Annotated in this window: 55 protein-coding genes, 1 tRNA gene and 3 pseudogenes (2 of these 59 running past the window's edge); 26 read left to right on the top strand and 33 right to left on the bottom strand. The window is 65.1% G+C overall.

Annotated elements, in window-relative coordinates:
- The 4 genes from ACVWY3_RS33885 to ACVWY3_RS33870 all read left to right on the top strand — a co-directional run.
- On the top strand, nt 1-173 hold the 3' end of the coding sequence (locus tag ACVWY3_RS33885) for an acyl-CoA synthetase (protein WP_456842339.1). Its footprint begins 1,354 nt before the window's first position; only the last 173 of its 1,527 coding nucleotides appear in the window; the start codon falls outside the window, past its left edge; the stop codon is at nt 171-173.
- 163 nt (nt 174-336) lie between these two features.
- Nucleotides 337-2,100 (top strand): flavin-containing monooxygenase, encoded by a 1,764-nt coding sequence (locus ACVWY3_RS33880; protein ID WP_456842338.1) that lies wholly within the window; start codon nt 337-339, stop codon nt 2,098-2,100.
- Nucleotides 2,101-2,227: 127 nt separating this feature from the next.
- The gene (locus ACVWY3_RS33875) at nt 2,228-3,205 is read left to right on the top strand and encodes a peptidyl-alpha-hydroxyglycine alpha-amidating lyase family protein (RefSeq protein WP_456842337.1); all 978 of its coding nucleotides are present in this window, start codon (nt 2,228-2,230) and stop codon (nt 3,203-3,205) included.
- 204 nt (nt 3,206-3,409) lie between these two features.
- Nucleotides 3,410-3,967 carry an HNH endonuclease gene (locus ACVWY3_RS33870; protein ID WP_008543309.1) on the top strand — a complete coding sequence of 186 codons (558 nt, stop codon included), beginning with the start codon at nt 3,410-3,412 and terminating at the stop codon, nt 3,965-3,967.
- A 39-nt stretch (nt 3,968-4,006) separates the two neighbouring features.
- Here the strand turns inward: ACVWY3_RS33870 and ACVWY3_RS33865 are convergent.
- Nucleotides 4,007-4,503: pseudogene (locus tag ACVWY3_RS33865) on the bottom strand (family 1 glycosylhydrolase); the annotation flags it as partial.
- A gap of 292 nt (nt 4,504-4,795) precedes the next feature.
- Between ACVWY3_RS33865 and ACVWY3_RS33860 the strand changes: the two are divergent.
- Both ACVWY3_RS33860 and ACVWY3_RS33855 read left to right on the top strand, forming a co-directional pair.
- A complete protein-coding gene (locus ACVWY3_RS33860) occupies nt 4,796-5,017 on the top strand; it encodes a dodecin (protein ID WP_456842336.1) in 222 nt (73 codons plus the stop codon).
- 182 nt (nt 5,018-5,199) lie between these two features.
- A complete protein-coding gene (locus ACVWY3_RS33855; protein ID WP_456842335.1) occupies nt 5,200-7,104 on the top strand; it encodes a sensor domain-containing diguanylate cyclase in 1,905 nt (634 codons plus the stop codon).
- A 57-nt stretch (nt 7,105-7,161) separates the two neighbouring features.
- Here ACVWY3_RS33855 and ACVWY3_RS33850 read toward each other — a convergent pair whose 3' ends face one another.
- The 4 genes from ACVWY3_RS33850 to ACVWY3_RS33835 all read right to left on the bottom strand — a co-directional run bounded on the left by ACVWY3_RS33850 (nt 7,162) and on the right by ACVWY3_RS33835 (nt 11,809).
- Nucleotides 7,162-7,284 carry a hypothetical protein gene (locus ACVWY3_RS33850; protein WP_456842334.1) on the bottom strand — a complete coding sequence of 41 codons (123 nt, stop codon included), beginning with the start codon at nt 7,282-7,284 and terminating at the stop codon, nt 7,162-7,164.
- 65 nt (nt 7,285-7,349) lie between these two features.
- Entirely contained in the window at nt 7,350-7,565 is a 216-nt protein-coding gene (locus tag ACVWY3_RS33845; protein WP_456842333.1) for a hypothetical protein, read from the bottom strand.
- A 173-nt stretch (nt 7,566-7,738) separates the two neighbouring features.
- Entirely contained in the window at nt 7,739-9,022 is a 1,284-nt protein-coding gene (locus tag ACVWY3_RS33840; RefSeq protein WP_456842332.1) for an autotransporter outer membrane beta-barrel domain-containing protein, read from the bottom strand.
- Nucleotides 9,023-9,187: 165 nt separating this feature from the next.
- The gene (locus ACVWY3_RS33835; RefSeq protein WP_456842331.1) at nt 9,188-11,809 is read right to left on the bottom strand and encodes a beta strand repeat-containing protein; all 2,622 of its coding nucleotides are present in this window, start codon (nt 11,807-11,809) and stop codon (nt 9,188-9,190) included.
- Between the two features lie 364 nt (nt 11,810-12,173).
- On the opposite strand from ACVWY3_RS33835, the gene ACVWY3_RS33830 reads away from it, so the two are divergent.
- Nucleotides 12,174-13,112, top strand: coding sequence for a helix-turn-helix domain-containing protein (locus ACVWY3_RS33830; protein WP_456842330.1), 939 nt, complete (start codon nt 12,174-12,176; stop codon nt 13,110-13,112).
- Between the two features lie 15 nt (nt 13,113-13,127).
- Here the strand turns inward: ACVWY3_RS33830 and ACVWY3_RS33825 are convergent, their stop codons facing one another.
- From ACVWY3_RS33825 to ACVWY3_RS33800, 6 genes are all read right to left on the bottom strand, one after another.
- Nucleotides 13,128-14,096 carry an ABC transporter ATP-binding protein gene (locus tag ACVWY3_RS33825; protein WP_456842329.1) on the bottom strand — a complete coding sequence of 323 codons (969 nt, stop codon included), beginning with the start codon at nt 14,094-14,096 and terminating at the stop codon, nt 13,128-13,130.
- Nucleotides 14,093-15,088, bottom strand: a complete 996-nt coding sequence (locus ACVWY3_RS33820; RefSeq protein WP_456842328.1) for an ABC transporter ATP-binding protein — start codon at nt 15,086-15,088, stop codon at nt 14,093-14,095. Before ACVWY3_RS33820 ends, ACVWY3_RS33825 begins: the two co-directional genes overlap by 4 nt.
- On the bottom strand, nt 15,088-16,005 hold the full coding sequence (locus ACVWY3_RS33815; protein WP_456842327.1) for an ABC transporter permease: 918 nt from the start codon (nt 16,003-16,005) through the stop codon (nt 15,088-15,090). The genes ACVWY3_RS33820 and ACVWY3_RS33815 overlap by 1 nt, the downstream gene beginning before the upstream one ends.
- Nucleotides 15,971-16,930: an ABC transporter permease gene (locus ACVWY3_RS33810; RefSeq protein WP_456842326.1), complete on the bottom strand. Its 960-nt coding sequence runs from the start codon at nt 16,928-16,930 to the stop codon at nt 15,971-15,973. Before ACVWY3_RS33810 ends, ACVWY3_RS33815 begins: the two co-directional genes overlap by 35 nt.
- A 29-nt stretch (nt 16,931-16,959) precedes the next feature.
- Nucleotides 16,960-18,750 (bottom strand): peptide ABC transporter substrate-binding protein, encoded by a 1,791-nt coding sequence (locus tag ACVWY3_RS33805; RefSeq protein WP_456842325.1) that lies wholly within the window; start codon nt 18,748-18,750, stop codon nt 16,960-16,962.
- A gap of 261 nt (nt 18,751-19,011) precedes the next feature.
- The gene (locus ACVWY3_RS33800; protein WP_456842324.1) at nt 19,012-20,430 is read right to left on the bottom strand and encodes a M20 family metallopeptidase; all 1,419 of its coding nucleotides are present in this window, start codon (nt 20,428-20,430) and stop codon (nt 19,012-19,014) included.
- A 282-nt stretch (nt 20,431-20,712) separates the two neighbouring features.
- Between ACVWY3_RS33800 and ACVWY3_RS33795 the strand changes: the two genes are divergently transcribed.
- The 3 genes from ACVWY3_RS33795 to ACVWY3_RS33785 all read left to right on the top strand — a co-directional run bounded on the left by ACVWY3_RS33795 (nt 20,713) and on the right by ACVWY3_RS33785 (nt 23,065).
- Complete coding sequence (locus ACVWY3_RS33795) at nt 20,713-21,684, top strand: S1C family serine protease (protein ID WP_456842323.1); 972 nt, start codon at nt 20,713-20,715, stop codon at nt 21,682-21,684.
- Nucleotides 21,685-21,705: 21 nt separating this feature from the next.
- On the top strand, nt 21,706-22,776 hold the full coding sequence (locus ACVWY3_RS33790; RefSeq protein WP_456842322.1) for a carboxylesterase family protein: 1,071 nt from the start codon (nt 21,706-21,708) through the stop codon (nt 22,774-22,776).
- Nucleotides 22,777-22,858: 82 nt separating this feature from the next.
- Nucleotides 22,859-23,065, top strand: a complete 207-nt coding sequence (locus tag ACVWY3_RS33785) for a hypothetical protein (protein ID WP_456842321.1) — start codon at nt 22,859-22,861, stop codon at nt 23,063-23,065.
- Between the two features lie 90 nt (nt 23,066-23,155).
- On the opposite strand, the gene ACVWY3_RS33780 is transcribed toward ACVWY3_RS33785, so the two are convergent.
- From ACVWY3_RS33780 to ACVWY3_RS33770, 3 genes are all read right to left on the bottom strand, one after another.
- On the bottom strand, nt 23,156-23,815 hold the full coding sequence (locus tag ACVWY3_RS33780; protein ID WP_456842320.1) for a DsbA family protein: 660 nt from the start codon (nt 23,813-23,815) through the stop codon (nt 23,156-23,158).
- Between the two features lie 125 nt (nt 23,816-23,940).
- Nucleotides 23,941-24,390 (bottom strand): PaaI family thioesterase, encoded by a 450-nt coding sequence (locus tag ACVWY3_RS33775; protein ID WP_456842319.1) that lies wholly within the window; start codon nt 24,388-24,390, stop codon nt 23,941-23,943.
- Nucleotides 24,391-24,393: 3 nt separating this feature from the next.
- Nucleotides 24,394-24,822 carry an acyl-CoA thioesterase gene (locus tag ACVWY3_RS33770; protein ID WP_456842318.1) on the bottom strand — a complete coding sequence of 143 codons (429 nt, stop codon included), beginning with the start codon at nt 24,820-24,822 and terminating at the stop codon, nt 24,394-24,396.
- A gap of 127 nt (nt 24,823-24,949) precedes the next feature.
- Here ACVWY3_RS33770 and ACVWY3_RS33765 point away from each other — a divergent pair, with 127 nt between their 5' ends.
- The gene (locus ACVWY3_RS33765) at nt 24,950-25,498 is read left to right on the top strand and encodes a TetR/AcrR family transcriptional regulator (RefSeq protein ID WP_456842317.1); all 549 of its coding nucleotides are present in this window, start codon (nt 24,950-24,952) and stop codon (nt 25,496-25,498) included.
- Nucleotides 25,499-25,554: 56 nt separating this feature from the next.
- Here the strand turns inward: ACVWY3_RS33765 and ACVWY3_RS33760 are convergent, their stop codons facing one another.
- The 3 genes and pseudogenes from ACVWY3_RS33760 to ACVWY3_RS33750 all read right to left on the bottom strand — a co-directional run bounded on the left by ACVWY3_RS33760 (nt 25,555) and on the right by ACVWY3_RS33750 (nt 27,641).
- A complete protein-coding gene (locus tag ACVWY3_RS33760; protein WP_129145188.1) occupies nt 25,555-25,869 on the bottom strand; it encodes a hypothetical protein in 315 nt (104 codons plus the stop codon).
- Nucleotides 25,866-26,973: pseudogene (locus ACVWY3_RS33755) on the bottom strand (IS5 family transposase). The gene ACVWY3_RS33760 and the pseudogene ACVWY3_RS33755 overlap by 4 nt, the downstream one beginning before the upstream one ends.
- Nucleotides 26,974-27,152: 179 nt before the next feature.
- Entirely contained in the window at nt 27,153-27,641 is a 489-nt protein-coding gene (locus ACVWY3_RS33750; RefSeq protein WP_456842316.1) for a hypothetical protein, read from the bottom strand.
- A 212-nt stretch (nt 27,642-27,853) separates the two neighbouring features.
- On the opposite strand from ACVWY3_RS33750, the gene ACVWY3_RS33745 reads away from it, so the two are divergent.
- The gene (locus ACVWY3_RS33745; protein ID WP_456842315.1) at nt 27,854-28,123 is read left to right on the top strand and encodes a PsiF family protein; all 270 of its coding nucleotides are present in this window, start codon (nt 27,854-27,856) and stop codon (nt 28,121-28,123) included.
- Between the two features lie 101 nt (nt 28,124-28,224).
- Nucleotides 28,225-29,310, top strand: coding sequence for an AbrB family transcriptional regulator (locus ACVWY3_RS33740; RefSeq protein WP_456842314.1), 1,086 nt, complete (start codon nt 28,225-28,227; stop codon nt 29,308-29,310).
- Nucleotides 29,311-29,448: 138 nt separating this feature from the next.
- Here ACVWY3_RS33740 and ACVWY3_RS33735 read toward each other — a convergent pair whose 3' ends face one another.
- On the bottom strand, nt 29,449-29,988 hold the full coding sequence (locus ACVWY3_RS33735; protein ID WP_456842313.1) for a disulfide bond formation protein B: 540 nt from the start codon (nt 29,986-29,988) through the stop codon (nt 29,449-29,451).
- A gap of 159 nt (nt 29,989-30,147) precedes the next feature.
- Between ACVWY3_RS33735 and ACVWY3_RS33730 the strand changes: the two genes are divergently transcribed.
- Nucleotides 30,148-30,232: transfer RNA gene (locus ACVWY3_RS33730), tRNA-Leu, on the top strand.
- A 182-nt stretch (nt 30,233-30,414) separates the two neighbouring features.
- A complete protein-coding gene (locus ACVWY3_RS33725; RefSeq protein ID WP_456842312.1) occupies nt 30,415-30,717 on the top strand; it encodes a hypothetical protein in 303 nt (100 codons plus the stop codon).
- Between the two features lie 16 nt (nt 30,718-30,733).
- Here the strand turns inward: ACVWY3_RS33725 and ACVWY3_RS33720 are convergent, their stop codons facing one another.
- Nucleotides 30,734-31,204, bottom strand: coding sequence for an SRPBCC family protein (locus ACVWY3_RS33720; RefSeq protein ID WP_456842311.1), 471 nt, complete (start codon nt 31,202-31,204; stop codon nt 30,734-30,736).
- Nucleotides 31,205-31,329: 125 nt separating this feature from the next.
- Between ACVWY3_RS33720 and ACVWY3_RS33715 the strand changes: the two genes are divergently transcribed.
- From ACVWY3_RS33715 to ACVWY3_RS33705, 3 genes are all read left to right on the top strand, one after another.
- Nucleotides 31,330-31,563, top strand: a complete 234-nt coding sequence (locus ACVWY3_RS33715; RefSeq protein ID WP_456842310.1) for a hypothetical protein — start codon at nt 31,330-31,332, stop codon at nt 31,561-31,563.
- Between the two features lie 132 nt (nt 31,564-31,695).
- On the top strand, nt 31,696-32,379 hold the full coding sequence (locus tag ACVWY3_RS33710) for a response regulator (protein ID WP_456842309.1): 684 nt from the start codon (nt 31,696-31,698) through the stop codon (nt 32,377-32,379).
- Nucleotides 32,376-34,313: an ATP-binding protein gene (locus ACVWY3_RS33705; protein WP_456842308.1), complete on the top strand. Its 1,938-nt coding sequence runs from the start codon at nt 32,376-32,378 to the stop codon at nt 34,311-34,313. The genes ACVWY3_RS33710 and ACVWY3_RS33705 overlap by 4 nt, the downstream gene beginning before the upstream one ends.
- A gap of 137 nt (nt 34,314-34,450) precedes the next feature.
- Here ACVWY3_RS33705 and ACVWY3_RS33700 read toward each other — a convergent pair whose 3' ends face one another.
- The gene (locus tag ACVWY3_RS33700) at nt 34,451-34,741 is read right to left on the bottom strand and encodes a hypothetical protein (protein WP_456842307.1); all 291 of its coding nucleotides are present in this window, start codon (nt 34,739-34,741) and stop codon (nt 34,451-34,453) included.
- Nucleotides 34,742-34,978: 237 nt separating this feature from the next.
- Between ACVWY3_RS33700 and ACVWY3_RS33695 the strand changes: the two genes are divergently transcribed.
- Entirely contained in the window at nt 34,979-35,203 is a 225-nt protein-coding gene (locus tag ACVWY3_RS33695) for a cysteine rich repeat-containing protein (RefSeq protein ID WP_456842306.1), read from the top strand.
- A gap of 53 nt (nt 35,204-35,256) precedes the next feature.
- Here ACVWY3_RS33695 and ACVWY3_RS33690 read toward each other — a convergent pair whose 3' ends face one another.
- The 10 genes from ACVWY3_RS33690 to ACVWY3_RS33645 form a co-directional block, all read right to left on the bottom strand.
- The gene (locus tag ACVWY3_RS33690; RefSeq protein WP_456842305.1) at nt 35,257-35,982 is read right to left on the bottom strand and encodes a hypothetical protein; all 726 of its coding nucleotides are present in this window, start codon (nt 35,980-35,982) and stop codon (nt 35,257-35,259) included.
- A gap of 74 nt (nt 35,983-36,056) precedes the next feature.
- The gene (locus tag ACVWY3_RS33685) at nt 36,057-36,767 is read right to left on the bottom strand and encodes a hypothetical protein (RefSeq protein WP_456842304.1); all 711 of its coding nucleotides are present in this window, start codon (nt 36,765-36,767) and stop codon (nt 36,057-36,059) included.
- Nucleotides 36,768-36,902: 135 nt separating this feature from the next.
- Complete coding sequence (locus ACVWY3_RS33680) at nt 36,903-37,151, bottom strand: hypothetical protein (protein ID WP_456842303.1); 249 nt, start codon at nt 37,149-37,151, stop codon at nt 36,903-36,905.
- Between the two features lie 531 nt (nt 37,152-37,682).
- The gene (locus ACVWY3_RS33675; RefSeq protein WP_456842302.1) at nt 37,683-38,456 is read right to left on the bottom strand and encodes a thioesterase family protein; all 774 of its coding nucleotides are present in this window, start codon (nt 38,454-38,456) and stop codon (nt 37,683-37,685) included.
- Between the two features lie 208 nt (nt 38,457-38,664).
- A complete protein-coding gene (locus tag ACVWY3_RS33670; RefSeq protein WP_456842301.1) occupies nt 38,665-39,633 on the bottom strand; it encodes an NAD(P)H-dependent flavin oxidoreductase in 969 nt (322 codons plus the stop codon).
- 177 nt (nt 39,634-39,810) lie between these two features.
- On the bottom strand, nt 39,811-41,211 hold the full coding sequence (locus ACVWY3_RS33665) for an aspartate ammonia-lyase (protein ID WP_456842300.1): 1,401 nt from the start codon (nt 41,209-41,211) through the stop codon (nt 39,811-39,813).
- A gap of 31 nt (nt 41,212-41,242) precedes the next feature.
- A complete protein-coding gene (locus ACVWY3_RS33660) occupies nt 41,243-41,773 on the bottom strand; it encodes a hypothetical protein (RefSeq protein ID WP_456842299.1) in 531 nt (176 codons plus the stop codon).
- 46 nt (nt 41,774-41,819) lie between these two features.
- On the bottom strand, nt 41,820-42,422 hold the full coding sequence (locus ACVWY3_RS33655; protein ID WP_456842298.1) for a YqaA family protein: 603 nt from the start codon (nt 42,420-42,422) through the stop codon (nt 41,820-41,822).
- Between the two features lie 45 nt (nt 42,423-42,467).
- Nucleotides 42,468-42,872 carry a phosphoribosyl-ATP diphosphatase gene (hisE, locus tag ACVWY3_RS33650; protein WP_456842297.1) on the bottom strand — a complete coding sequence of 135 codons (405 nt, stop codon included), beginning with the start codon at nt 42,870-42,872 and terminating at the stop codon, nt 42,468-42,470.
- Nucleotides 42,873-42,988: 116 nt separating this feature from the next.
- On the bottom strand, nt 42,989-43,360 hold the full coding sequence (locus tag ACVWY3_RS33645; RefSeq protein ID WP_456842296.1) for a hypothetical protein: 372 nt from the start codon (nt 43,358-43,360) through the stop codon (nt 42,989-42,991).
- A 226-nt stretch (nt 43,361-43,586) separates the two neighbouring features.
- Between ACVWY3_RS33645 and ACVWY3_RS33640 the strand changes: the two genes are divergently transcribed.
- The 6 genes and pseudogenes from ACVWY3_RS33640 to ACVWY3_RS33615 all read left to right on the top strand — a co-directional run bounded on the left by ACVWY3_RS33640 (nt 43,587) and on the right by ACVWY3_RS33615 (nt 51,256).
- The gene (locus tag ACVWY3_RS33640; protein ID WP_456842295.1) at nt 43,587-44,648 is read left to right on the top strand and encodes an ABC transporter substrate-binding protein; all 1,062 of its coding nucleotides are present in this window, start codon (nt 43,587-43,589) and stop codon (nt 44,646-44,648) included.
- An 83-nt stretch (nt 44,649-44,731) separates the two neighbouring features.
- Nucleotides 44,732-46,528 (top strand): glucan ABC transporter ATP-binding protein/ permease, encoded by a 1,797-nt coding sequence (locus ACVWY3_RS33635; protein ID WP_456842294.1) that lies wholly within the window; start codon nt 44,732-44,734, stop codon nt 46,526-46,528.
- Between the two features lie 176 nt (nt 46,529-46,704).
- Nucleotides 46,705-48,187, top strand: a pseudogene (locus tag ACVWY3_RS33630) (D-alanyl-D-alanine carboxypeptidase family protein).
- Between the two features lie 218 nt (nt 48,188-48,405).
- The gene (locus ACVWY3_RS33625) at nt 48,406-50,091 is read left to right on the top strand and encodes a long-chain-fatty-acid--CoA ligase (RefSeq protein WP_456842293.1); all 1,686 of its coding nucleotides are present in this window, start codon (nt 48,406-48,408) and stop codon (nt 50,089-50,091) included.
- Between the two features lie 16 nt (nt 50,092-50,107).
- Entirely contained in the window at nt 50,108-50,662 is a 555-nt protein-coding gene (locus ACVWY3_RS33620; RefSeq protein ID WP_456842292.1) for a DUF924 family protein, read from the top strand.
- A 108-nt stretch (nt 50,663-50,770) separates the two neighbouring features.
- Nucleotides 50,771-51,256: a redoxin family protein gene (locus tag ACVWY3_RS33615; protein ID WP_456842291.1), complete on the top strand. Its 486-nt coding sequence runs from the start codon at nt 50,771-50,773 to the stop codon at nt 51,254-51,256.
- 113 nt (nt 51,257-51,369) lie between these two features.
- Here ACVWY3_RS33615 and rnhA read toward each other — a convergent pair whose 3' ends face one another.
- The 3 genes from rnhA to ispH are packed head-to-tail and all read right to left on the bottom strand — an operon-like array spanning nt 51,370 to nt 53,789.
- On the bottom strand, nt 51,370-51,834 hold the full coding sequence (gene rnhA, locus ACVWY3_RS33610) for a ribonuclease HI (protein WP_456842290.1): 465 nt from the start codon (nt 51,832-51,834) through the stop codon (nt 51,370-51,372).
- Nucleotides 51,831-52,814, bottom strand: coding sequence for a homoserine kinase (locus tag ACVWY3_RS33605; protein WP_456842289.1), 984 nt, complete (start codon nt 52,812-52,814; stop codon nt 51,831-51,833). The genes rnhA and ACVWY3_RS33605 overlap by 4 nt, the downstream gene beginning before the upstream one ends.
- A gap of 6 nt (nt 52,815-52,820) precedes the next feature.
- Nucleotides 52,821-53,789 (bottom strand): 4-hydroxy-3-methylbut-2-enyl diphosphate reductase, encoded by a 969-nt coding sequence (ispH, locus tag ACVWY3_RS33600; RefSeq protein ID WP_456842288.1) that lies wholly within the window; start codon nt 53,787-53,789, stop codon nt 52,821-52,823.
- Between the two features lie 263 nt (nt 53,790-54,052).
- Between ispH and ACVWY3_RS33595 the strand changes: the two genes are divergently transcribed.
- Nucleotides 54,053-54,570: the 5' portion of a DUF1013 domain-containing protein gene (locus tag ACVWY3_RS33595; protein WP_456842287.1), read on the top strand. It continues 178 nt past the right edge of the window; the window shows 518 of its 696 coding nt (coding positions 1-518); its start codon is at nt 54,053-54,055; its stop codon lies off the right edge, out of view.

The following is a 54,570-nucleotide window of genomic DNA, read 5'->3' as shown; positions in this document are numbered from 1 at the left end:
AGCCGCTCTCCGCCGCAGCGGTGCAGGCTTTTCTGCGCGAGCGGCTGGCCAACTTCAAGGTGCCGAAGGAAGTCCAGTTCCTGGAGGCGCTGCCCCGCGAGGCGACCGGAAAGATCTTCAAGCGCAAGCTGCGCGACCCCTACTGGGCGAACCGCAGGCCGGGCGGCACCTAGGTCGCTCTCCGCCCGCGTCCGCGCGCGTGGAATTCCGAGCCATATTCCGCCCGGGCAGGGCCGCATTCCGGCCTCGCGCGGGTTCGCGGCTTTTGGCTGGCGGCGAAACCGTATAGCGTTCGATCTCTGAGGAAACGCCGCGAAGACGGCCATGAGGTCGCCCATGCTGGACCGGACGCAGGATATTTCCATCGCCGCGCAAGGCTGGCTCGACGAATTCGAGCGCATCCTGAGCAGACCTGATCCCGCGACGCTGGGCCCGCTCTTCGTCACTGACGGCTTCTGGCGCGATGTGCTGGCGCTGAGCTGGAACTTGCAGACAATCGCGGGCCACGATGCGATCACGCAGGAGCTTGCGGCCCACGCGCCCGAGGCGGCGCCGACCCATTTCAAGATCGCGCCGAACCGTGCGCCACCGCGCTGGGTGATGCGCGCCGGCACCAACAACGTCGAGGCGATCTTCAATTTCGAGACCAAGCTCGGCCGCGGCAGCGGTATCGTGCGGCTCGTGCCCGATGCTACCGACGGCGACCGGCTGAAGGCGTGGACGCTGCTCACCGCGCTCGACGAGCTTAAGGGATTTGAGGAACAGCTCGGTACGTCGCGGCCGCGCGGCCAGGCCTATTCGCGCGATTTTCGCGGACCCAACTGGCTCGACCAGCGCAATGCCTCGCGCGACTATGCCGATCGCGATCCCGTCGTGCTGGTGGTCGGCGGCGGCCAAGCCGGGCTTGCGATCGCGGCACGGCTGAAGCAGCTCAAGATCGACACGCTGATCGTCGATCGCGGGGCGCGGATCGGCGACAACTGGCGCAAGCGCTATCACGCGCTCACGCTGCACAATCAGGTGCAGGTCAATCACCTCCCCTACATGCCGTTCCCGCCGAACTGGCCGGTCTATATTCCCAAGGACAAGCTCGCCAACTGGTTCGAAGCCTATGTCGATGCGATGGAGCTGAACTTCTGGACCGGCACCGAATTCGAGGGCGGCGCCTATGACGAGGCCAAGGGCTGCTGGACCGCGACGCTGCGCCGTGCCGACGGCAGCCAGCGCATCATGCATCCACGCCATGTGATCATGGCGACCGGCGTCAGCGGCATTGCCAATGTTCCTGACATTCCGACCCTCGAAAACTTCAAAGGCACGCTGCTGCATTCCAGCCGCTATGAGGACGGCGAGAACTGGACCGGCAAGCGCGCCATCGTCATCGGCACCGGCAACAGCGGCCACGACATCGCGCAGGATCTTTATTCCAGCGGCGCCGAGGTGACGCTGGTGCAGCGCTCGCCCACCCTCGTCACCAATATCGAGCCGTCGGCCCAGCTGGCTTACGCGACCTACAATGAAGGCACGCTCGAGGACAATGATCTGATCGCGGCCTCGATGCCGACGCCGCTCGCGAAGAAGACCCATGTCATGCTGACCGAGCAATCGAAGCAGCTCGACAAGGAGCTGCTCGAGGGCCTCTCGCGTGTCGGCTTCAAGCTCGATTTCGGCGAGGCCGGCACCGGCTGGCAGTTCAAATACCTCACCCGCGGCGGCGGCTATTACTTCAACGTCGGCTGCTCCAACCTGATCGTCGAGGGCGCGATCAAGCTCAAGCAGTTCTCCGACATCGAGGGCTTTACAGCCACGGGCGCAGAGATGAAGGACGACACGACTGTTCCGGCCGACCTCATCGTGCTCTCGACCGGCTACAAGCCGCAGGAATATCTGGTGCGGAAACTGTTCGGCGATGCCATCGCCGACCGCGTCGGCCCGATCTGGGGCTTTGGCGACGGCTTTGAGCTGCGCAACATGTATGCGCGCACCAAGCAGCCCGGCTTGTGGTTCATCGCCGGCAGCCTCGCGCAGTGCCGCATCAACTCGAAATATCTCGCGCTCCAGATCAAGGCGATCGAGGAAGGGATTTTGGGGCGGACATAACCACAGCCGTCATTCCGGGACGCGCGCAGCGCGGTCCCGGATCCATGGACACTTCGGGACGCGCGGCCCGATAGATTCCGGGTTCACGCTTCGCGTGCCTTGGAACGACAAGAGGAGAGAACATCCCATGCCAGTCATTCTCGGCACCGGCGAGCACCGCTACCGCGTCGTCGACAATTTCGCGAAGCTGCCCGAGGGCTGGCAGCTCACCGACGTCGCCTCGGTCGCCGTCGACAGCAAGGACCGCGTCTACGTTTTCAATCGCGGCGCCCATCCGATGGTGGTTCTGGACCGCGAGGGCAATTTCCTCCGAAGCTGGGGCGGAGGTCTTTTCTCCCGCGCGCACGGGCTACACATCGATGCCGACGACCATCTCTACTGCACCGACGATGGCGACCACACCGTGCGCAAATGCACGACCGAGGGCAAGGTGCTGCTGACGATCGGCATTCCCGCAAAGCCGGCACCGTTCATGAGTGGCGAACCGTTCCACCGCTGCACTCACACGGCACTGTCGCCGAAGGGCGAGATCTACGTCTCCGACGGCTATGGCAACGCGCGCGTCCACAAGTTCACCCCTGACGGCAAGCTGATCAAGAGCTGGGGCGAGCCCGGCACCGATCCCGGCCAGTTCAACATCGTGCACAATATCGCGACCGATGCCGACGGCTGGATCTATGTCGCCGACCGCGAGAACCACCGCGTGCAGGTGTTCAATGGCGAGGGCAAGTACGAAACGCAGTGGAACAATTTGCACCGGCCCTGTGCGCTGTGCTGCTGCAGCGGGGCCAAGAGCCCGACCTTCGTCATCGGCGAGCTCGGCCCCGGCCTCGACATCAACCGCAATGTGCCCAATCTCGGCCCTCGGCTGTCGATCGTCGACGCACAGGGCAAGCGCATTGCGCGTCTCGGCGGCGAGCAAGGCCCAGGCGTTTCCAGCGGAAAATTCCTGGCGCCGCACGGCATCGCGCTGGATTCGAGGGGCGACATCTATGTCGGCGAAGTCGGCGTCACCAACTGGAAAAGCAGCTTTCCCGACGAGGAGATGCCCGCCGCGGTACGCGCCACGCGCTGTCTGCAGAAGCTGGAACGGGTGCGGGAATGAGGCACCGGCGAGGCACGCCTTGCGGTTCCGGACCGGCCTCGCATGACCCTGCCGAATCGCGGCGTTTTTGAGCGGTTGCCACCCCGCCGCCGCATTGCTCGCGCCTGAATAAGTCGCTCGACGGGCTTCACAATCCCGTCACGCTGCATGTAGTATGTCAGTACATGCTGCTTCGCAGCGTACATTGGAGGCCAGGAGCGTTACTTGAACGCACATGTCTCGCAAGGCAGTTGGCCGGTGCTGGTCCTGAATGCGGACTTCCGGCCGCTGAGTTACTACCCACTGTCTCTGTGGTCGTGGCAGGACGCGATCAAGGCGGTGTTCCTCGACCGCGTCAACATCGTCGCACATTACGATCAGGCTGTTCGAAGTCCCACGCTGGAGATGCAGCTGCCCAGCGTCGTCTCGCTCAAGTCCTTCGTCAAGCCGACCACCCACCCCGCCTTCACCCGTTTCAATGTCTTCCTGCGCGATCGTTTCGCCTGCCAATATTGCGGCTCGCCCGAAGACCTCACCTTCGATCACATCATCCCGCGCAGCAAAGGCGGCCAGACCACCTGGGAGAACGTGGTCGCGGCCTGCTCGCCCTGTAACCTGCGCAAGGGCAATCTCACCCCGGCGCAGGCCAAGATGTTTCCACGCCAGAGCGCGTTCGCGCCGACGGTGCACCAGCTCCACCGCAACGGCCGCCTGTTCCCGCCGAACTATCTGCACGACAGCTGGCTGGACTATCTCTACTGGGATACGGAGCTGGATCCGTAGAGGCCGACCTCACATCGCGATCGCATTCCGCGCCATAACCGCATCCGCACCGGCATAGGCGAGGAAGCCGCCGGTGTATCTGCCCTCCAGCACCCCGCCGAGGAAGCCGGCGTTGAGCTCGCGCGTCGCGATCTCGGCGGCGCGGATGTTGTCCGGCGTCGCGATCGCCGGCACGCAGGCGGCGATGTTCTCGGCCGCGCCGACGCGTGTGCCGGCGCGCCCGGAGGAGCGGATCGCCTGCACCGCGAGCCCGTATCCCAGCGCGACGTGATGGCGAGCCTGATTGAGCTGCGCCGCCGGCAGCTTGAGGCCGGGCGCGTCGATGCCCCAGCCATAGCCGAAATTCACGAAGCGCCCGACTTCGTTCACGGCGAAGATGGTCTTCACGCGATCGGTCAGGCGCGCCGCGAAGTGTAGCTCGACTGCCAGCCGCCAACGCGGTCCTGCAGCGCCTGCGGCAGGTCCCAGTGATAGAGCGTGGCGCAGGGCGTGATGCCGTTCGCGACGAGACGGTTGTAGAAATCGAGCCGCTTGGGAAACATGCCAGGAAAGGCGCAGAAATTAACTCGCCCGCATTCGGACGGGCAAGTGCGACCATGCGGCCGGCGCGCGCTGCCCGGACATGCGAGCCAGATTTTCGTGCACTTACAAAAACCAGACCTGCACGCTTTCCCCATCCTATCCGCAAAACCTCGCGGGCAGTCGAGCGTCGCCCGAGGGAACCCGAAACGCCGGCATCCGTTCAATTGATGCCGCATGTCTCGCGAAAACCGACGGGCTTGCGGACGAAGCATCCAGGTCACGCCGCCACACAAGGGGAGAACCGTCATGCCCGCAACCGAGAAGGATCACGTCTACAAGATCCTGGAACTGGTCGGATCGTCCGAGGCCTCGATCGACGATGCGATCAAGAACGCGGTCAGCCGCGCGGCCAAGACCGTTCGCGAGATGAAATGGTTCGAGGTGGTGCAGACGCGCGGCCATATCGAGAACGGCACCGTGCGCCACTACCAGGTGACGCTGCGCGTCGGCTTCACGCTGGAGGAATGAGGCGGCGGACAGGAGGCGGAAGCCATTGCGCGGCCGGCGGCTTGGTTAACATCCTTCGACCACAACCCGTCGCAATGTCGAGATTCCCTCCGGCCGAATACGGCTCCGCACAATCATCGTGGATGTTGCAACAGGCCGTTAAGGCGAAAGTGAGAGGTTTGCGCCGATTTGGAGCAAGCCTGATGGTCACCAGCCGGGAACTCGGCAAGACGCGCCTTCCGCTCTGGGCGGCGGGCTTCGTCGTGCTGATTTGCGCTGCGATCCTCGGCTTGAGCGCCTGGCGCGAATGGGTGGCGCGCGATGCCGAGCTCAGGAACGCCGAGATCGACGTCGCCAATCTGGCGCACTCGCTGATCCAGCACGCCGACGACACCTTCGAGCTCGCCGATACGATCCTGGTCGGGCTGGTGCACCGGCTCGAGCTCGACGGCACCGGCCCCGACACCATCGCCAAGCTCCAGACATACCTGCCGACCCGCAAATCATCGGACCGCATCCGCGGCATCTTCGTCTATGACGAGACCGGCCGCTGGCTCGCGACGACCGAGCATGTCGATTTCTCCAAGCTCAACAACAGTGACCGCGAATATTTCCGGCAGCACCGCGACTCACCGGACAAGGGCACGCTGATCGGGCGACCGATCAGGAGCCGCGCGGGCGGGCAGTGGATCATCACCGCCTCGCGCCGGATCGACCATCCCGACGGCAGCTTCGCCGGCGTCGCCCTGCTCACGATCGACGTCGCCTATTTCATGAAGTTCTACGAGCGCTTCGACTTCGGGCCGAACGGCTCGGCGTCGCTGCTGAACAATAGCGGCATCATGCTGGCGCGCAGCCGCGACGAGAGCGGCGCCTTCGTCGGACGCGACCTGTCCAATGCACCCTTGTTCAGGGAATGGCAAAGCCGTCCCGCGGCGGCCGTCTACTATTTCAAGTCGCCGCTCGATGGCGTGCAGCGGCTGAGCTACTATCAGCGCAGCAGCCGCTATCCCTTGATGGTGCTGGCGAGCAAGTCGCAGGACGACGTGCTGGCGCCCTGGTGGCGCGCGGCCACCACGCGCATGACCTTCGTCCTCGGCCTCGTCCTGCTCATCGCGGTGATCGGCTTCTACCTGGTCCGTCAGCTCTTGCAGCGGCAGCGCATGGCTCAGGCCCTGATCGCCAAGGAGGCGAATTTCCGTCTGCTGGCCGAGCAATCCAGCGACATGGTGACCCGGATCGGGCTGGACAACCGGCTGCTCTACGTCTCTCCGGCGTGCGTGCGCATCACCGGCTGGTCCGCCGAGGAGCTGCTGGACACCTCCTCGCTCGCCGGCATTCACGCTGACGACATGGAACGGGTCGAGCAGGCCATCGCCGCGCTGAAGAACGGCGAAGCCGAGGAGGCCCGGTTCGTCTATCGTCAGCGTCATCGCGACAAGGGCGAGATCTGGGCCGAGGCGGCGCTGCATGTCACCCTGGCGTCGGACAGCGGCGAGATCGACGGCGTCGTCGCGGTGGTGCGCGACATCACCGAGCAGAAGGATCTTCAGGACAAGCTCGCCTCGCTGGCAACGACCGATGGCCTGACCGGCCTCGCCAACCGGCGCACGTTCGACGAACGCCTTGCCGAGGAGTGGGCGCGCGCCCGGCGTGACGGCACGCAGTTGTCGCTTCTGTTGATCGATGTCGATCATTTCAAGAAGTTCAACGACCATTATGGACATCTGGCGGGCGACGGATGCCTGCGCGCGCTGGGCCGGATTCTGTCGGCCTATGCGAGGCGCCCGGCCGATCTCGCGGCGCGCTACGGCGGCGAGGAATTCGCCCTGCTGCTGCCGAACACCGGCCCGGACGGCTGCGCCGAGGTCGGTGAGGGGATTCGCCAGGCGCTGCAGGACCTCGCCATTCTGCATGCGCAGAACCCGCCGTCGCGGCTGGTGACCGCGAGCATCGGCGCCGCGACGAGTTTGCCCGCCCAGACCGCGATGGACTGTAGCGCACTGGTCGCTGCCGCCGACCGCGCGCTCTACGCCGCCAAGGACAATGGCCGCGACCGGCTGGTGATGTCGGGACAGGTTGTCCCCTGGCCCGCCAGAACCGCCTGACCGGACCAAGCCTGACCAGGCGTGGCGGACGGTGGTGAGTGCTCAGCCGCGGGCCCGCTAGTCGTACAACGCGAGAGATTTTTCGGGCGGCGCGGCGGCGGTGCCGGAGGGCGGCATCAGGAACACTGCGGTCAGGATGTGGAGAACGCAAAAGCCGACCGCGATGATCGCGAGCAGCATATTGTCGCTCAGTACCGGAATTTGAACGAGGCTCTTGCGCGCCGACCTCTCCCCAACTGACATCGTTAGTGGCTCTCCCGGCCGGACATGTCGGAATCGACTTGCTGGACAGGCTTCGCCATGAGGTCGGCATATTGTCCCAGGATGCGACGGGCCTGCATTCGCCGCGAGTGATGCAATGCTTGAAGCAGGAATTCCAAGAGGCCTTTGCGCCGCCGGCGGCGGTGGAAAGCTGTTCGGGACCCAACGAGCGCGGCCGCTGGAAACGACGTTTCGGTCATCGGTAAAGCTCCACGATCGGCATCCTTGAGCCACCGACGCGACGATGGTGTGGTGCGCGGCTTCGCCTAAAAGCCGCATTGGTGCCGAACGTAGCAATCCAACGACAGACGCGTTATGCCGTACGTCTCATTGACGCTGATATTTTCGAGGGGCGCTCGCGAGAGGCCGGGATTCACCAGGCGTAGTGCACACTACCCTTGCCGGCATAACTACGCGTGACGTTCGAAAACTCTCCCTCGAAGCCTGCACCCATCGACCAGCCGTTCAGCCATTTCATCTCGATCGTTGCGGTGGTGAGCGCGGCGTCGCGCGCCTGCGCCGCGCCGTTGACCACGAAGCCGGCACCGGGCAACGCCTGGAAGGTCGCTCCGATCGAACGATCCGGATTGAAATCATGCGCCCAGGCGGCGCGGCCGCGCAGCGTCAGCACGCCGTCCAGCATGGCGAAGGATTTGTCGCTGCGCAGGCCCAGCTCGCTGCGCGTGTCGGTGACGCTTTTTGCAGCATAGCTCAAGGCGAACGAGGGCGAGCCCGAGACGACCTGCTCGGCATAGGCCGGCAAATCGAAGGTGACGAACTGCGCTGCGCCATAGGGCGTGAGGCCGATGCCGCCAATCCATGGCGCGATGAGGCGATAGCCGCCTTCGATGCGGCCGGAATAGGCATTGGCGTTGAATTCGGCGCGCAGGCGATCAGCGCCGGCGATCGTCACCATGCGATCGGTGGTGATGTCCTGCCAACCATAGGCAAGCGCCGCGGAGACGTAGGCCGGGCCATTGCTGTGGCGCAGATAGGCGCCGGCCTGGAAAAGGTCGGAGCGGCCCGAGCCGAGACCGTTTGCGATGCTGAAATTGGTCCCGCCGCCGGCCAGCGCAAAGCCGGCGAGCGTATCTGCCGAGAACCGGTAATCGGCCCCGGCGGCGGGACCAAAGATGCGGCTCGTAGTATCGTTCGAGCCGACGATCGCATTGCCTCCCGTCGTCTGCGATCCGCCGAAACCTGCGGCCCACACGCTCCAGCGCGGCTCGACGTTTTTCGGCGGCGCCTTGGTGACCATGGCGAACGCATCGGTGCGCGTGCGCGCGGCATAAGCGTTGGCGCTGTCTTCGTTCGCAAAGCCGGCCGCGCCACCGCTTGCCCCTGGTCCGCCATTCTGCCGCGCGACAGGATCGGTGAGCAGGCCCATGAACTGGCCCATCGCCTGGAACGTCGTCTGCTGCGTGCCGGCGCCGAGTTCGCCTGAGGCTTGCGTGAGCGCTGCGGGCGTCAGCGTGCCATAAACCAGCGGAATGCCGCCGTTCGCGTTGAAGAAATTCGTCAACGCATTGCCGACCGCCTGCTGGTTAGCGTTGAGCCCGGCAGGAATTGTAAAGATCAGCGCTAGATTGAGATAGACATGGTTGGCCTCGTAGCTGAGGCTCGTTCCGAAGCTGGACGGCAAGTTGGTGTTGACCACGGCCGGATCAAACGTCCCAGAGATGCCGCCGCTCGCGCTGAGGATCGTGTAGGTCCTGCTGACATAGCTGCCGCTTGCGAAGACGGCATTGACCTTGGCGTTGCCGAGCTGCGCTGTGCCAGTGACATTCGCATAGGACGCCGCCGAGGGACTGACCTGAACGAGCTAGATCGCGCCGGACTGGAAGGCGAGGTTGCCGGTGATCGTCATGGAGCTGCCCGGCATGCCATTGCCAGGCGCAAACCTCCCACCGACGTTGACATAGGTGTCGCCGACCGAACCGCTGCCGGCCAGCGTGCCGCCGCTGTTGATCGTGGGATCGCTGAGCGTGCCCAAGACATCGAGCACGCCGCCGTTCACCGTCGTCCCACCGCTATAGGTGTTGCTTCCGGTCACAAAGGTCGTGCCGCTCGTCGTCGTCAGACTCGCGGTTCCGCCGATACCATTCAGTGTGCCGCCAGTAGAGGTGATCGGCGCATTGAGATTGCCGTTCTGGATCGTGCCGCCGGCAAGAGCGACGGCAGCCTGCGTCTGCGTCGTACCGCCGAGATCGAGGGTGCCGCCCGCAACAGTCGTCGTACCAGTCGTGGCACCGAGAGTGCCGGCGCCCGAAAGCTGCAGCGTACCGGCCGAAACCGTCGTGACGCCCGAATAGGTGTTGGTGCCGGACAGCAACGTCGTGCCGCTTGTCGTCGTCAGGCTGGCGCTGCCGCTGATGCCATTGAGTGTGCCGCCGCTCGAGGTGATCGGCGCGTCGAGATTGCCGTGCTGGATCGTGCCGCCCGAGAGACTGATGGCAGCCTGCGTCTGCGTCGTGCCGCCGAGATCGAGCGTGCCGCCGGACACGGTGGTGGCTCCGCCGGTGGCGCCAAGCGTGCCGGTGCCCGTGAGGTGTAGCGTGCCAGCCGTGACGGTGGTACCTCCGGTGTACGCATTCGTTATCGAAAGTGCCAGCGTTCCGTTGCCGGTCTTGGTGAGAGCGCCGGCGCCGGCGAGCGCGTTGGCGAACGCGACGTTGTTGCCGTTGGTATCGAAGGTGGCGCCGCCGGCGCCGATCGCGGTGAGCCGGGCGGAAATGTCGATCGTGTTACCGCTTGCCCATTGCAGGCCGCCGCCATTCAGCGTGACGTTGCCGGATCCGAAATTGTTCGCGGCCCTGAACTTGATTAGGCCGCCGGTGATCGACGTGCCGCCGCTATAGCTATTTGCAGCACTGAGGGTCAGTGTCCCGGCGCCAGACTTGATGATGCTGCCGCTTCCGGCGATATCGCTGGCAACCGATTGGCTGCCGCCGCTTCTGACGCTGTAGGTCGCGGTAGCGCCGTTCAGGTACAGAGCGCCGCCGGCGGCCGAACCGCTCGCACCGTTCGTGTTACCGGCGCCGCCCGCACCGGCCGTTACCGTGTTGCTGGACGCAAAGGAGGTGTCCTGGATCGTGAGCGTCCCGCCCTGGCGAACGAAGACGGCACCACCATAGGCCGAGCCACCGTCGCCGCCGTTCCCGGGAGTGCTGCCCTGGTTGCCGAGGCTGGCACCGCCATTGCCGCCGCCGAAACCAGCAGTGCCGGCGCCACCAACGGGGCCGCCAGAAGCGCCTTGCGACCCGCCGCCGCCACCACCCGCGCCGAAACCTCCGGCGCCGCCATTTGCCCCGGTGCCGCCGCCGCCGCCGCCGAAATCCCCGCCGCGGCCGCCCGGGCCACCCGTCGCGCCGCTTCCGTACGCGCCGCCGCCGCCGCCGCCGCCGACACCGCCATTGCCTCCATTACCCGCAGTGCTGCCGTACGCGCCGCCCCCGCCGCCACCACCGAATCCTCCGGTACCCCCGGAGCCTCCGTTGCCCAACGCGTTACCGTTACCGCCACCGCCGCCACCGCCGCCGTACCCACCAGCTACGCCATCTCCTCCGTTTGTAGACCCGTTGCCCGCGGCTCCGCCCGATCCTCCATTCGGCGCGCCGCCCGCGCCACCGGCGCCGGAGCGGTTGCCGTTTGTGCCGGAGCCACTCAGGCCCCCCCCTCCGCCAGCGCCGGAACTCATCCCAACGTTGTTCCCGCCACCGGTCCCACCATTGCCCGCAAGACCCCCGCCGCCGCCGCCGGCGCCTTCCCCACCCGCGCCGCCCGTGCCGGACCAGCCGCCACCGCCGCCGCCAGAGCTATTACCGCCAGCACCGCCGGCGCCGAAGATTCCTCCGCCGCCTCCGCCACCCCCCACCAGAGCGCCGCCCGAGAAGGATGAGCCACCAGCGCCGCCCATGGCGTTGTTGTTGGCGAGGCTGACGCCCGAGAGGGTGACATTCGCCCCCGTATTGACGAACACCGCGCCACCTGCGCCGAGCCCTCCGCCGCCCCCACCGGAACTGAAACTTGACGAGCCGCCGGCCCCGCCTTGCGCCACCGTGTTCTGGATCGCCAAATTGCCGATCGAGACCGTTCCCGAGTAGACAAAGAACCCGTGCTGCACGCCGCCGCCGTCGAGTGTGTTGTTACCGCCGTTGATCGTGATCGTGCTGTTGCTCATGACCACAGGCAGCATCGTCGTCCCGGTCAGCGTGATATTCTGGGTGAGGTTGAGCGTGTAGCTGGTGTTCGGATTGTTGTTGATGGTGGTGAGCGCCGCCACCAAGCTGGCGCCATCGCTCGCCGTGAGGACGGTCTGAGCGGCAACCGGGTCAAGGCTCACCAACTCCGATGTCGCGAGCACCACAATCGCACAGCCAACCATGACTGCACGCGCGGCGAGCGATCGACGTGGCAGGTCCAGCAACTGTAATCTGGCTGTCATAAACCAATCTCGGACGCGAACTGTGCCGCACGCGATCAAGAATGAGGCAGGGCCTGCGGCAAGTGGATCGGGACACCCCTTAACAGGCAGGCCGCATACGCGATGTGCCCAGAATCTCAGCCGTGAATTCATGCCGTCACTGATGCAATCGCATCACAACTTCCGCGGCAGGCGTTGCCACTTCCACGCGGTTGCTCGACATTGTCCGGATCACTAGATACGGCGCGTGGATGTCGTCAGTCCGGATGATCTATGTCCGCGGCCGGTGTCATCGGGGGACGGCGTGGACGGAGCAGTTGCGAACGAGAGCCTGCCGGCGGATGACGGCGAACGCGGACCGGCTGCGCTGGCGCAGATGCGCGCCATGACCGCCGACGTCTGCGAAGTCATTCCGCTCACCCCAGAGGACGATTTCCATATCACCGCCGTGACGAGGATGGCCGGCAACGCATTGCTGGTCGAATCACGCGTGACTGACGTCGAATACGACCGGACGCCCGCGCACATCGCCCGCGGGGGCATGGATCACTATCACGTGACCCTGTGTCTCGAAGGCGAGATGTGGTTCAGCTCCGGCCGGCGCGAGGTGACGCTGAAGCCTGGCGACATCTGCCTGCTCGATATGGGCCCCCCGAACCGGACCGTGCTGCGGGGCGGCAGCGGCCGCACCCACCTCAGGGCAATCATCCTGCCACGCGCAATGCTGGCGCCACGCCTCGCCCATCCCGATGCGGCCACGGCGGTGTTGTTGCCGGCGGAGCATCCCCATGCCCGGCTGCTCGCCAGCCATTTTGCGGCGCTGATGCTGCCTCCAGATCCCGAGGCCGGCAGCGTCGAGGCCACGATCGAGGCGATCGCCGATATCGTGGCATCGGCCGCCGGCGGCGCCGCTGACATTGCAACAGGCGTCGAGCGGGCCGAGCGGCATCTCTACCTTGCGATGATCAAACGCCACATCGCGCACAATCTGGAGACGGACGCGCTTACCGTGCAAGAGCTGTGTCGTCATTTCCAGATTTCGCGCGCGACCCTCTATCGTCTGTTCGAGGCCGATGGCGGGCTGGCGCATTACATCAGGGAGCGGCGGCTCGACCTGGCCTTTCGCCAGATGATTTCCCCGTCCGCGGAGGACAAGCGTCTGATCGACCTCGCGGTCGACCTGCGCTTCAGCAGCGATTCCACCTTCATCCGCGCCTTCCGCCGCAAGTTCGGCGTCACGCCGGGCGAGCTCAGGGAAATGGCCGACAATTGGCCGGCGATCGACACGCTGCTGCACCAATTGGGGCGCCGCCGCAGGTCATAGCTTCGGCGACCACCTTCAGGCGAGATGACACGCCACGAAATGCCCGCCCGCGCCTTCCTTCAGCTCCGGCGCGACTTCCGCGCAGCGCGGCTGCGCGATCGGGCAACGGGTGTGGAAATGGCAGCCTGACGGCGGCTTCATCGGGCTCGGCACGTCGCCTTTGAGGCGGATGCGCTCGCGCTTGAGCTTCGGATCGGGTACCGGTACCGCCGACAACAGCGCCCTGGTGTAGGGATGCTGCGGGTTGCGGTAGAGGTCGCTCGCCTTCGCCAGCTCGACGATGCGGCCGAGATACATCACCGCGACGCGGTCGGAGATGTGCTCGACCACGGACAGGTCGTGCGCGACGAAGAGATAGGTGAGGTTCAGCTCGGCCTGCAGATCCTCCAGCAGGTTGATGACCTGGGCCTGGATCGAGACGTCGAGCGCGGAGACCGGCTCGTCGCAGACGATCAGCTTCGGCTCGACCGCGAGCGCGCGCGCGATCACGATGCGCTGGCGCTGGCCGCCGGAGAATTCGTGCGGATAGCGCCGCATGTGCTCGGGCTTGAGCCCGACCTTCACGAGCAGGCCCGCGACGCGCTCCTCGCGCTCCTTGGCAGAGGAGGCGAGATTGTGGATGGTGAAGGCTTCGCCGAGGATGGCACCGACCGTCATGCGCGGATTGAGCGAGGCGAACGGATCCTGGAACACCAGCTGCATGTTCCGCCGCATCGCGCGTAGATCGCTGCCGCCGAGCTGGCGCACGTCCTGGCCGTCGAAGGTGACCTCGCCGTCGGTCGGCTCGATCAGGCGCAGCACGCAGCGTCCCGTCGTCGACTTGCCACAGCCGGATTCGCCGACGAGACCGAGCGTCTCGCCGCGATTGACCGAGAACGACACGCCGTCGACCGCGTAGACGGTGCCGACCTGGCGCGACAGCAGGCCGCCGAGCACGGGGAAGTGTTTCTTCAGGCCGCTGACGCGCAGCAAGGGCTCGCTCATGACACGTTCCCCAACTGCGGATCTCCCAGATGACAGGCCATGCGGTGGCCGGGCGCGACCTCGCGAAGCAGCGGCTCCTTCGCGGTGCAGACGTTCATGGCAAACTTGCAGCGCGGCGCAAAGCGGCAGCCGACCGGCGGATTGATCAGGATCGGCACCGAGCCGCCGATCGCCTCGAGCCGCGTCTTGTGCTCGCTGTCGAGATCGATGCGCGGGATCGAGCGGATCAGGCCTTGCGTATAGGGATGGCGCGGGTCGGCGAAGAGATCGTCGACGGGCGCCTCCTCCACCACCTTGCCGGCATACATCACGACGACGCGCTGCGCAGTCTCGGCGACGACGCCCATGGCATGGGTGATCAGCATCACCGCCATGCCGAAACGCTCCTTCATGTCCTGGAGCAGATCGAGGATCTGCGCCTGGATGGTGACGTCGAGCGCGGTGGTGGGCTCGTCGGCGATGATCAGCTTCGGCTTGCAGGCGAGCGCCATCGCGATCATCACGCGCTGGCGCATGCCGCCGGAGAACTGGTGCGGATAGTTGTGCACGCGGCCTTCCGCGTTCGGGATCTGCACCAGCTTCAGCATCTCGATGGTGCGCTCGAGCGCCTGCTTCTTCGTCACCGCCTCATGCCGGCGCAGACTCTCGGCGATCTGCTCGCCGACGGTGAGCACCGGATTGAGCGAGGTCATCGGCTCCTGGAAGATGAAGCCGATCTCCTTGGCGCGGATCTCGTCGAGCTGGTTGCTCGTCAGCGGCACCAGGTCGCGGCCCTCGAAGATGATCTGGCCCGCGGCGATACGGCCGGGCGGCATCGCGATCAGCTTCAGGATCGACATCGCGGTCACGGTCTTGCCGCAGCCGGACTCGCCGACGACGCAGAGCGTCTCGCCGCGGTTGATCGAGATGTCGACGCCGTCGACGGCCTGGAGGATGCCGTCGTCGGTGGAGAAATGAGTTTTGAGCCCTTTGATTTCGAGCAGCGGCGCCATCAGATCACCCGTCGCGCATCGAGCGCGTCACGCAGGCCGTCGCCGATGAAGTTGATGGCGACCACGGCGATGAAGATCGCGCCACCCGGAAACAGCGCCCAGTGCGGGCCGATGTCGAGAAAATCCTTGGCGTCGAACAATAGCCGGCCCCAGGTCGGGGTATCCGGCGGAAAGCCGAGGCCGAGGAACGACAGTGTCGATTCGGCGATGATAGCGGCCGCAACGTCGATCGTGCCGGCGATGATCACGGGTCCGACCGCATTGGGTAGGATGTGCCGTACCACCTGCCGCACCGGGCTGGCGCCCAGCGCGCGCGCCGCCTCCACGAACTCCTTCTCGCGGATCGACAGGAACTGCGCGCGCACGAGGCGGGCGACCGGCATCCAGCGCAGGCCGCCGATGACGAGCACGATCAGGATGAAGATGCCGCCTTCGGGACCGAACATCGACTTCAGCCCGTCGCGGAAGAGATAGATCAGCAGCAGCAGCAAGGGCAGCTGCGGCAGGGACAGGAACAGGTCGGTGAGCCACATCAACCCGTGCCCCAGCGCACCGCGCGACATGCCGGCGAGCGCGCCGATCAGCGTGCCGATGAACACCGAGACCAGCATCGCGGCCAGCCCGACCGCAAGCGAGATCCGCCCGCCATAGATCATGCGGGCGAGGATGTCCTGGCCGAGATCGTCGGTGCCGAAGGGGTGCGCGAGCGAGGGCCCCTGCAGCCCCGCCACGATGTCGATGTCGTTGATCTTGATGCGCCAGATGAACGGGCCGATGACGACCGCCAGGATCAGGATGAGGAGCAGGAAGGCGCTGATCACGGCGAGCTTGTGGCGGCTGTAGCGCCGCCACGTCTCGCGCCAGGGCGAATAGACGCCCCGCTCAGCGGAGGGAGATGCGAGGGTCAAGCCAGCCATACAGGACGTCCGCGATGAGGTTGAACAGCACCACGAGGCACGCGAAGACGAAGGTGACGGCCATCACCACCGGCGTGTCGTTGGAAAGGATGGAGGAGATCAGCAGCGAGCCGATACCAGGGATACGGAAGATCTGCTCGGTGACGATGGCGCCGCCGAACACCGCCGGCATCTGCAATGCGATCAGCGTCACGACCGGGATCATGGCGTTGCGCATCACGTGCTTGACGATGACCTTGGCCTGGCCGAGGCCCTTGGCGCGCGCCGTGGTGACGTAGTCGAGCCTGATGACGTCGAGCATCGCGGAGCGGACGAAGCGCGTCATCGATGCGGCCTGGAACAGGCCGAGCACCGCCACAGGCATGATCGCCTGGCGGATCATCTCCAGCACCCAGTGGATGCCGGTCGCCTTGATGTCGGTGGTGTAGACGAAGGGCAGCCAGTCCAGCGTGACCGAGAAGATCAGGATGAACAGGATGCCGGTGAAGAAGGTCGGCAGCGAGAAGCCGACGAAGGCGAGCGTGTTGGCGATCTGGTCGAACAGCGAATAGGGCTTCGTCGCGGCATAGACGCCGACGGGAATCGCGATCAATAGCGCCAGGATCTGCGCCGAGCCGATCACGTAGAGCGTGGCCGGCAGGCGCTGGAGGATGAGCTGATCGACGTTCATCCGGCTGACGAACGAGAAACCCCAGTCGCCATGCAGCATGGCGGAGAGCCAGCTCAGGTAACGAAGGTAGATCGGATCATCGAGGCCGAACTTGGCCCGAAGTGCGGCCTGCACTTCGGGCGGCACGTTCGGGTTCGTCGCCAGCTCCGAGAAGGGATCTCCCGGCGCCAGCGCCAGCACGACGAACAGGACGACCGAGATCCCGAGCAGGCTCGGAATCGCGATCAGGAGGCGACGCAGGACATACTGACTCATGAAAGAAGGACCCGCCTAGCTGCGCGTGATCATTCCTCGCGGTACCAGTCGTGCAGATTGTCGGTTTCGTTGGCCCATCCGCTGATGATCGGGCGCAGATTGTTGGCCGCCGCTTCCACCTTCAGCCGATGCTGCACCGGGATGAACACGGTGTCCTGGAACATGAGATCGTTGGCCTTGATGTAGAGCGCCGCGCGCTTGACCGGATCCATCTCGCTTTCGGCGGCTTCGATGGTCGCGTCGTATTCCTTGTTGACCCATCGCGGGAAGTTCGTGCCCTGCCACTTGTTCTCCTTGGTGGCGACGAGGGTCGACAGGTAGCGACGCATGTGCTGCGCCGGATCCGGCTGGCTCAGCGGGATCTGGAACATCTCGAGGTCGGCGTAGAAATGCGCATAGGTATCGGGGTTGGCGACGTCGGAGGAGAAGAACACCGAAGCGACGACCGATTTCAGCTCGACGTCGATACCGGCCTTCTGACAGGCCTGCTTGACGATCGCCTGGGTCTTCTGGCGCGGGCCGTTGATCGAGGTCTGGTACAGAAGCTTCAGCTTCTTGCCGTCCTTCTCGCGGATGCCATCCGCGCCGGGCTTCCAGCCGGCATCGTCGAGCAGCTTCGAGGCCTTCTCGATGCTGAACTCCCAAGAGGTGTTCTTGGAAACGAACTTCTCGGGACCGTTGAGGAAGTTGGCGGTGGTGCGGCCGGCGCGGCCGTAGATCGCCTTCTTGACGGACTCGCGATCGACCAGCAGCGACAGCGCCTTGCGCACCGCAGGGTCGGACAGCAACGGATGCTTGGTCTTCATCGACGAGCGCTCGCCGTCGACCTCGGTATTGGGATCGGTGAAGTTGAGTGCGATGAACTCGGTATCGCCGCCCACGGCGTAGATGGTCTTGCCCTTGCCGCCCTTCTCCAGCCGCAGCAGCACGTCGTCCTCGACCTGGATGTTCCAGCCGAAATCATATTCGCCGGTCTGGATCACCGCGCGCGCCGCCGAGACGGCGTCGCCGCCGCCCTTCATCTCGACCGTGTCGAAATAAGGCCGGGTCGGCATGTGGTAATCGGGATTGAGCTGGCCGCGGACAAGATCGCCCGGCTTGAACTCGACGAACTTGTAGGGGCCGGTGCCGACCGGCGAGAGGTTGGTCGGCGCTTCGCGCGACTTGGCTCCCTTGTAGTCGGCGAAAAGATGCTTCGGGATGATGGTGTTGGGAGCACCGACGAAGGCATCGGCCCAGAACGGCGTCGGCTTGTTGAAGAGGATTCGCACCGTGAGATCGTCCACCTTCTCGACGGTAATGTCGCGATAGGTTCCGATCGTCAGCGCCGAGGTCGCCGGATCCTTGGCATATTCCCAGTTGAACACGACGTCGTCGGCGGTGAACGGCTTGCCGTCGTGCCACTTGACGCCGGGCTTGAGCTTCCAGGTGACCGATTTGCCGTCAGCGGCCAGCCCGCCGTTCTGGATCGACGGAATCTCGGCTGCCAGCACCAGCTTCATGTTGCCGTCCGGATCCCAGCAGGCGAGCGGCTCGTAGAACAGACGCGAGCCGTCCTGGTCCTTGGTGCCGGTGGCAAAGTGCGGATTGAGCAGGGTCGGGCCCTGCCACCACAACAGCTTCAGGGCACCGCCGCCGCCGCGCTTGGTCGGCTTGTAGACCTGCGGACCTTCCGCCATGGCGACGCCGCCGAGCGCGAGGATCTGGTTGGCCAGGGGAGCGGTGAGGCCGACCGCGGCCATGCGCTTGATGAAGGCGCGGCGATCCATCCGCCCGTCCTTCACGTCGCCGATCATCGAACGCAGTTCTTTATCCAGCATGGTTGTCCCCCGTCTGGTTCCCGGTATGGATGCAGGCGACCGCGAGCGGCCGCCGATTTGGCTGGCGGTAGATGGCACACCGAATAGGCTGCGCGTCAACTCCGACCGTGTGTATGCGAACGGTGTTCTGGCTGTCTGTTGGGCAAAACTGCGTTCCGCAGCCCAGGCCTTTGGCAAACCGGCGTCAAAACACGCCGGATTCCTCGTTGCACTGCGAAAAATTTGTTCGCCGGATCAGACGAAGTATCGAGACTATATTTTCTACACCACGGACATATCGAGCGGCGGCGCGACGTGGTCCGGCAGCGGACAGACATAGGGCGTCTTGGCTGTCCGCTTGGTCAGGTCCGCTTTCGCGGCCTTGATCAGCTCCGGCTCCGTCAACGCCTTGATGCCGAGCCCCGCCATGGCCTTGGCCGCCTGCACCATGGCCTTGTGGGCGTGCGGGCTCTTGCCCTGCGCCACCACCTGCCAGGTGTGGAACGGAGTGCCGATTGCAACCGTCGGTGCGTGAACCTGCACGGTTGGCACCACCCAGCTCACATCGCCGACGTCGGTCGAGCCGACAAGCGGGTTGCGCTTGGCGTCGAGCGGCACCAGGAAGTCCGCCAACGGCTGATCGGTCGGCTCCATGCCGATCGCGTAATAGACCGAGGCGATGTCTTTGTCACTCAGGGTCGCGCGGATCTGGCTGGCAAAGCTCTTGTCCGCATCGTCGAAATGCGGGGGCCCGAGCTCCTCCATCACCCGATGCAGCGCCTGCTCCAGAGGTGCGTTCGGCAGGATGTTGGAGACCGCGGAGATGATCTTCATCTCCACCTTGGTCTCGGTCATCAGGGCTGCGCCCTGGGCAATCTTGTTCACGCGCCCGACCAGCTCGTTCATGCCGGGCAAGTCGCGGGCGCGGATCGAATAACGCACGCGCGCATGGGCCTGCACCACGTTAGGGGCGATGCCGCCGGTGTCGAGCAGCGCGTAATGCACGCGTGCGTCGCTCGGCATGTGCTCGCGCATGTAGTTCACGCCGACATTCATCAATTCCACCGCATCGAGCGCGGAGCGGCCGAGATGAGGCGAAGCCGCCGCATGCGAGGTGCGGCCGGTGAAGATGAAGTCGGCGCGGGTATTGGCGAGCGACGGCGTCACCGCGACTTCCCAGAAGCTGTGCGGATGCCAGGTGATGGCAATGTCGGCATCCTCGAACGCGCCCGAACGCACCATGAAGGCCTTGGCCGCGCCACCTTCTTCCGCCGGGCAGCCGTAATAGCGCACGCGGCCCGGCACCTTGTTCTCGGCGAGCCAGTCCTTGACCGCGGTCGCGGCGAGCAGCGCGGCGGAGCCGAGCAGGTTATGTCCGCAACCATGACCATGGCCGCCGGTTTCGACCGGACGGTGTTCCGCAACGCCGGCCTCCTGACTGAGGCCGGGCAGCGCGTCATATTCGCCCATGAAGGCGATGACGGGACCGCCCTCGCCCCATTCGCCCATCAGCGCGGTCGGAATGCCCGCGACCTTCTCGGTGATGCGGAAACCCTGGTGACGCAGCTCGGCAAGATGCTCGGCGGCCGACCTCGCCTCGGTGTAGCAGACTTCGGGCATGCCCCAGACCTTGTCGCTGAGGTCGATGAAACGCCCCTTGATCGTGTCGATGCCACGCCAGATGTCGCTGCGATTGTCCATTGCTTCGGTCCGTGATCCCTTGGTCAAACGAAGCGGCAATGGTTAGCAGCTTCATTGCAGGCCGCCTAGCATATCGTCGGACAGCAGCCATGCGGCCGTTGCCGGATCACACACCGCCTGTCGTGCGCGCGATGTTTCCGCGCCTTTCGAAGATTTCACGCGGCGTTCTCCGGAATAGTTGAGGTCAAGTCTTTTAAGATGACCGTCGTCGGCCTAAATTACCGGTGCTTCGCCTGCCCTCGCTTGGCGGCGAAGGGACCGCTCGCAAATCAGGAGACCTCCATGGCCGTTCTAACCGAATGGAGAGTGCCGCCGGCCAACCAGCCGCGTGCGAGCGACTACGGTTTCGATCTCGATCACGCGCTCGGCTCCGTCGTCGGCCTGCACGCCATCATCCCGCCGGACGCTTTCAGCGCCGAAACATTGGGTACCGAACGCGCCGGCAATGGCGTCGTGATCGATGACGGGTTGGTGCTGACCATCGGCTATCTCATCACCGAGGCGGAATCGGTGTGGCTACACCTCGCCGACGGGCGCGTCGTCGAGGGGCATGTGCTCGGCTTCGATTCCGTCACCGGCTTCGGCCTCGTGCAGGCGCTCGGCAGGCTCGACCTCGAGCCCTTGCCGCTCGGCAACTCGGCCGACACCCGCATCGGCGACCGCGTCGTGGTCGGCGGCGCCGGCGGGCGCACGCGCTCGGTCGCGAGCCAAATCGTCGCCAAGCAGGAATTCGCGGGCTATTGGGAATATCTGCTGGACGAGGCCATCTTCACTTATCCTGCGCACCCCAACTGGGGCGGCACGGCGCTGCTCAACGAGCGCGGCGAATTGATCGGCATCGGCTCGCTCCAGCTCGAACGCGAGCGTGAAGGCAACGCCGAGCACGTCAACATGATCGTGCCGATCGACCTGTTGAAGCCGATCCTCGATGACTTGCGCAAGTTCGGCCGCGTCAACAAACCGGCACGGCCGTGGCTCGGGCTCTACTCGACCGAGATCGACAACCGTGTGGTGGTGATCGGGATCTCCGCCAACGGCCCGGCCGCGCGTGCCGAGCTCAAGACGGGCGACGTCATCCTCGCCGTCGACGGCGAGAAGGTCAGGAGCCAGACCGGCTTCTACAGGAAGATGTGGGCGCTCGGCGCTGCCGGCGTCGATATACCGCTCACCGTTCATCATGAAGGCGTCACTTTCGATGTCACGGTGACCTCGACCGACCGCTTCAAGCTTCTGAAGGCGCCGAAGCTGCATTGATCCCATACTGGGGTAGCCGCGATGAGCGAGGCCGTGATCGACGACATCGTGGCCCTGCTGCCGCCGCTGCTCAATGCGCTGGAAGCGCTCGGTTTCTTCCAGCGGCATTTGCATCCGCCGGCCTTCGCCTCGGTGATGAATGCAATCGGCAGGCCTGACAAGACGCTGCAGGCGGCACATAGAGCGATCGGAGAATGGCCGGAGCAGTTCGCCGGATTACGCGAGCGGCTCGATCGCGCCTGCAACGAGACGCTCGCCGCCCTTGCCGGCATCCGCGATGTCGAGCGCGGCAATGGCGATCTCGTCGCGGTCTTCCGCGCGCTGCGTCACGTCCCGCGTGCGCAGGAGGCGCTCTATCCGATGGCGGCGCAGTTTCCGCCGGTGAGCAGCTTCTTCCTCAACGCCGCCAATCGCGACAACGGCGATCTGCTGGCGCGGCTCGAAGCCGGCGCGGGCGACGGCACCGGCATCTTCCACGATCAAAATGAGCCCGGCAGCCGCGGCGGCTTCTCGGTCTATGTGCCCGAATATTACAGGCCCGATCTCGCCATGCCGCTGGTGATGGCGCTGCATGGCGGCAGCGGCAACGGCTGTGGTTTTCTCTGGAATTGGCTGCGCGACGCCCGCAGCCTCGGCGCGATCCTGGTGGCTCCGACTGCAACCGGCCCGACCTGGGCACTGATGGGCGACGATTCCGACACGCCGAACCTGATGCGTATCCTTAAGACTGTCCGCAGCCGCTGGAGCATCGATGCCTCGCGCCTGCTGCTGACCGGCATGAGCGACGGCGGCACCTTCTGCTACGTTACAGGCCTCGACGGCGCTTCGCCCTTCACGCATCTCGCGCCGGTGTCGGCGACATTCCATCCGCTAATGGCGGAGATTGCGGACGCCACGCGCCTGCAAGGCCTCCCCATCTTCATCACCCACGGCAAGCTCGACTGGATGTTTCCGGTGCAGACCGCGCGCCAAACCCAAGCTGCGCTCTCGGCGGCGGGCGCCAACATCACCTATCGCGAGATCGACGATCTCAGCCACACCTATCCGCGCGAGATCAATGCGGAGCTGTTGGAATGGCTGAATGGGGAATGAACGATCTCTCCTTACATGCGCCGCATCGCCGCGGAACCATCACTCCGGGCCGATGTTATCGCCCGTCACCGGAGGTTCGCAAATGCAGACTTTTTTCGGAATGATCCTGGGCGCGCTGCTGCTCGTGTGCGGCGTCTACGCCTATGACTCCATGCAGACGTCCTCGGTCGCCAATGGCGAGGTCGCGGCCACCAACCGCACCATCGTGAACTGGGACGTCGCGAAGGCCGATTGGGAGGCGCTGCGCGATCGCGCGCACAAGGACTGGGTCCGGATCTCATCGAAGTAATTTTCGGCCAAGTAATCTCGACCTGCCAAATATGAACAGGGCGCCGTCGCGGCTCCGCGGCGGCGCCCTTCTGTTGGCTGTGACGCCAGCTCAGTTCATCTTGGCCTTGCGGGCGTCGGCAATGACCTGCTCGAACTCGTTCATGCTGAGCACCCCCGGCACGCGGTACTTGCCGACAATGAATGACGGCGTGCCGCGGAAACCGAAGGCTTCCGCCTGCTCGTTGTTGCGCTTGAGGATGGCGTCGATGTCCTTGGCGTGACCGGTGAGATCGCGTTTCAGGCGGTCCATGTCGACGCCGGCAGCCGCCAGCAGCTCGTTGATGCGCGGCTCGGTGAGGCGGGAGCTGACGGCCATCATGGCATCATGGGCCTGGTGATACTTGTCCTGGAATTTTGCCGCGAGCGCGATCCGCGCCGCGGTGACTGAGACCGGACCGAGGACCGGCCAGTCCTTGATCACCAGCCGCACCTTGCCGTCGTCCTGGACCACCTGGCGCAGCTCGGGCTCGAGCTTGCGGCAATAGGGACAATTGTAGTCGGACCACTCGACGATGGTGATGTTGCCATCGGGATTGCCGGCGACCGGCGTCTCGGGATCGCGCAGCACCTTGGCTTCGGTCAGCACCTCGTCATCGTCTGCCGCCGCCAGCGCCGCGGTGATCCCGCCCGCAGCAAGCGCGCCCGCCCCAATCAACGTCAACGCACTACGCCGCGTCGCCACGAGGCCTTTCTTGCCAAATCCAGTCATATCTCGTCCCGTTTCGGTCCCATCCCGCAAGAATACGGCCCAGGACCGGGAATTGTTACGGGTCATATAGAACTTCGCGGGCGCGATGTCATTGCCGCGCCCTGCGCAAATCGTGTCCGACGGGCTTAAGCCGCCGCGCGCGGCAGCATCGCCATCAAGGTCCCGGTCATGGTGGCGATCAGCGCGGTCGTGCCCTCATGCTCGGCAAAGGCTTTGGCCTCGCAGAAGGTCAGCGTGCGGCCAGGCTTGATCACCTCGGCCTTGAAGATGAAGGGCGTGCCGCGGGCGGGTGCGAGCAGCGTGGTCTTGAACTCGACGGTCAGGATGTCCGCCTCGTGCGGCATCAGGCTGAAGGCAGCAACGCCGCAGGCATTGTCGAGGCCCGCGGTGATGATGCCGGCATGGATGAAGCCGTTCTGTTGCGTCAAAGCCGGCGCGTGCAGCATTGCCAGCTCGACCTCGCCCGGCGCGAGCCGTACGATTGCGATACCGAGCGTACGCATCGCCGGCTGGCTCTCGAACATGGCAATAGTCGCTGCGCGATAGCCCGGGTTTTTCGGCTGGAATGCGGTCATGACTCAGACCTCGGCCGGTTCGGCGAGATGTTTCAAAGCGACCGCCCGGATCGCGTCCGCGAACGGCGTCGACTTGCGCAGCCCACGGTCCATGTGCACACCCGTGATCTCGCAAATTGCGGCGATCTCGCCAGTCTCGGCATTCGTCATGTCGTGCCGGAAGCGGATCGACTTGTCGCGGACCTCGAGCAAGTGGCTGCGGATCTCGACGATGTCGCCGGCGAGCAGCTCGCGCCTGTAGGTGATGTTCTGCTGCACGGCGGCCATGCCACGGCCGGAGGAACGCAGATAGCTCGGCGTCAGCCCGAGGCGAGCGAACAGATTCCAGTTGGCTTCGTCGAACTTGCCGACATACCACATGATGTTCATGTGGCCGACATGATCGCATTGCCACGGATACACCGTGCCGCGATAGGTCGCCTCCTGCTCCATCGCAATGTCTCCCTGCCCTTTTTCTTGCTGACTTTTTGGTGCCTTTTTGGCTTTTGATACGGTAGCGTATCAGGGGCTCGCCGCGTTAGCAATACGGCACCGTATCAAGAACCGGTGAGGCGACTTCATGAGCGAGGGCAAGCGCGACGTCTGGGTCGAGGCGGGGTTTGCCGAGCTCGCCCGCTCGGGGGTCGAGGGTGTCCGGGTCGAAGTGCTCGCCAAGAATCTCGGCGTCACCAAAGGCGGGTTCTACCGCCGCTTCTCCGACCGGGCTGCACTGCTCGATCTTATGCTGGAACGCTGGCGCGAGGGACGCGCGGCGTCAATCGCGCAGCAGACCAGCCTGGACGGCGAGGCGCCGCGCGAGCGGCTGAGGGCGGTGATCCAGCTCTATTCGGAGCGGCTCAACCCGGAAGGCATGGCGATCGAGCTCGCGATCCGGCAATGGGCCCGCTCGGACGAGAATGCGGCGGCGGCGGTGGCGAGCGTGGATGCGGTGCGGCTGAAGCACGTCGCCGAGCTCTATCGCGCGACCGGCCTTGCGGCCGAGGAGGCCGAGGCGCAGGCCTTCCTGTTCTACTGCTTCATCTTCGGCCAAAGCCTTTTGTTCGTCGAGCGCGGCCCGCGCAAGCGGTCGCAGCTGGTGGCGAAATCGGCGGAGAAGCTGCTGGATTAGAGCATGATCCGGAAAAGTGCGCAGCGGTTTTCCGAAAAGATCATGCTCAAACACCCCTAACAGGCTGTTGAAGAAGTAGCCAATCGGCGGGCGATGAAGGGAATGTCGTCGCCGCCTTCGAGGCATATCTCACCTTCAAGCGAGCCATCGGCGAGCTCTTCTGCCCAACCACGGCCTCTTGCGGGCTCCATCTCGTCGCTGCCGTCCCACGTGAACTCCACGGCATCGCCTTCGCAGCGGCCATATATTGCCCCCGTGAGGCAATCCAGGGCGAACTCGCCGCCTTCGGCTGCGAACAGGATGTAAGAGCCCGCCCCGGCCATGTCGTGATCGGGCGTTTCCACCACACGCCATTTGCCCCGCACGCTCATGGCTGCACCACCAGCAGCTTGGGCAGACGGATCAGATTGTAGGCCGCGAGCGCCAACGTAAAGGCGGCGTCCACGCGCTCGCGCCCCCGTAGCTTCACCTTGGCCAGACCGGCGGAACTCTTGATCCACCCGAACACCTCCTCAATCCGTTTGCGGCAGCGTTGGCTAATCTCGTATCCGGCGTGGCGGGTGGTGCGGGCGTCGACCGCCGTCCTGCGCGGGGTACCGGTCTTGCTGAGGTGTCCGTCGATCGCGATGTGCGGCGTCACTGATCGTTCTCTCAAGTCGTGGACGAACTGCGTGACGTCATAGGCCTTGTCCGCGCCGAGCGTGATCCGCCGGCCTGTGCGATCACGCCGATCGATCAACGCCAGCGCAGTCTCTCGTTCGGCCGTGCCGGTGGCCTGGCTGACGGCACCGCCGACCGCCAGACCATGGCGGTTCTCCATCAGAGCATGCCCCATGTAACAGAGCTTGGCCGGCCGCCCATCCCCCTTCTTGTAGAGCCGGGCCTCCGGGTCGGTCGTACTTTGGTGCGTCTCGTTTGAACGCTTCTCCTTGTGGAAGCTACGCTCAGCGTTGCGTCCCGGACCCTCGCTGTCGTTGTCGTCTCCGTCCTTTCTGCGGAAGCTCTTGATCGAAGCCCACGCCTCAATCAGCGTGCCGTCGACCGAGAAGTGATCGCTCGACAACAGCCGCTTCACCTTCGGCTGAGCCAGCACCGCCGAAAGGAACTTGACGGCGATCTCACCCTCTAACAGCCGGTCGCGATTCTTGGAAAAGGTCGAGTGGTCCCACACCGGATCGTCCACGCCCAGACCGACAAACCAGCGGAATAGCAGGTCAAATTCCAGCCGCTCCATCAATTGTCGTTCCGAGCGAATGCCGTAGAAGGCCTGCAGCAGCATCGCCCGAAGCAGCCTCTCCGGTGCAATCGAGGGCCGGCCAAAGTCCGTGTAAAGCCCCGCAAACGCCTTCGATAGATCGCCCAGCGCAGCGTTCACAATCCCCCCGGATCCTCCGTAAGGGATGGTCCGGACGAACCCGCGCTTCAAGATCCACATAACTGAACAGCGATCCAGACCGCTCGTCCGATCCTCGCATCCCGGCCTCCCGATTCAATCATCGAGAGAATCACGTCCAATTCCGTCCCGCCAGAGACTTCTTCAACAGCCTGCTAAAGCGCGATGACGATTCATCCCAATCTCATCACGCTTTAGGCGCGCCAGAGGGCCAAGCAAGATGGCCGGAGCATTGCTCCGGCCATCGCATCAAATCGAAGCTCAGGCGGCGCCTTTCAGCCTCTTGTTGCATTCGCTGTAATAGCCGCCCCCCTTCTCGATCCACTTCATGCCGCCATTGCCGTTGGTGGCCTTGTTGGCGTTGTACTGGTCGACACAGGTGTGCAGGCGTGCCTTGCCGGCGGTCTCCTTGGAGTATTTCGGATCGATCGCATTCGGATAGACCGCAGGTCCCGCCGGCAGGGTCGGTGCGGCGGGAGCCGCTTCCTTCTTCGCTTGCTTCGGCTCGGCGGGAGCGGCGGGCGCAGCCGGAGCGGCTGCGGTCGGCGCGGCGGCGGGGGTCGCGTCCGCGCCGCACTGGGCCTTGCGGAATTCATTCCACTTCATGGTGCCGAGCGAGCCGTCCTTCTTGGCGGCCTGATATTTCGCGCTGCACTCCTGCGAGGTCAGCGCGTGCGCCGGTGCGCTCGCCGCCAGCGCGGCAAAGCCCGACACCGCAATCGCACACAGCAATTTCGATTGAATGGTCATCCCTGATCTCCTCCTTGGTCTTCCCTTGGTCATTCCCTGGGGAAGTGAAACGAACATTGCTATCCTAGCGTGTCGGCCGCTTGCGACAAGGAAGCGATGGCGCCCTCCGCCAAAATATAGTGAAGCCGCCGTTCAAATTATTCATGTCGCGTTCAGCAACACCAGCCGACGTTCGCAACCCTTCGCCATTTTCGCAAGAAGAGTGCAACACCATGACCTTTACGTCCCGCCTCGCCGTCGTCGCTCTCGCCTCCCTGCTCGCTTCCGGCACCGCGTTCGCACAGACCGCCGCGCCGGCTGCCAAGACCGATGCCGCCACCATCGACAAGAAGGCGCCGAAGGAGCGCTCGGCCGAGTCGCTGGAATGCTCCAAGCAGGCGGACGCCAAGGGCCTGCATGGCAAGGAGCGCAAGAAATTCCGCTCCGAATGCATCAAGAGCGCGAAGGCCGGCACCGCCGCCCCCGCCGCCGACAAGAAGTAAATCCGTCACAATACGGCTCGCGAGCATCCGCGGGAGGCGTGCGCATTGCGGCATGACCAGCCTGCAATTGTGCGCCTGTCGCTGATTTGCGATAAGGTGGCGTGAAGCAAATCACCACCTCCCTGCCGTTCGAATGGCCGAGCCGTGCCAAGCTCTTGAGCACGGTGGAGACGCTCGTCATTGGCACCGCCGGCGGCCTCGTGTTTCTGCTCGCCGGCCTTCCCGGCGGGCTGATCTCGGGCGCAATGATTGCGGTCGGCATCGCCGCGATCGCCGGCCGCCAGCTGACGCTGCCGCCGATCCTGACCCAGACCGTGCTGGTGCTGCTCGGCATCTCGCTCGGATCAGTGGTGTCGCGCCATCTGATCCAGCAGGTCAGTGCCTATCCCTTAACCATCGGGCTGCTCGCGCTCGCCACCTTCTGCTCGACCTTCGGCTCGAGTTATTACCTCCAGCGCATCCATGGCTGGGACCGCACCTCCGCCTTCCTCGCCGGCAGCCCCGGCGCGCTGTCGCAGATCACGATTTTGGCGGTCGAGCGCGGCGCCGACCTGCCGGGCATCGCCGTGGTGCAGACCATGCGCGTCATCATTCTCACCGCGGCGCTGCCGATGGTGCTCGCGATCGCGGGCGTCGCGCCCTCCGCCGCGCCAACGCTCACTACAGCGATCGCCTCGCCGCTCGACCTCGTCGAGCTGGTCGCGGCCTCGCTGGCCGCCGCGCTGCTGCTGCGGCTGATCAAGTTTCCGGCGAGCTGGATGTTCGGCGCGATGATCGCCTCCAGCGTGCTGCATGGGGTGGGCTGGGTCGAAGGCGGCCTGCCGAACTGGGTGCGGGGGGTGGCGCTGATCGGCATCGGCGCGCTGATCGGCAGCCGCTTCGCGCGGATGCGGATCAAGACGCTGGCCGGCCACATCAACGCGGCGCTCGGCTCGTTTACTGTGGCGATCGCCGTCTCCGCGATCTTCGTCGGCATCGTCGCACTGACCACGCAGGTGAAGTTCTCGGACGTCGTCGTCGCCTTCGCGCCGGGCGCGATGGATGCGATGCTGGCGCTGGCACTCACCCTGCATATCGACCCGATCTTCGTCGGTGCCCATCACCTCTCGCGCTTCGTGTTCGTCACGATCGCAACTCCGGGCATCGTGCATCTGTTCGGCCGCACGCAGGACGATGTGGATGATTGACGGGGCACAGCTGCCGTAGCGGAGCACAGCTCTCGTGGGGTGGGTAAAAGGCGCACTAGCGCCGTGCCCACCATTCTTACGACGGTATCACTAGGAGTGGTGGGCACGCTCCGCTTTGCCCACCCTACGGCAGCTTGCCTAGCGCTTCGCCGTCCGCACAAATCCCCACGCGGCGAGCGCGGCCATCAAGAGCGAGATCAGCACGTTGTAGCCGGCGAGCGAAAAGCCGAGGAAGCGCCACTGAACCTCGTCGCAGCGCACCACCTTCACGGTATCGAGCTTCGACAGCAGATCGGCGGCGCTGCCGAGATTGACGACCGGACCGGAGCAGTCGGTCGGGCCCTTCCAAAAGCCCCATTCGACGCCGGAGTGATAGGTGCCGAGCCCGGCATTGGCGAGCGTCGCCAGCGCGAGGATCGCGAGTCCCGCGAGCAGCAGCGGCCGCGGTGCGCCGTTCCGCGCTGCAAGCGCCGTCAGCGCGCCGAGCGGGATCGCGAGATAATAGGCGTAGCGCTGCTCCAGGCACAACGGACAGGGCAGGATCTCCAGCACGAGCTGGAAGAACCAGGCACCTGCGATGGTCGCCGTCGCGATCAAAGTGACCAGCACCGAGGCGGTCAGCGCGGGGCCGGCGCTGTCCTGCCTGAACGCAGCTATTGCGGCACTCTGGGTCGTCACGGCAGCCTCTTCTCGACGGGGTCGCGCTTTAAGGCTGTAACCCCGGCCTATGCGGCTGTCGAGAACGGCCGGGATCACTTTGGCGCGGGTTGACCTCGCTTTGTTCATGGCTATAGTCCGTCGGCTTCGCGACGCTCTCCCTGGAGGGGCCGACCGAGGGCCCCTGTGGCGGAACTGGTAGACGCGCTCGACTCAAAATCGAGTTCCGCAAGGAGTGCTGGTTCGATTCCGGCCAGGGGCACCAGCCTTCGCTGCTTCGCAGCTACGGCTGGGCGAGCCACGCACATCTCTACTGGAGCGAAGCGGCGAAGGCTGTCCCGCCGGAGTCTTGGCGATGGCGGACTGGCTCAACGAAGCCTTCCCTTCCAATTGTCACATCCGCCCTGTAAAAGCCGGTAGCTTCTTCCATAACTCGAAGGAGCTAGTATGAACGACCTGCACGCGTGGCTTTCAGAGCAGCACCACGGCCTGCGCACTTTCCGGACATTCCAGCAGAAGCTCGAGACGCTCGGTCGCGACGACCCTGAGCAGCGCGGCCTGTGCCGGCTGTTGAGCAGCCTCGTCGGCAGCTATATCGAAGCGTTTGACGAGGCTCCGCTGCCGGTCGAGGTCGCCGATGGCGCCTATCAGCGTCTGCTGGCGCTGGTCGAGAGCATCGACCTGAACGCCGACGCGAGCCGCCGGCTTGCGGACATCAACCGCGTGGCGGAAAGCCGGCTCTGGCAGTGACCAGAGCGCCTCCACGTCAGCCCCCGCGCTCGTCCTCGACAGCACGCTTCAACATCGCGAGCGCGCTGCGCCAGTAAAAGGCTGCGTGCTTCCAGCCGGAGTCTTCGCCGATCTCCCAGCCGGGTCCCCAACGCGGAGGTGAAGGCGGCACCAACTGGTCGACCGTCAGGATCGTCTCCGCCTCGTCGGCGCGGAGCGCCATGGTGATGATCGACCAGGATTGAGGATGGTCCGGCAGACCGGAGACGCGCGACCAATAGGCGTAGCGAAGCAGCATCAGCGGCTCGACCGCGATGACGCGGCCCTTGTCGCGATAATGCTTCGTCCCGATCACGGCCTCGATCTCGAAGGGCTCGCCGACGCGCCAATCCGTCTTGAAATGAGCGTTGCGCCACCTCTCCCCTGCGTGGGGATCGGTGAGCGCGTCCCACACGCGTACCCGATCCGCCGCGATCCGGACTGATTCGGTCACCGTCTTGAAGGTCATTTTCAGGCTTTCGGACATGCAGCGGAGGGGCGCGATTTTGTCCTGTCCGCCGCAAGGCGTTCGACTTCACCGCGCCGACACCTATATTCCTACCGGAACGTGTAGCGATGCAGCGAGCAGCTTTGATGGCCAGACGACGCGCGACGGAAGCGGAGGCCGACGACCTCCCCCGCTATTTCGTCTGGGTCCGGGGCCTCGACGGCCCCGAACCGCAGAAATGGATGGCGATGGACTTCGGTGTAGGCGACTGGAAGCGGGCGCTCGTGCTGGCCTATCTGGAGCTGCCGGAGGGCGAACGGCATTTGCCGCTGTCGGTGCTGGCGCGGCGCTATCCGCCGCCGAGGATGGAGACGCTGTAAAAGCCGTACCTCACTTCCCCTTGCTGCGGTCGGTGTCAGCCGTCGATGCCCCATGATTATGGGTGTCACGGCAAGTGCGCTGCGGATAAACTGGCTCGCGCCGCGGGGGACACGCGGTGCGGGACGATGAACATGAGCGAACAGGGCGAGACGGGTGAGGCCATCACCATCCTCCTCGTCGAGGACGACGCGCCGACCTGCTGGCGGCTCCAGGATGCGCTGGTCAAGGCCGGCTACGAGGTGCGCAGCGCCGGCACGCTCGGTGAGGCCCGCTTCGCGCTCGGCGAGGGTGTGCCGCGCGTGCTGCTGACCGATCTCAGGCTGCCCGACGGCCACGGCGTCGAGCTGATCCGCGAAACCCGCCAGCGCTTTCCCGACACCGAGATCATGGTGATCTCGGCGCTCGGCGACGAGGAAAGCGTGATCTCGGCGATCACGGTCGGCGCCACCGGCTATCTCCTGAAGGACGCCTTCCCCACCGACATCGCGACCACCGTGCGCGATCTCGTCGCCGGCCATTCGCCGATCTCGGCCTCGATCGCCCGCTTCATCGTCCGCCGAACACAAGGAGCGGCGCAGAATTCGGCGGCGCCGCCGCCTGGGCCCGTGCTCAACACGGCGAGGCTGACGCCGCGGGAGATCGACATCCTCTGGGGCATCGCCAAGGGCTTCAGCTACGCCGAGATCGCCAGCCATCTCGGCCTGTCCAGGCAGACCGTGCCGGGCCACATCAAGAACATCTATCGCAAGCTCGAGGTGCACACGCGCAGCGAGGCGGTGTTCGAGGCGGTGCAGCAGGGCCTGATCAAGCTGTGAGCGAGATCGCGGCGAAGGCACCGGTCAAACCCGCGCGGCCCCGGCTGCTGGCCTCGCGGCTGGTGCCTTATCTGCTGCTCCAGGCGCTGATCGTGATCGCCACCATTCTCGGACTGCGGCTGCTCCAGCCCAGCGATCCCGACGATCATGCCGTGACGGCATTCTCGTTGCGGGAGGACGGCATGACGCGCCCCGTGACGCTGCCGCACTTCACCTCCTCGCGCTATTCGCTGGCGGACCCGCCGCTCTATACCGGCACCTTCATCTTCAAACGCGGAGACGCGGGGTCAGGATGGTCGGTCTACCTGCCGCGCTTCAGCAATGCGGTCGAGGTCGCCGTCAACGGCGTCGTCGTGCTCGATTCCCGCCGCGACGCCAACGCCAACCGGCCGGACCGCAACACGCCGCAGATCGCGCTCATCCCGGCCTCGCTGCTGCGCGACGGCAGCAACGAGATCACCGTGCGGTTGTTCGTATGGGGACCGCTGAAGGGATTTCTCGACACCGTCTATGTCGGGCCGGATATAGCCTTGCGTCCGGCCTATGAGACGCGCACGCTGCTGTTCGTCACGTTGCAGGTGGTGTTCTCCGCCTGGCAGTCGATCCTCGCCGTCATCCTCGCGATCATGTGGCTGATGCGGCGACGCGAGCCGGTCTATGGCGTGCTGGCGGCTGCGATGGTGCTCGGCGTCATCCAGGCCTTCATGCCGCCGCCGGTGCCGCCGTTCACCGTATCGCGGCTTCCCGCGGTGCTGCTCGCATCCGCGCCGATCGAGAGCGCGCTGATCGTCGCCTTCGGCGTGCTGTTCTTCGGCTGGCGCTGGCCGCGCTACGGCGCCCTGCTGTTCGCGCCGGGGCTGATCATATTCGTGGTCGGATTGATCGGGGGCCCGCCGCTGCCACGCATCCTGTTCCTGGTGCTCGGCATCCCCACGGTCGGGCTCAGCCTGTTCCTGATGGCCTGCGTCACCACGGCCGCGGTGATCAGACGGCGGGACGCGGCGAGCTTCACGATCGGCTGCGCGGTGACGATCGTGCTGACCTGCTGGATCCACGACATGCTGTCGGTGTTCGAGATCGTGACCAACGAGCGCATCTTCGTCTCGCGCCTGTCCTATTCGGCGATGCTGGTGGCGATCGGCGCCGGCCTGACGTGGCGTTTTGCCCGCGCGCTGAACCAGGTCGACAGCTTCGCCGGCCAGCTCATCACCCGCGTGCGCGAGGCCGAGGAGCGGCTGAAGGCGAGCTTTGCCCGCGAGGAGGAGCGAGCCCGCGCCGCCGCGCTGGCCAACGAACGCACGCGCCTGATGCGTGACCTGCACGACGGCCTCGGCGGACAGCTCGTCAGCATCGTGGCACTGTCCGAACGCGGCCATGAGGGCGCGACCATCACTGACGCGGCCCGCGCGGCGCTGAAGGACCTGCGCCTCGTCATCGACTCCATGGACGATATCGGCGGCGACCTGATGCTCGCGCTCGGCTCCTGGCGCGAGCGCGCGACGGCGCAATTGCGACCGCACGACATCGCGCTCGACTGGCGCGTGACGACGCCGCAAGGCCTGCCGCTGCATCCCGAGCTGCGGCCCTGGCATGTCATCCAGATCGTGCGCATCCTCGACGAGGCCGTGACCAATGCCGTCAAGCACGCCAAGGCGCGCCACATCGCAGTGACGATCGAGACCCTGGAAGGCGGCCAGCGAAGCGGCCAAGGGCCGTATGGCGTGATCAGCGTGACGGATGACGGCTGCGGTTTTGCGCTCACGGGCAATGGCGAAGCCGCGGGCGCGAGCCAGACCGCGCGGGGCTTGCGCAACATGAGAAGCCGCGCCGCGCGCTGCGGCGCCGCGCTCGACCTGAGCTCCGAGGGCTCGGGCACGCGCGTGCGGCTGCAATTGCCGCAAGTCTTTCCCGACAGCGACGCCGCCGCCGGCTGAAAAGCCCCCTCCCCGAACGCGTCGGACGCACGGAGAGAGGGAACGGGCGGGATGTCTGCCTTGCGGAGGACGGGGGGTGTTCGTCCGCAGGGCGCCGTTGCCCGAAACGATGCAATCAGCTCAATCCAAGGAATTCGTCAGCGCACGCCGACGCGATTGACCGGACCGCCGCGGTTCATCGGCGTGCCTGCGCGAACGCCGACACCAGGCGCGCCGACGCCGGGCGTCGCCACCGCTGCCGCGGCGACCGGGGCCGCGGGCGCGACCACCACCGCAGCGGTCGGCCGCACCACGCAGCCCTTGGGCACGCCGACCGTCTTGCAATACACTACCGCCTGCGCCGGGCTCGTGCCCAGCGACACCATCGCCGCGCCCGCCAGCATCATCACCGTCAACCCGGCGCTCAGCGCTCCCGCTTTTCTCGACATCTTGCTCTCCTGCTTCCCGTTCGGCGTCCCGATGCACTCACCTGGGTTTCGCAGCCGACGTGCAGGTGTGAATGGCAAAAGACGGCGCGCGAATACATGCCATGAAGATGGGGGTGCGGCGGCGATCAGGCCGAGCCGATGCCATGAACATGGCATGGACCGCGCGCACGGCTTCGCGAGATGGTCCGGCCTGCTTGATCCCACGCGGGACCAGCGACAATCCCAAAGAGGTGCTTTATGAAGATTTCGGTTCTTGCCGCGGTGCTGCTCGCCGCCACCGCCCTGCCCGCCGCAGCGCAATCCGGCCCTACACCGCAGGAGCAGATGGCCTGCCGCAGCGACGCCAGCAAATTCTGCGCCGAGCATGTCGGCAAGCCGCCGCAGATGAATGCCTGCCTGCGCGAGAACAAGTCGAAGCTCTCCGACGGCTGCCGCAAGGTCGTGGAATCGCACGGCGGCTGATCGCTTCCGGGAGAAGATCGCGCGCTCAGGAAGCAGCTGGGCGCGCCGACACGCTAATCGTCGTCGTCGGGCCCGAACAGCCTGATCTGCGGGAAGGTGCTGCGCGGGCGGTTCGCATAATCGCGCGCGCCGGAATCTTCGCGGATGTTGCGCGCGACATCGTCCCAATCGGTGCGGTCGCGCATGCCGCGCGGTTCACGGGATTCGTAGTGACGGCGCTCGGCCCAGCGCTCGCGGCGCTCCGCCCGCCGCCGCTCGGAGGCGGCGCGCTTCATGTCGGAATCTTTGGCCCTGGCATAGGCATTGTCAGGTGAGGAGGACGGCTCTGTCGACGCCTGCTGCTCGCCGGGCTTTGCTGCATGTGGAGGGGATGCGGGCGCCGGCTTGATCACGTCCTTGGGTGGCTCGACTGCGGCAGCTTGCGAAGGCCGCGGAGCCGCCGGCTCGGCGTTGGACTGGACAGTCTGCGTCTCCGACTTGATCTCTGGCTTGGCTAGGGGCTTGGCTTCGCCCTGCGCCTGTGCGGGCGCGGCAATCATCGCCCCGAAGGCTTGCGAGCCGGTGAGGTATTGGACGCGCTCGGACGGCGCGTTCGTCGCCGCGGGTGTATTGTCCGATGCAGCGGCTGCGGCGCGCTGCGCCATCTTGCTGGTGTCCGCACCCTGCTTCGGTGCGATCGGATTCATGATGTTGCCGGCGACGATGCCGCCGCCGAGGCCAATGGCGATGGCGGCGACGATCGTTCCAGCGCCGACGAAATAAGCTGTCGAGGCGCGCATTGGCCCACTCCCTGTTTGGAGCGGGCAACGCGTGAGGATTGCCGGATGTTCCTGATACCGGCGGGAACCGCGCCTCAGATCTGCTGCGCGACCTTCTCGAGCCCGATGAGGCGGGCGAGCTTGCGCACTTCTTCCTTCTGGTCGTCACGCAGCTGGAACAGCAGCGGCATCGCGGCCGACTTCAACTGCTGGACCTCATCGCAATTCGGATCGATCTGCGCACCGGGCGGCGCGTTCGGATTTGACAGCTTGTTCGCCTGGATCTTGCGGGCGACGTTGCGCAGCGCGGTCTCGACCGAGGGCCAGTAATATTCCTGCGACGATGACAGCTTCAGGCGTTCCTTGATCCCCGAGATCTGAACGTCGGACAGCAGCGAATAAGATTTCTGCGGCTGCGGCTTGGCGACGACCTTCGGCTTGGCCGGGACCTCGACGGCGGGAATCTCGGTGGGGGGCGCCTTTTGCGTGCTCGCCTTGGGCATCGGAAAATCCGACGGCGTGGCGGCGGCAAAAGCCTGACGCAGCGGCTCAGTCGGTGCGGCCGCCTGCAAAAGCTTGTCGGCCGGCACCTGAACCGGGTCGATCGCGGCCGAGGCCAGCGCCAGCGTCGGAACCAGGCGGTCGGCTTTGGCGGCGCGGTTGGTCGCGAGCGGCTTGGGCGCAGGCGTCTGCGCGATCATCTCGGCACTGACGCTGGGCACGCTGTCGCGGCCGAGAATGGCGGTGGCGGCGCCGCCGAGGACGAGGAAACAGGTCAGCACGACGATGGTGATGGCTCTGGACAAACGTCTCTCCGGGAACGACCGCTTCACGAGCTTGTTAGATTTGCTGGGAAAAAGGGCACGAAATAAGGCTTGAGTGTGCCTTCGCTGCGACAATCAGCATGCCTGCGGCGACATTTCCCGAAAAGGCCTAGGAAATCAGGCCGCTGCCGACAGCTCGTAGGCGTCCTGGATGTCGGCGACGATCTCGGAGGCCTCCCACACCGCACGCGGCTCGACCGATTGCAGCGCCACCGTCCAGTTGCCGCCGCGACGGGTGCGGAGGACGCTGACGATGTCGAACCGCACGTTGCGGCACAGCGGGTGGCGAGCCAGCGCGTGGGCGACGCGGATGCGGATCTCGTCCAGGGTCGCGGCTGTCTTGCTGTTGAGAAAATCGAAGTCCATCGCCTGTCCCTCTCGGTCCTGATTGGCGGCCGTGAGGGGATTCTTGGCGGGCGATGGTTAATCTGCCGTTAAGTGGGCGCGACGGAGGAGCGCTGGATTAACCGTGAGCAATGCGACAGCGTCGCCTCTCCCTCTCCCCGTCAACACGCCGACGTCGCCATGCTCACAACTGTCAGCGTCCCCGATGGGAAATGGTGGGGTAAATCCCCGGGATTTTACGGTGGTCATTGTGGCTCCGACACCACAGCGCGCAACGGAGTGCGCGCCGACAATGCCGACCCGATTGCCCGCGAATCAGGGAATCACCTAGACCGCTGACGGGGCTGGGAAGCGGAGTACGATATGAGAGTCGCTTCCCTGGAAAGTGCAGTCGCCGCGATCACGTTGATCACGGCTATCATCGTGGTGCTGTGGGAGATCAAGATCTTCTACGGAATGTGAACTGGCAGGATGCCGAGCATCCCTTCCGCGGCGGCGGAAGTCTGCCGTTCATTCGGCGCCATGCACGACCATGACGCGCTTGCCGTCACTTCACCGCTTCTCGATCACCAGGCTCTGCACCGCACGGCCAAAGTAACCTTGCCTGTCGGCCAGCCGCGACATCGCGAGCCCCGCGCCGTCAGGGCCGATCCAGGATTCGCCGTCGAGCAGGATCCACTCGCCGACCGGCTGGCGTGCAAAGCTCACCGTGAGATCGGCGTTGATATAGGTCCAGGCGCGAAAATCGAGGGCCGATGCCGTGCCGTTGGAGAAGTCGGCAGCGACCACGGCACGCATGGCCTGCGAGATCGCTTCACCCTCGATCAGCGGATGGTCGACGCGAAACCAGATCGCGCCGGCGCCGGCTTGGCCGAAACGGCCGCGCGCGGCGCGCATCGAGACCGATCGCACGAACGGGCTGGTGGCGGCGTGACCGTCCTCGACCAGCGAGTCCTCCGGCGAGGGCAGCGTGACCGGCAGCTGCCCGATGTCATCGGGCAGCGCCTGCGCCTGGCGTCTGATCTTGAGCACGGTGGCACCCACCACTTGCACGCCGTCGGCCAAGAGCTTCACCTCGCAGAGCTGAATCTTGCGGCCCTCGCGCAAAACCTTGGTCACGATGGTGAGCGGTGCCACCGGGACGGGGCGCATCAGGTCGATGGTGACCCGGGCGACGTCCATCGCAACAGGCGTCGGAATGCGCTCGGCCGCCCACGTCACCAGCGAGGCCGGCGCCGAGCCGTGCTGCATGCGCCGGTCCCAGGGTCCGGCAGCGTCCGGGCTGGTGACGACGCTGTTGCCGTCGACGCGGTAGATGGGGGTCATCGCTCAATCTCAGTTGGCTTAGACAATCGGAGCTCAGCAAGAAGGTGTCGCCGCTGCGAAGGCAGGGACCACAATCCCAGGGAGAAGTTGTAGCGCAAGACAGTAACCACGAGCCTTCGCCAAACTCCTCCCTGTGGTGATGGGTCCCGGATCGGCGCTGCGCTTGTCCGGGACGATCGATGAGAGAAATGTGGGACGACGGCCTGCATCACAACGGCGGATCGATCGCTTCCTCGTATTCCTTCTTGAAGCGCGCGATCAGTTCGGCAGCGGGCACGACGCCCTCGATGCTGCCGATGCCCTGGCCCGAGCCCCAGATCTCCTTCCAGGCCTTCGGCTTGGCGCGCTCGCCGGAGGCATCAGTGCCGAAATTCATCTTGGAGGGATCGGAGGTCGGCAGGTTTTCCGGATCCATGCCGGCCGCGAGAATCGATGGCTTCAGATAATTGCCGTGCACGCCGGTGAAAAGGTTGGAATAGACGATGTCGTCGGCGCTCGAACCCGCGATCATCTCCTTGTACTTCTCGACCGCGTTGGCTTCCTTGGTCGCGATGAAGGCCGAGCCGATATAGGCGAAGTCGGCCCCTAAGATACGCGCAGCGCGGATCGCCTTGCCGTTGCCGATGGCGCCCGACAGCGCGATCGGACCGTCGAACCACTTGCGCGTTTCGGCAACGAAAGCCAGCGGCGAGATCGTGCCAGCATGGCCGCCGGCGCCGGCTGCGACCAGGATCAGGCCATCAGCGCCCTTCTCGATCGCCTTGTGCGCGAATTTCTGATTGATCACGTCGTGGAAGACGATGCCGCCCCAGTCGTGAACCGCCTGATTGAGCTCCTCGCGCGCCCCGAGCGAGGAGATGATCATCGGCACCTTGTACTTGGCGCAGAGCTGCATGTCGTGGTCGAGCCGGTTGTTCGACTTGTGCACGATCTGGTTGACCGCAAACGGCGCCGACGGCTTGTCAGGGTGAGCGCGGTCATAGGCCGCGAGCTCTTCGGTGATCCGCGCCAGCCATTCGTCGAGCAGCTCCGGCGGCCGCGCGTTGAGCGCCGGGAACGAGCCGACCACGCCTGCCTTGCACTGCGCGATCACGAGATCGGGCACCGAGATGATGAAGAGCGGCGAGCCGATCACGGGGATCGACAGGCGCCCCTTGAACAGGGCAGGCATGGACATTGCGGAGCGATCCTCTTTTGGCGGTCAAATGGAAGCTGGGGCCATACCAACAAGGCAATCTTTCCACTGTCAAGTATTGCGTTTTGCCGCCGCGGCGGATGCCGCTACCGAATTCCAAGCAGCGGAATTCTTATCTCACCTCTTGGGAGAGGTGAGGCACCTGCGCGTGACGAAAGATCACCCGATCATATCCGGATTGATCAACCGCTCGAACGAGAACATCTCGTCCCATTTCTCCTGCGTCAGCAGCTTGCGTTCGGTCACCACGATCTGGTGCAGCGACTTGCCGCTTTTGTAGCCCTCGCGCGCGATCTCGGCGCATTGCTTGTAGCCGAGCAGCGGCTTCAGCACGGTGACGATGCCGAGCGAGTTCAGCACCATGTTGCGGGTGTGCTCTTCATTCGCGGTGATGCCGACGATGCAGTTCTCGCGCAGGCTGTTGACCGCACGCTCCATGGTGCGGATCGAGAAGAACAGCGCGAACGAGATCACCGGCTCCATCACGTTGAGCTGGAGCTGGCCGGCGCTGGCTGCCAGCGTCACCGTGGTGTCGAGGCCGATGACCAGGAAGCTGGTCTGGTTGACGACCTCGGGGATCACGGGATTGACCTTGCCCGGCATGATCGAGGAGCCCGGCTGCAATTGCGGCAGGTTGATCTCGTTGAAGCCTGCGCGCGGGCCCGAGGCGAGCAGGCGGATGTCGTTGCAGATCTTCGTCAGCTTGCTCGCGGTCCGCTTGAGCACGCCGGAGAGCTGCACATAGGCGCCGGTATCTGACGTCGCTTCCACGAGATCGCCGGCGAGGATGAAATCGACGCCGGTCAACGCGCTGAGATGCCGGACGGCAAGCTTGGGATAGCCGACCGCAGCGGTAACCGAAGTGCCGATCGCGGTGGCGCCGAGATTGATCTCGCGCAGCAGCGAGCGGGCTTCCGAGATGCGGTCGACCTCCTCGCCGATCGTGGTGCCCCAGCCCCGGAATTCGGCCCCGAGCGACATCGGCACGGCGTCCTGCAAATGCGTGCGGCCCATCTTCAGCACGCGGTCGAACTCGCGGCCCTTGGCGAAAAAGGCCTCCTGCAACTGGCGCAGCGCCGTCATATAGCTCTCGAGCCGCAGGATCAGCGCCAGCCGGAATGCCGTCGGATAGGTGTCGTTGGTGGACTGGCCGTAATTGACGTGATCGTTGGGGCTGACTTTCTGATAGTCGCCCTTGGCAAAGCCGAGCGATTCCAGCGCGAGGTTCGCGATCACCTCGTTGGCGTTCATGTTGGTCGAGGTGCCGGCGCCGCCCTGGATGAAGTCGGTGACGAACTGGTCCATCATGTCGCCGGCGATGACGCGGTCGCAGCCGAGGATGATCGCATCGGCCACTTTGGCGTCAATCGCGCCGAGATCGCGATTGGCCATCGCGGCGGCTTTCTTCACGTAGCCAAGCGCCTTCACGAAGTAAGGCTCCTGATTCATCGGAATGCCGGTGATGTGGAAGTTTTCCTTACCCCGGATGGTCTGGACGCCGTAATAGATGTCGTCGGCGATCTCACGCTGTCCGAGGAAATCCTGCTCCGTACGGCTCATAGGCGCTCCTTGCTGCTCGCGCGTCGCCGCATCAGTTCTGGCATAGCGCGCTGGTCACGAAAGTGTCGGTGCGGCAATCGTCAGGTTTGCGTTGCCGGCCCGGAATCAGAACCTTGGCCGAGCATTTTTCGGCGGAGTCGGCGTTGAGGCTCTTGCCTTCCTTGTAGCCCTTGCTCCGGCAGAGCTGGTCGGCGGCAAGCTTGCAGTCGGGCGCGCCGTTGGACGAGACCGGGCACGCCACGCGCCCCGAGACCATGGTCGAGGGCGTTGCCAGCCGCGACAGGTCGCTCATGGTCTCACTGGGGCTTTTGATCGGCGGCAGGATCGAGGGCAGCTTGTCGAACAGCTTGCCCATTTCGTTGATCAGCCCTGGATTTTCCTCGCGCGCCGGCGGGGCGGGCGTCGATGGCGGCGGGGCGGCCTGCGGCCCCTGTTCCTGAAGGCCGAGCGAGGGAGGTGCGGATTGCGGCCATCCCATCTCGCTGCCGCCAAGCAGGATCAGCAGCACTGCTGAAGTCGTCGTCCCGAACCGCAAGCCCGGATTGCCGGATCGAACCATCATGAGGGCAACCGTAGCCGAAGCCGGCGCCGCGGCAAAGCGTTGCGGGTCAGATCAATCTGACGGCAACGACGAAGCCGAGCACCAGCACGGCCGCGCCGATCGCCACCCATAATCCGAGATGCTCCTCGAGCTTGTGCCGGATCCAGTCGCCGTAGCGGTTGAGCAGGATCGCCACGATGAAGAAGCGGCCGCCCCGCGCGACGATCGAGCAAAGGATGAACAGAATGAGACTATAGCCGGCAAAGCCCGAGGTGATGGTGACGAGCTTGTAGGGGATCGGCGTCAGGCCCTTGAGCAGGATGATAACGGCGCCCCATTCCGCATAGGAGGCGCGGAAGGCTTCGACCTTGTCGCCAAGGCCATAGACCTGGATCAGCCAGTGGCCGACCGAGTCGAACAGCAGCGCGCCGATGGCATAGCCGAGCAGGCCGCCGAGCACGGAGGTGACGGTACAGACCATGGCATAGACCCAGGCGCGCTGCGGGCGCGCCAGCGACATCGGGATCAGCATCACGTCCGGCGGAACCGGAAAGAAGGAGCTTTCTGCGAAAGCCACCGCTCCCATGATCCAGAGCGCGTAAGGCTTGTGGGCGGCGTCGATGCACCAGTCGTAGATACGTTTCAGCATGGCGCCGCGATGAAGCACCATGGGACGGATTTGTCCATCGCGAGTTTTTGAGCGATTTGTGACGCCCTAATGGCGCTTGCGCGCCGCCCGCCCTTCCAGCGCGACAATTGGCCGCCGCGCGGAGATGCGCGGTGAGGCGACCTTGGGCAGTTTCATCGGCGACTTCGGCAGCTTCTCGGCGATGCCCAGCATGTCTTCCCGCCGCGCCATCTCGCGCCAGACGTCATCGGGGCGCACGCCGGCCGACGCCCAAAGCACGGTCAGGTTGTAGAGCAGGTCGGCGCTCTCGCGAACCACGGCTTCGCTATCGCCGTTGACCGCGTCGATCACGACTTCGATGGCCTCTTCGGCCAGCTTTTTCGCCATTTTAGAGGGGCCGCGCTGAAACAGCCGGGCCGTACGCGATGTTGCCGGATCAAGATCCCTGGCCGCGAGCACAGCCAGATATAGCCGCTCAAGCGAATCACTCATGTACGCGAAATTACTCTAAACCGGTGGCGAGCGCGTTAACGCACGACAGCAAAAGCAAAAAACTGGCCGCCGCGGCGCGGCGACGGCCAGTTGTGGTCAACCTTTGGTAGCCAAGGTCAGTAGCAGTTCTGGACATAGCCCTGGCCGCAGAGCTCCGACGGCGCCGAGCCGCCGTAGCGCTGGTATTGGTAGTTGGGGCCCGGACCATAGTAGGGGCCGTAGGCAGGGACGCTGTAATAGGCCGGACCGCCGTAATAGCCGTAGCCCGGACCGTAGTCGTAGGCGTAGGCGTCGCGAGTCGCGGCGATCGCAAGTCCGGTGCCGATGGCGCCCGCAATGGCCGCACCAGCGAGGGCTGCGCCGCCGCCACCATGCCAGTGGCGGCCGCCCGCATAAGAGGCGGTCGGGGCGGCAGCGGTCAGCGCCAGCACCGCGGCCGTGGCAAGGACGGCTTTGCGGCCGCCAAATCTGGAAAATCTGTCAAACATGTCCTGGACCCTCCTTGGGACCTTCAATGGTGCTTGAGACAGGCTCATGTCTCTCAAACACCCGCATCCCATGTTGGGTTCCCCAACCCCAACACAAGCTGAACGAGGTTGCGTAATCGTGACGCAACCTCCGCTCATCCGCCGTTCATATTGGCGTTGAGAGACTGTCCGCCAGCCGGCGCTGCAAGCGTCACGAGATCATAACAATGCGGGACCGGCGCCACTTATGTCTGGATTCAAGACGATCGCCCTTTGCCGTCTGCCGGCCCTTGCGCTCGCCCTCGCAATCTCGCTCGCCGCTCTGCCTGCAAGCGAGGTCACGGCGGGCGAGACCGCCGCGCCGTCCACCGCGATTCACTTCACGTTCGATCGCCCGATCGATGCGAGCATGGCGCCGTTCTTCCTGGCCGCGAAGGACGGCAGTTTCGGCTCCGAGCGTCTCAACGTCTCCTTCAACACCGCCGCCGGATCGCCGGAGGCGCTCGCGCGCGTCGCCAAGGGCGACAGCGAGCTCGCGTTCGTCGACCTCAACGAGCTGATCCGCTTTCGCGACAAGGACGATGCTGCACCCGTCAAGGCGGTGTTCGTGCTGTTCAACCGCGCGCCTTACGCCATCATCGCGCGCCGGAGCCGCGGCATCCATGTGCTGCCCGATCTCGACGGCAAGACCGTCGGCGCTGCCGAGAGCGATCTGTCGATGCGGCTGTGGCCCGCGCTGGCGCAGCAGAACGGCATCAACACCTCGCAGGTGAAATTCCACAAGATCAGCGCCGCGGTGCGCGAGCCGATCCTCTCCGCAGGGCAGGTCGATGCCGTCGCCAGCTTCAGCTATCTATCGGCGGTGAACCTGCGCGATCGCGGCGTGCCCGGCAGCGATCTCGTCGTGCTGCGCTTTGCCGACTACGGCTGCGAGGCCTACGGCTTTGCCGTGGTGGCCAATCCCGCTTTCGCCGCGGCGAAGCCCGAAGCAGTAAAGGGATTCGTCCGCGCCTTGGTCGCGGGCGTCCACGCAACCGTCAAGGAGCCGGCGCGTGCGGCGGATGAGGCCGCGAGCCGCATCGACGACGGCGACCGCGACCTCGAGCTCGAGCGTCTGCGCACCGTGCTCGCCGAGAATATCCTGACCGACGAGGTCAAGCGCAACGGGATAGGCGGCATCGATCCGGCGCGCCTGGAGCACTCGATCGACCAGATCGCGCAGGATTTCAAATTCCGCAAACGCCCGGCGGCCGCCGACATCTTCGACGACCGGTTCCTTCCGCCCGTCGCAAGCCGGCTCGTCAACTGAGCAAAACCGCAAGCTTCCGCTGTATCTCGCGGGCGATCCCTGCTTAAAATGCGGCTCCATCGCCGTCCGAGTTGCTCGCCCGCATGTCCATGCTCCGTCTCTACACCCGTGTTCTCGAACTGCTCGGCAAGGAAGCGCGGCTCGGCTGGCTGCTGGCGGTCGCCAATCTCCTGCTCGCGGGCTCGCAATTCGCCGAGCCGGTGCTGTTCGGCCGCATCGTCGACGTGCTCTCCGGCAAGACGGTGGCCGGGTCCAACTCGGCCTGGCCGTTCCTGGGCGCCTGGGTGGCGTTCGGGCTGTTCACCATCGCCTGCAACGCGCTCGTCGCGCTGCAAGCCGACCGGCTGTCGCATCGCCAGCGCCAGGCGGTGCTGACCAGCTATTTCGAGCACATCCTGCAACTGCCGCTGACCTTCCACTCCGGCACCCATTCGGGCCGGCTGATGAAGGTGATGCTCAACGGCACCGATGCGCTGTGGCGGCTGTGGCTCGGCTTCTTCCGCGAGCATTTTGCCGCGATCCTGTCGGTCGTGGTGCTGCTGCCCCTGTCGCTCTACCTGAACTGGCGGCTGGCGATCCTGCTGTTCGTGCTCTGCGTCGTCTTCACCGCGCTGACGACCTTCGTGGTGCGCAAGACTTTCGGCATGCAGCTGGCGGTCGAGGAGCACTACAGCGAGCTCTCCGCGCGCGCCTCCGACGCACTCGGCAATGTCGCGCTGGTGCAGAGCTTCGTCCGCGTCGAAACCGAGGTGAAGGGACTGCGCTCGGTCGCCGACGAGCTGCTGGCGGCGCAAATGCCCGTGCTGTCGTGGTGGGCGCTCGTCACCGTCATCACGCGCGCATCGACCACCATCACGGTGCTGGCGATCTTCACGCTCGGCATCGCGCTGCACGACCAGGGCCTCACGTCGGTCGGCGAGATCGTGATGTTCGTGAGCTTTGCCACGCTGCTGATCCAGAAGCTCGAGCAGGTCGTGAGCTTCATCAACAACGTCTTCATGGAAGCGCCGCGCCTGCGTGAATTCTTCGGCGTGCTCGATGCCGTGCCCGCGGTGCACGACCGGCCCGATGCGATCGACGCGGGGCGGCTCTCCGGCCTCGTCGAGTTCAACGACGTCACCTTCTCCTATGACGGCAAGCGCCCGGCGGTCGAGGACCTCTCCTTCACCGCGCTGCCCGGCCAGACCATCGCGCTGGTCGGCCCGACGGGTGCCGGCAAGTCGACGGCGATCGCGCTCTTGCATCGCGCCTTCGACCCGCAATCCGGCTTCATCAAGATCGACGGCATGGACGTGCGCGGCGTGACGTTGACATCGCTGCGGCGGAACATCGGCGTCGTGTTCCAGGAAGCGCTGCTGTTCAACCGCTCGATCGCGGAGAATCTGCGCGTCGGCAAACCGGATGCGACCGAGGCCGAGATGCGCAAAGCCGCGGAGCGCGCACAGGCCATCGACTTCATCGAGCGCAGCGGCGGGTTCGAGACCAATGCCGGCGAGCGCGGCCGCATGCTCTCCGGCGGCGAGCGGCAGCGCCTGTCGATCGCCCGCGCTCTGCTGAAGGATCCGCCAATCCTGATCCTGGACGAGGCAACCTCCGCGCTCGATGCCGTCACCGAGGCCAAGGTGAACGCCGCTCTCGACGAAGTGATGAAGGGCCGCACCACCTTCGTGATCGCCCATCGTCTGTCGACCATCCGCAATGCCACGCGGATCCTGGTGTTCGAGAATGGCCGCGTGATCGAAAGCGGAACTTTCGATGAACTCGTGGCCAAAGGCGGCCATTTCGCCGAGCTCGCCAGGGCCCAGTTCATGGTGCAGGAAAACGCACGGGCCAGCGTGACGGCGGCCGAGACTGCCGCGACTGCGGTCAAGTCCCCGTAAGACCGTCGAAATTCGGCCTATTTCATTGCGGAATACAGCACCGATCCCCCTATTCTCGACGGACCAGCCGGTATAGGTTTGCGACGCCGCAAGCGGCGGCGCCGGATTTCAGAACCGAACGTCAGATCACGAGAGCCGACCGTATCAGGCGGGTCTCCAAGGACCGGAATCGGATAGTGCACGCCATTCGCCCGCTGCTTCGCAAATCGCTGTTCAACCTGGTCGCGGCGACGCTCGCCTGCGCCGCATTGCTCGCGCCGCGCGCGGCGGGTGCGGAAGCGCTGCTGCTGATCGAAGCCGACAGCGGCAAGGTGCTCCAGGCCGGAGAACGCGACCATCCCGTGGTATCCGGCCTCCGTCACCAAGATCATGACCGCCTATGTGACGCTGAAGGCGGTGAAGGACGGCAAGCTCACGCTCGACACGCTGCTGACGGTGTCGCCGACGGCCGCCTCGCAGTCGCCGTCAAAGATGGGGTTCCGCCCGGGCACGCAGCTCACCGTCGACAACGCGCTGAAGATGATGATGGTCAAGTCGGCGAACGACATGGCCGTGGTGCTCGCCGAAGGCGTCGGCGGCTCGATCGACGGCTTCTCGGCGATGATGAACGACACCGCGCAGCGGCTCGGCATGACGCAGACGAGCTACGTCAATCCGAACGGCCTGCCCGCGGACGGCCAGATCACCTCCGCGCGCGATCTCGGCATTCTCGCGCGCTCATTCCTGCGCGACCTGCCCGAATACGAATACTTCGTGCACATCCCGGCGATCCGCTTCGGCAAGCGCGTCACCGGCAATTTCAACAAGCTGATCGGCCGCTATCCAGGCGCCGACGGCTTCAAGACCGGCTTCATCTGCGCCTCCGGCTACAATCTCGTCGCCTCCGCCACGCGCAACGGCCGCCGGCTGATCGCGGTGGTGCTCGGCGCCAACTCGGGCACCGCGCGCGCGGTGAAGGCGGCGCAGCTGCTCGAGCGCGGCTTCAGCCAAGACAATCTCACCTGGCTCCGTCCCTCGCTCGGCACCGTCGATAAGCTCGTCCCGGTCGATGCCTCGCCGCCGAACCTGCGCGAGGAGATGTGCGGCGGCCACCGCAAGCGCCCGGCCAGCGACGATGACGACGCGCTGATCGCCACCAATGGCGGCTCGGCCGGATCGGCCTCGGCCACCGGCGGCGAAGCCCAGGTCACCTTCTTTACGGCCGGCCTCCAGCCGCCGCTGATGAAAGCCTCCGAGCTGATGGCCTCCGCTCCGGCGGCAGCCGAGCCCGTGCTTGTCTATACCGGCCCGACCCGCACCGGCACCGCCCTGATCGCGGCGGTCGCCGCCGATGCTGACCAGCAGGCGACGCCAAAAGCGCGTGGCAAGAAACCGCGCGTCGCCAAGAAGCCCGACGCGGCCGACAAGCCCGCGGATAAACCGAAGGAGCCGAAGACGGCGGCGGCGAAGCCGGATGCTGCCAAGCCCGATGCGAAGAACAATGCGAAGGGCGACGGCAAGACCGCAGCCAAGCCGGCCGCCGCCAGGCATGCCGCGGCCAAGCCGGATGCCGCGGCGAAACCGGCTGAGAAGCCCGCGAGCGGGGATGCGGCGGCAAAGCCCGCCAAGCCCAAGGCCGCGACCAAGCCTGCGGCTGCCAAGCCGGCCAACAACAGTTAACGCCGCCTCAGAACTACATCACAGCTAACGCATCAGAATTAGATCACAGCCTGCGCTTCGCAGTTGCGGGAGCGCGGTTTGCGAGGATTCCAGTAGCCACTCCCCGGCCTTTGCCCTAAGCCACGACGGCTTGCCACCCGTTGCGGCAGGCTCGATACTGCCGGCAATGAGGCAAGCCCGAGACACAGCGGGCTCTGGTGCAAGAGAGGGGAGTTTCCATGGAGCGCATCTGGCTCAAGCAATATCCGCCCGGCGTGCCCGCCGATATCGAGCCGACGCAATACGCATCGCTGGTCGATCTCCTGGAGGAGAGCTTCACCAAGTTCGCCGACCGCAAGGCGTTCATCTGCATGGACAAGTCGATCAGCTATCGCGACCTCGACCAGATGTCGCTGGCGCTCGCCGCTTACCTGCAGGGTCGCGGCCTGCAGCGCGGGGCTCGCGTCGCGATCATGATGCCGAACGTGCTGCAATATCCGGTCGCGACCGCTGCCGTGCTGCGCGCCGGCTACGCGGTCGTCAACGTCAACCCGCTCTACACCCCGCGCGAGCTCGAGCATCAGCTCAAGGATTCCGGCGCCGAAGCCATCATCGTGCTGGAGAATTTTGCTCACACTGTCGAGCAGGTGATCGCGAAGACGGACGTGAAGCATGTCATCGTCGGCAGCATGGGCGATCTGCTCGGTTTCAAGGGCATGATCGTCAATCTCGTCGTCCGCCGCGTCAAGAAGATGGTGCCGGCCTTCTCGCTGCCGGGCGCGGTGTCCTTCAACGACGCGCTTGCGGCCGGCCGCGGCTTGACCTTCAACAAGCCGAAGCTCTCACCCGGCGACGTCGCCTTCCTGCAATATACCGGCGGCACCACCGGCGTCTCCAAAGGCGCCACGCTGCTTCATCGCAACATCGTCGCCAACGTCCTGCAGAACGACGCCTGGCTCCAGCCGGCGCTGGCGCAGCCGCCGCATGTCGAGCAGCTGATGATCGTGTGCGCGCTGCCGCTCTACCACATCTTCGCGCTGACGGCGTGCTACCTGCTCGCGGTGCGCGCCGGCGGCTGTAACCTGTTGATCCCGAACCCGCGCGACATTGCCGGCTTCGTCAAGGAGCTCGCAAAGTACCAAGTCAACAGCTTCCCGGCCGTGAATACGCTCTATAACGGGCTGATGCAGCACCCTGATTTCAAGAAGCTCGACTTCTCCAAGCTGAAGATCTCCAACGGCGGCGGCATGGCTGTGCAGCGCCCGGTGGCCGAGCAGTGGAAGGCGGTGACCGGCTGCTTCATCGCCGAAGGCTACGGCCTGTCGGAGACCTCGCCGACGCTGACCTGTAACCCCGCGACCACGACCGAGTTCTCAGGATCGATCGGCATCCCCGTGCCGTCGACCTGGATCTCGATCCGCGACGACGACGGCAACGAGCTGCCGCTCGGCCAGGCCGGCGAGATTTGCGCCAAGGGTCCGCAGGTGATGTCGGGCTACTGGAACAGGCCGGAAGAGACCGCCAAGGTCATGACGGCGGATGGCTATTTCCGCACCGGCGACATCGGCGTGATGGACGAGAGGGGCTACACCAAGATCGTCGACCGCAAGAAGGACATGATCCTGGTCTCAGGCTTCAACGTCTATCCGAACGAGATCGAGGAAGTGATCGCGAGCCATCCCGGCGTGCTCGAATGCGCCGTGATCGGCATTCCCGATTCCAAGTCGGGCGAGGCGGTGAAGGCCTTCGTGGTCAAGAAGGATCCGAATCTCGCGGCGGAGGACGTCATCAGGTTCTGCCAGGAGCAGCTCACCGGCTACAAGGTGCCCAAGCACATCGAATTCCGCACCGACCTGCCGAAGACCAATGTCGGCAAGATCCTGCGCCGGCAGCTGCGCGACGAGAAGAAGGCGGAGGCGGCGTAAGCCGCATCGCTGATTCATGACCGACGTGAGTGACAACACCCCGGCCGGCATTCTCGCCTTCTGGCGCGAGGCCGGCCGCGAGCGCTGGTACGAGCATAGCGAGACTTCCGACGCCGAGGTCAGGCGCCGGTTTCTGCCGCTGTGGCAGAAGGCGGCCGCCGGCGAGCTGGCGTCTTGGGAGGACAGCGACGACGGCGCGCTCGCGCTCGTCATCGTGCTCGACCAGTTTCCGCGCAACATGTTTCGCGGCACCCGCGAAGCCTTCGCCTCCGACGCGCTGGCGCGCGAAGTCGCCCGCCGCGCCATCGACCGGGGCGTCGACCTCAGGATCGATCCGATGCTGCTCGAATTCCTCTATCTGCCCTTCATGCATTCCGAGCATCTGCCCGATCAGCTGCATTGCGTTGCGCTGTTCGAAAACACCGACAATGCCGAAAATCTGAAATACGCCAGGGAGCACGCCGACATCATCCAGCGGTTCGGCCGCTTCCCCCATCGCAACCGCCTGCTCGGCCGCGATACGACCGAAGAGGAGCAGGCCTTCCTCGACAGCGGCGGCTTTGCCGGCTGATGACATCACGGTGAAGGGACGCCGCCCCCGCTGCTTTCCCGGTCGGCAATATTGTGCAGGCCCGCGCCACGGTCTAAAAAGCGGGACCGATTTTCAGGGAGACTGACGATGGCGATCCAGACTGGCGACAAGCTGCCCGAGGCGAAATTCCGCGTGATGACGGCGGAAGGCCCGCAGGTGAAGACCACCGACGACATCTTCAAGGGCAAGAAGGTGGCGCTGTTCGCCGTGCCCGGCGCCTATACCGGCACCTGCCACAAGATGCACCTGCCGAGCATCTTCCTCAACGCCTATGCCATGAAGGACAAGGGCGTCGACACCATCGCCATCGTCTCCGTCAACGACGCTTTCGTGATGAACGCCTGGAAGCGCGACACCGACCAGCGCGACGAGGCCGTCTTCCTCGCCGACGGCAATGCCGATTTCACCAAGGCGATCGGCATGGAGCTCGATGCCTCCGCCAACGGCCTCGGCATCCGCTCCAAGCGCTACTCGATGCTGGTCGAGGACGGCGTGGTCAAGAAGCTGAACCTCGAAGCGATGCCCGGCAAGGTCGAGGTCTCCGGCGGCGATACGCTGCTGGGGCAGCTGTAAGCTTTAGGCGAAGGATGACGTCATGCCCGGGCTTGTCCCGGGCATCCACGTTCGTGGTCGCACATTGGCCGGGTCGAGCCCGGCCATGACGAGTGGAGAGAGCGAGCGCCTCGTTACTCGCTCACCCGCTGCTGCAACCGCGCCTTCACGATCCCATCCCGCGCGAGCTGATCGGCCCGCTCGTTCTCCGGATGCCCGGCGTGGCCCTTGACCCAATGCCAGCGCACTTCGTGCTGCTTCAACGCCGCATCGAGGCGCTGCCATAGCTCGACATTCTTGACCGGCTTCTTGTCGGCGGTGCGCCAGCCGTTGCGCTTCCAACCGTAAATCCACCCCGTGATGCCCTGCCGGACATATTGGCTGTCGGTGTAGAGATCGACGGTGCACGGCTTCTTCAGCGCTTCGAGCGCGGAGATCGCCGCCATCAATTCCATCTGGTTGTTGGTGGTGTGCGGCTGGCCGCCGTTCAGCTCTTTTTCCTTGTCGCCGAACTTCAGGATCGCGCCCCAGCCGCCGGGCCCCGGATTTCCCGAGCAGGCGCCGTCGGTATAGATCGTGACGACCGGCTTTTCGCTCACGCGACCAGTCCTGACGGCGTCAGCCCATAGTCGCGCACGCTGGAAACGCTCTGGTGGAAGCGCAGCTTGCGGACATATTCGAGCGGGTCCTTCGGCTTCACAAGCGCGCCCGGTGGCACGTTGAGCCAGTCCACCAGCCGCGTCAGCAGGAAGCGGATCGCGGCGCCGCGTGCCAGCAGCGGCAACGCGGTCTCCTCGGCGTTGCTCAGCTTTCGCACCCGGCCATAGGCATTGAGGAAGGCGCGCGCCTTGGTGACGTTGAACGAATGATCCGGCTCGAAGCACCATGCGTTCAGGCAGATCGCGACGTCATAGGCCAGCATGTCGTTGCAGGCGAAAGTGAAGTCGATGATCCCCGAGAGCTTGTCGCCGAGGAAAAAGACGTTGTCGTTGAAGAGGTCGGCGTGGATCACGCCTTCGGGCAGATTGGTCGGCCAGACCCCACTCGAGAGATAGTCGAGCTCGGTGGCAAGGAAGCTGCGCAGGTCCGGCTGCACCTCGTCGGCGCGGTTTGCGGCAGCATCGAACAGCGGCCGCCAGCCCGCAACCGAGAGCGCATTGGCGCGCTTGATCGCGAAGTTCGCGCCGGCCAGATGCATCCTGGCCAGCGCCTCGCCGACGCCGGCGCAATGCGTCGCATTCGGCTTGCGCGGCCAGACGCCTTCGAGAAAGGTGATGATCGCGGCGGGGCGGCCCGACAGCTCGCGCAGCGCTTCTCCGTCTTTCGCCTTCACCGGCAGCGGACAGCTCACGCCGTGCTCGGCCAGATGCGTCATCAGCGCGAGGAAGAACGGCAGATCGTTCTTCGCCACGCGCTTCTCATAGAGCGTGAGGATGAACGAGCCTTTGCTCGTGTGCAGCAGGAAGTTGGAATTCTCGACGCCCTCGGCGATGCCCTTGTAGGAGAGCAATTCGCCGAGATCGTATTGCATCAGGAAATCCGCAAGCTCGTCGGCGGCAACGTCGGTGTAGACCGCCATGCAGATTTACTCTGCGGCGGCTTCGGGGCGCACCGAGCGCGGCAGCGGGAAGAACTCGTTCTCTTCCGCGGCCGAGACCGTCTCCACATGCAGCGTGTAGCGCTCGGCGAAGGCGTCCATGATCTCCTCGACGATCACCTCCGGCGCGGACGCGCCCGCGGTGATGCCGAGGCTCGAGATGTTGCCGAACTTGTCCCAGTCAATGTCGGTGGCGCGCTGCGCCAGAACCGCGACCTTGCAGCCCTCGCGCTCGGCGACCTCGCGCAGGCGCTGCGAGTTCGATGAATTGGGGGCACCGACGACGATCAGCGCGTCCACCACCGGCGCCACCTTCTTCACTGCGAGCTGGCGGTTGGTGGTGGCGTAACAGATGTCTTCCTTGTGCGGACCGTTGATGTTCGGGAAGCGCTCCTTGAGCAGCGCCACGATTTCGGCGGTGTCGTCGATCGACAGCGTGGTCTGGGTCACGAAGGCGAGATTGTTCGGATCCTTCGGATTGATGGTCTTGGCGTCCTCGGCGGTCTCGATCAGGGTGACGGCGCCGGCCGGCAGCTGGCCGAGGGTGCCGACCACCTCGGGATGATGCGAATGGCCGATCAGGAAGATCTCGCGGCCGCGCTTGAAGTGGATCGCAGCCTCGCGATGCACCTTGGTCACCAGCGGGCAGGTCGCATCCAGCGAGAACAGGTTGCGGGACTGGGCGTCGGCCGGAACCGATTTCGGCACGCCATGGGCCGAGAACACGACCGGAGCAGTCGTATTTTCCGGGATTTCGGCCAGTTCCTCGACGAAGATAGCGCCCTTCTTCTTCAGCCCATCGACGACATATTTATTATGCACAATCTCGTGGCGAACATAAACGGGGGCGCCGTATTTATCGAGCGCCCGTTCCACGGTGTCGATCGCCCGGACCACCCCGGCGCAGAAACCGCGGGGAGAACAAAGCACGATCTTGAGGTCTGGTTTGGCTGACATTGAGCGATCTCGGGACCGAATCACCCGTTTCGCCTTCTGGCGGGGGCGGTCGATGGCTGGAAAGGGCTAAAAACGGTTGCTCGGACTTTACCGGGTCTGCAGAGGGAATTGGGCCCCCTTTCGGGCGCTGTCAAGGCACTATCTATAGCAGAACCATTGCGTGGCCAGCCCCTCCGGGCTTATATAGCGCGAATTCCCTGTCATCGCTGATGACCACCGGTTTCGCCTCCAGAGGGGTGGGCGAAGCACAAAGGAGATTTGCCATGAGCAACGCACCTCTGATGCCCAAGGCGACCGCCGTCTGGCTGCTGGACAACACCGCGCTGACCTTCGACCAGGTCGCCGATTTCACCAAGATGCACCCCCTCGAGGTGCGTGCGATCGCCGATGGCGATGCTGCCCAGGGCATCAAGGGCATGGATCCGCTCTCCAACGGCCAGCTGACCCGCGAGGAGATCGAGAAGGGTGAGAAGAACCCGGATTACCGGCTCCGCCTCCAGGAGAGCAAGGTGGTGCTGCCGCCCCAGCCGAAGCGCAAGGGCCCGCGCTACACCCCGGTGTCGCGCCGCCATGAGCGCCCGAGCGCCATCCTCTGGCTGCTGCGCAGCCATCCGGAGCTCAAGGACGCCCAGATCATGCGTCTGGTCGGCACCACCAAGAGCACCATCGCCAGCGTGCGCGACCGCACCCACTGGAACACCTCGCAGCTGACCCCGATCGACCCCGTGACGCTCGGCCTCTGCTCGCAGATCGAGCTCGATTTCGAGGTGCAGCGCGCCGC

The organism is Bradyrhizobium sp. USDA 4486, assembly GCF_054057995.1.
This window is presented reverse-complemented; position numbering and strand designations above follow the sequence as displayed.

What these genes read in the sequence shown, in the direction of transcription:
- ACVWY3_RS33810 (WP_456842326.1), bottom strand. Translation starts at nt 16,930, where the DNA reads ATGAGTCAGTATGTCCTGCGTCGCCTCCTGATCGCGATTCCGAGCCTG.
- ACVWY3_RS33845 (WP_456842333.1), bottom strand. Translation starts at nt 7,565, where the DNA reads ATGACCGAAACGTCGTTTCCAGCGGCCGCGCTCGTTGGGTCCCGAACA.
- ACVWY3_RS33625 (WP_456842293.1), top strand. Translation starts at nt 48,406, where the DNA reads ATGGAGCGCATCTGGCTCAAGCAATATCCGCCCGGCGTGCCCGCCGAT.
- ACVWY3_RS33615 (WP_456842291.1), top strand. Translation starts at nt 50,771, where the DNA reads ATGGCGATCCAGACTGGCGACAAGCTGCCCGAGGCGAAATTCCGCGTG.
- ACVWY3_RS33605 (WP_456842289.1), bottom strand. Translation starts at nt 52,814, where the DNA reads ATGGCGGTCTACACCGACGTTGCCGCCGACGAGCTTGCGGATTTCCTG.
- ACVWY3_RS33725 (WP_456842312.1), top strand. Translation starts at nt 30,415, where the DNA reads ATGAACGACCTGCACGCGTGGCTTTCAGAGCAGCACCACGGCCTGCGC.
- ACVWY3_RS33800 (WP_456842324.1), bottom strand. Translation starts at nt 20,430, where the DNA reads ATGGACAATCGCAGCGACATCTGGCGTGGCATCGACACGATCAAGGGG.
- ACVWY3_RS33765 (WP_456842317.1), top strand. Translation starts at nt 24,950, where the DNA reads ATGAGCGAGGGCAAGCGCGACGTCTGGGTCGAGGCGGGGTTTGCCGAG.
- ACVWY3_RS33750 (WP_456842316.1), bottom strand. Translation starts at nt 27,641, where the DNA reads ATGACCATTCAATCGAAATTGCTGTGTGCGATTGCGGTGTCGGGCTTT.
- ACVWY3_RS33655 (WP_456842298.1), bottom strand. Translation starts at nt 42,422, where the DNA reads ATGGTGCTTCATCGCGGCGCCATGCTGAAACGTATCTACGACTGGTGC.
- ACVWY3_RS33770 (WP_456842318.1), bottom strand. Translation starts at nt 24,822, where the DNA reads ATGGAGCAGGAGGCGACCTATCGCGGCACGGTGTATCCGTGGCAATGC.
- ACVWY3_RS33795 (WP_456842323.1), top strand. Translation starts at nt 20,713, where the DNA reads ATGGCCGTTCTAACCGAATGGAGAGTGCCGCCGGCCAACCAGCCGCGT.
- ACVWY3_RS33680 (WP_456842303.1), bottom strand. Translation starts at nt 37,151, where the DNA reads ATGGACTTCGATTTTCTCAACAGCAAGACAGCCGCGACCCTGGACGAG.
- ACVWY3_RS33645 (WP_456842296.1), bottom strand. Translation starts at nt 43,360, where the DNA reads ATGTTTGACAGATTTTCCAGATTTGGCGGCCGCAAAGCCGTCCTTGCC.
- ACVWY3_RS33720 (WP_456842311.1), bottom strand. Translation starts at nt 31,204, where the DNA reads ATGACCTTCAAGACGGTGACCGAATCAGTCCGGATCGCGGCGGATCGG.
- ACVWY3_RS33660 (WP_456842299.1), bottom strand. Translation starts at nt 41,773, where the DNA reads ATGATGGTTCGATCCGGCAATCCGGGCTTGCGGTTCGGGACGACGACT.
- ACVWY3_RS33850 (WP_456842334.1), bottom strand. Translation starts at nt 7,284, where the DNA reads ATGCTGCTCGCGATCATCGCGGTCGGCTTTTGCGTTCTCCACATCCTG.
- ACVWY3_RS33790 (WP_456842322.1), top strand. Translation starts at nt 21,706, where the DNA reads ATGAGCGAGGCCGTGATCGACGACATCGTGGCCCTGCTGCCGCCGCTG.
- ACVWY3_RS33690 (WP_456842305.1), bottom strand. Translation starts at nt 35,982, where the DNA reads ATGCGCGCCTCGACAGCTTATTTCGTCGGCGCTGGAACGATCGTCGCC.
- ACVWY3_RS33880 (WP_456842338.1), top strand. Translation starts at nt 337, where the DNA reads ATGCTGGACCGGACGCAGGATATTTCCATCGCCGCGCAAGGCTGGCTC.
- ACVWY3_RS33825 (WP_456842329.1), bottom strand. Translation starts at nt 14,096, where the DNA reads ATGAGCGAGCCCTTGCTGCGCGTCAGCGGCCTGAAGAAACACTTCCCC.
- ACVWY3_RS33700 (WP_456842307.1), bottom strand. Translation starts at nt 34,741, where the DNA reads ATGTCGAGAAAAGCGGGAGCGCTGAGCGCCGGGTTGACGGTGATGATG.
- ACVWY3_RS33830 (WP_456842330.1), top strand. Translation starts at nt 12,174, where the DNA reads ATGACCGCCGACGTCTGCGAAGTCATTCCGCTCACCCCAGAGGACGAT.
- ACVWY3_RS33710 (WP_456842309.1), top strand. Translation starts at nt 31,696, where the DNA reads ATGAGCGAACAGGGCGAGACGGGTGAGGCCATCACCATCCTCCTCGTC.
- ACVWY3_RS33815 (WP_456842327.1), bottom strand. Translation starts at nt 16,005, where the DNA reads ATGGCTGGCTTGACCCTCGCATCTCCCTCCGCTGAGCGGGGCGTCTAT.
- ACVWY3_RS33695 (WP_456842306.1), top strand. Translation starts at nt 34,979, where the DNA reads ATGAAGATTTCGGTTCTTGCCGCGGTGCTGCTCGCCGCCACCGCCCTG.
- ACVWY3_RS33665 (WP_456842300.1), bottom strand. Translation starts at nt 41,211, where the DNA reads ATGAGCCGTACGGAGCAGGATTTCCTCGGACAGCGTGAGATCGCCGAC.
- ACVWY3_RS33775 (WP_456842319.1), bottom strand. Translation starts at nt 24,390, where the DNA reads ATGACCGCATTCCAGCCGAAAAACCCGGGCTATCGCGCAGCGACTATT.
- ACVWY3_RS33620 (WP_456842292.1), top strand. Translation starts at nt 50,108, where the DNA reads ATGACCGACGTGAGTGACAACACCCCGGCCGGCATTCTCGCCTTCTGG.
- ACVWY3_RS33805 (WP_456842325.1), bottom strand. Translation starts at nt 18,750, where the DNA reads ATGCTGGATAAAGAACTGCGTTCGATGATCGGCGACGTGAAGGACGGG.
- ACVWY3_RS33640 (WP_456842295.1), top strand. Translation starts at nt 43,587, where the DNA reads ATGTCTGGATTCAAGACGATCGCCCTTTGCCGTCTGCCGGCCCTTGCG.
- ACVWY3_RS33835 (WP_456842331.1), bottom strand. Translation starts at nt 11,809, where the DNA reads ATGACAGCCAGATTACAGTTGCTGGACCTGCCACGTCGATCGCTCGCC.
- ACVWY3_RS33875 (WP_456842337.1), top strand. Translation starts at nt 2,228, where the DNA reads ATGCCAGTCATTCTCGGCACCGGCGAGCACCGCTACCGCGTCGTCGAC.
- ACVWY3_RS33860 (WP_456842336.1), top strand. Translation starts at nt 4,796, where the DNA reads ATGCCCGCAACCGAGAAGGATCACGTCTACAAGATCCTGGAACTGGTC.
- ACVWY3_RS33635 (WP_456842294.1), top strand. Translation starts at nt 44,732, where the DNA reads ATGTCCATGCTCCGTCTCTACACCCGTGTTCTCGAACTGCTCGGCAAG.
- ACVWY3_RS33670 (WP_456842301.1), bottom strand. Translation starts at nt 39,633, where the DNA reads ATGTCCATGCCTGCCCTGTTCAAGGGGCGCCTGTCGATCCCCGTGATC.
- ACVWY3_RS33785 (WP_456842321.1), top strand. Translation starts at nt 22,859, where the DNA reads ATGCAGACTTTTTTCGGAATGATCCTGGGCGCGCTGCTGCTCGTGTGC.
- ACVWY3_RS33820 (WP_456842328.1), bottom strand. Translation starts at nt 15,088, where the DNA reads ATGGCGCCGCTGCTCGAAATCAAAGGGCTCAAAACTCATTTCTCCACC.
- hisE (WP_456842297.1), bottom strand. Translation starts at nt 42,872, where the DNA reads ATGAGTGATTCGCTTGAGCGGCTATATCTGGCTGTGCTCGCGGCCAGG.
- ACVWY3_RS33675 (WP_456842302.1), bottom strand. Translation starts at nt 38,456, where the DNA reads ATGACCCCCATCTACCGCGTCGACGGCAACAGCGTCGTCACCAGCCCG.
- ACVWY3_RS33780 (WP_456842320.1), bottom strand. Translation starts at nt 23,815, where the DNA reads ATGACTGGATTTGGCAAGAAAGGCCTCGTGGCGACGCGGCGTAGTGCG.
- ACVWY3_RS33715 (WP_456842310.1), top strand. Translation starts at nt 31,330, where the DNA reads ATGGCCAGACGACGCGCGACGGAAGCGGAGGCCGACGACCTCCCCCGC.
- ACVWY3_RS33760 (WP_129145188.1), bottom strand. Translation starts at nt 25,869, where the DNA reads ATGAGCGTGCGGGGCAAATGGCGTGTGGTGGAAACGCCCGATCACGAC.
- ispH (WP_456842288.1), bottom strand. Translation starts at nt 53,789, where the DNA reads ATGTCAGCCAAACCAGACCTCAAGATCGTGCTTTGTTCTCCCCGCGGT.
- ACVWY3_RS33855 (WP_456842335.1), top strand. Translation starts at nt 5,200, where the DNA reads ATGGTCACCAGCCGGGAACTCGGCAAGACGCGCCTTCCGCTCTGGGCG.
- ACVWY3_RS33745 (WP_456842315.1), top strand. Translation starts at nt 27,854, where the DNA reads ATGACCTTTACGTCCCGCCTCGCCGTCGTCGCTCTCGCCTCCCTGCTC.